The organism is Flavobacterium limnosediminis JC2902 (genome assembly GCF_000498535.1).
Taxonomy (GTDB): Bacteria; Bacteroidota; Bacteroidia; order Flavobacteriales; family Flavobacteriaceae; genus Flavobacterium; species Flavobacterium limnosediminis.
The window spans coordinates 1-57,671 of record NZ_AVGG01000031.1 but is presented as its reverse complement, the minus strand read 5'-3'; the positions used below and the strand labels follow the sequence as shown (position 1 = coordinate 57,671).

The 57,671-nt window shown below is 36.6% G+C and carries 47 protein-coding genes and 1 other RNA gene (1 of these 48 running past the window's edge); 25 read left to right on the top strand and 23 right to left on the bottom strand.

Features of this window, described 5'->3' with window-relative positions; genetic code table 11:
* Positions 1-3,360: the 3' portion of a DUF7619 domain-containing protein gene (locus tag FLJC2902T_RS16295; RefSeq protein ID WP_023580666.1), read on the top strand. Its footprint begins 237 nt before the window's first position; 3,360 of the gene's 3,597 nt are visible here — the last part of the coding sequence; the start codon falls outside the window, past its left edge; the stop codon is at positions 3,358-3,360.
* 154 nt (positions 3,361-3,514) lie between these two features.
* Entirely contained in the window at positions 3,515-6,541 is a 3,027-nt protein-coding gene (locus FLJC2902T_RS15090; RefSeq protein ID WP_023580665.1) for a DUF7619 domain-containing protein, read from the top strand.
* 265 nt (positions 6,542-6,806) lie between these two features.
* On the opposite strand, the gene FLJC2902T_RS15085 is transcribed toward FLJC2902T_RS15090, so the two are convergent.
* A complete protein-coding gene (locus FLJC2902T_RS15085; protein ID WP_023580664.1) occupies positions 6,807-7,523 on the bottom strand; it encodes a hypothetical protein in 717 nt (238 codons plus the stop codon).
* A gap of 155 nt (positions 7,524-7,678) precedes the next feature.
* Positions 7,679-10,108: a phenylalanine--tRNA ligase subunit beta gene (pheT, locus tag FLJC2902T_RS15080; RefSeq protein ID WP_023580663.1), complete on the bottom strand. Its 2,430-nt coding sequence runs from the start codon at positions 10,106-10,108 to the stop codon at positions 7,679-7,681.
* A 210-nt stretch (positions 10,109-10,318) separates the two neighbouring features.
* Between pheT and FLJC2902T_RS15075 the strand changes: the two genes are divergently transcribed.
* Positions 10,319-12,706: an AsmA family protein gene (locus FLJC2902T_RS15075; protein ID WP_162147697.1), complete on the top strand. Its 2,388-nt coding sequence runs from the start codon at positions 10,319-10,321 to the stop codon at positions 12,704-12,706.
* 61 nt (positions 12,707-12,767) lie between these two features.
* Here the strand turns inward: FLJC2902T_RS15075 and FLJC2902T_RS15070 are convergent, their stop codons facing one another.
* The 3 genes from FLJC2902T_RS15070 to recG form a co-directional block, all read right to left on the bottom strand.
* Positions 12,768-13,790 carry a proline iminopeptidase-family hydrolase gene (locus FLJC2902T_RS15070; RefSeq protein WP_035679151.1) on the bottom strand — a complete coding sequence of 341 codons (1,023 nt, stop codon included), beginning with the start codon at positions 13,788-13,790 and terminating at the stop codon, positions 12,768-12,770.
* Between the two features lie 20 nt (positions 13,791-13,810).
* Positions 13,811-14,674 (bottom strand): bestrophin family protein, encoded by an 864-nt coding sequence (locus FLJC2902T_RS15065; protein ID WP_023580660.1) that lies wholly within the window; start codon positions 14,672-14,674, stop codon positions 13,811-13,813.
* Positions 14,675-14,813: 139 nt separating this feature from the next.
* A complete protein-coding gene (gene recG / locus FLJC2902T_RS15060) occupies positions 14,814-16,916 on the bottom strand; it encodes an ATP-dependent DNA helicase RecG (RefSeq protein ID WP_023580659.1) in 2,103 nt (700 codons plus the stop codon).
* A 110-nt stretch (positions 16,917-17,026) separates the two neighbouring features.
* Here recG and FLJC2902T_RS15055 point away from each other — a divergent pair, with 110 nt between their 5' ends.
* Entirely contained in the window at positions 17,027-17,791 is a 765-nt protein-coding gene (locus tag FLJC2902T_RS15055) for a TlpA family protein disulfide reductase (RefSeq protein ID WP_023580658.1), read from the top strand.
* A 2-nt stretch (positions 17,792-17,793) separates the two neighbouring features.
* Here the strand turns inward: FLJC2902T_RS15055 and FLJC2902T_RS15050 are convergent, their stop codons facing one another.
* Entirely contained in the window at positions 17,794-18,528 is a 735-nt protein-coding gene (locus FLJC2902T_RS15050; RefSeq protein ID WP_023580657.1) for a Dph6-related ATP pyrophosphatase, read from the bottom strand.
* A gap of 75 nt (positions 18,529-18,603) precedes the next feature.
* On the opposite strand from FLJC2902T_RS15050, the gene FLJC2902T_RS15045 reads away from it, so the two are divergent.
* Positions 18,604-20,664 carry a M1 family metallopeptidase gene (locus FLJC2902T_RS15045; protein WP_023580656.1) on the top strand — a complete coding sequence of 687 codons (2,061 nt, stop codon included), beginning with the start codon at positions 18,604-18,606 and terminating at the stop codon, positions 20,662-20,664.
* Positions 20,665-20,725: 61 nt separating this feature from the next.
* Positions 20,726-20,863 (top strand): hypothetical protein, encoded by a 138-nt coding sequence (locus tag FLJC2902T_RS16290; RefSeq protein WP_023580655.1) that lies wholly within the window; start codon positions 20,726-20,728, stop codon positions 20,861-20,863.
* Between the two features lie 38 nt (positions 20,864-20,901).
* On the opposite strand, the gene FLJC2902T_RS15040 is transcribed toward FLJC2902T_RS16290, so the two are convergent.
* Positions 20,902-21,420: a DUF7935 family protein gene (locus FLJC2902T_RS15040; protein WP_023580654.1), complete on the bottom strand. Its 519-nt coding sequence runs from the start codon at positions 21,418-21,420 to the stop codon at positions 20,902-20,904.
* Between the two features lie 96 nt (positions 21,421-21,516).
* Here FLJC2902T_RS15040 and FLJC2902T_RS15035 point away from each other — a divergent pair, with 96 nt between their 5' ends.
* The 6 genes from FLJC2902T_RS15035 (at position 21,517) to FLJC2902T_RS15010 (ending at position 29,319) form a co-directional block, all read left to right on the top strand.
* Positions 21,517-22,689 (top strand): carboxypeptidase-like regulatory domain-containing protein, encoded by a 1,173-nt coding sequence (locus tag FLJC2902T_RS15035; RefSeq protein ID WP_023580653.1) that lies wholly within the window; start codon positions 21,517-21,519, stop codon positions 22,687-22,689.
* Positions 22,690-22,785: 96 nt separating this feature from the next.
* Positions 22,786-23,958: a carboxypeptidase-like regulatory domain-containing protein gene (locus tag FLJC2902T_RS15030; RefSeq protein ID WP_023580652.1), complete on the top strand. Its 1,173-nt coding sequence runs from the start codon at positions 22,786-22,788 to the stop codon at positions 23,956-23,958.
* Between the two features lie 117 nt (positions 23,959-24,075).
* Positions 24,076-26,406 (top strand): ATP-dependent helicase, encoded by a 2,331-nt coding sequence (locus tag FLJC2902T_RS15025; protein WP_035679148.1) that lies wholly within the window; start codon positions 24,076-24,078, stop codon positions 26,404-26,406.
* Between the two features lie 109 nt (positions 26,407-26,515).
* On the top strand, positions 26,516-27,136 hold the full coding sequence (locus FLJC2902T_RS15020) for an L-threonylcarbamoyladenylate synthase (RefSeq protein WP_023580650.1): 621 nt from the start codon (positions 26,516-26,518) through the stop codon (positions 27,134-27,136).
* 73 nt (positions 27,137-27,209) lie between these two features.
* Positions 27,210-28,610, top strand: coding sequence for a sensor histidine kinase (locus FLJC2902T_RS15015; protein ID WP_162147696.1), 1,401 nt, complete (start codon positions 27,210-27,212; stop codon positions 28,608-28,610).
* 4 nt (positions 28,611-28,614) lie between these two features.
* Positions 28,615-29,319 (top strand): LytR/AlgR family response regulator transcription factor, encoded by a 705-nt coding sequence (locus FLJC2902T_RS15010; protein ID WP_023580648.1) that lies wholly within the window; start codon positions 28,615-28,617, stop codon positions 29,317-29,319.
* Between the two features lie 70 nt (positions 29,320-29,389).
* Here the strand turns inward: FLJC2902T_RS15010 and FLJC2902T_RS15005 are convergent, their stop codons facing one another.
* The 3 genes from FLJC2902T_RS15005 to FLJC2902T_RS14995 all read right to left on the bottom strand — a co-directional run bounded on the left by FLJC2902T_RS15005 (position 29,390) and on the right by FLJC2902T_RS14995 (position 31,765).
* Positions 29,390-30,223, bottom strand: coding sequence for an OmpA/MotB family protein (locus FLJC2902T_RS15005; protein ID WP_023580647.1), 834 nt, complete (start codon positions 30,221-30,223; stop codon positions 29,390-29,392).
* A 77-nt stretch (positions 30,224-30,300) separates the two neighbouring features.
* The gene (locus tag FLJC2902T_RS15000; protein ID WP_023580646.1) at positions 30,301-31,296 is read right to left on the bottom strand and encodes a glycosyltransferase family 2 protein; all 996 of its coding nucleotides are present in this window, start codon (positions 31,294-31,296) and stop codon (positions 30,301-30,303) included.
* Between the two features lie 19 nt (positions 31,297-31,315).
* Entirely contained in the window at positions 31,316-31,765 is a 450-nt protein-coding gene (locus FLJC2902T_RS14995) for a type I restriction enzyme HsdR N-terminal domain-containing protein (RefSeq protein WP_023580645.1), read from the bottom strand.
* Positions 31,766-31,811: 46 nt separating this feature from the next.
* Here FLJC2902T_RS14995 and holA point away from each other — a divergent pair, with 46 nt between their 5' ends.
* Positions 31,812-32,816 (top strand): DNA polymerase III subunit delta, encoded by a 1,005-nt coding sequence (holA, locus tag FLJC2902T_RS14990; protein WP_023580644.1) that lies wholly within the window; start codon positions 31,812-31,814, stop codon positions 32,814-32,816.
* Positions 32,817-32,879: 63 nt separating this feature from the next.
* On the opposite strand, the gene FLJC2902T_RS14985 is transcribed toward holA, so the two are convergent.
* A complete protein-coding gene (locus FLJC2902T_RS14985) occupies positions 32,880-33,959 on the bottom strand; it encodes a glutaminyl-peptide cyclotransferase (protein ID WP_035679159.1) in 1,080 nt (359 codons plus the stop codon).
* An 88-nt stretch (positions 33,960-34,047) separates the two neighbouring features.
* Here FLJC2902T_RS14985 and ffs point away from each other — a divergent pair.
* The 5 genes from ffs (at position 34,048) to fsa (ending at position 37,645) form a co-directional block, all read left to right on the top strand.
* Positions 34,048-34,146, top strand: an RNA gene (gene ffs / locus FLJC2902T_RS16100) — signal recognition particle sRNA small type.
* 69 nt (positions 34,147-34,215) lie between these two features.
* Positions 34,216-35,214, top strand: coding sequence for an enolase C-terminal domain-like protein (locus tag FLJC2902T_RS14975; protein ID WP_023580642.1), 999 nt, complete (start codon positions 34,216-34,218; stop codon positions 35,212-35,214).
* An 85-nt stretch (positions 35,215-35,299) separates the two neighbouring features.
* A complete protein-coding gene (locus FLJC2902T_RS14970; RefSeq protein WP_023580641.1) occupies positions 35,300-36,106 on the top strand; it encodes an SDR family oxidoreductase in 807 nt (268 codons plus the stop codon).
* Entirely contained in the window at positions 36,106-36,810 is a 705-nt protein-coding gene (locus FLJC2902T_RS14965) for a hypothetical protein (protein WP_035679143.1), read from the top strand. Before FLJC2902T_RS14970 ends, FLJC2902T_RS14965 begins: the two co-directional genes overlap by 1 nt.
* Before the next feature lie 178 nt (positions 36,811-36,988).
* Entirely contained in the window at positions 36,989-37,645 is a 657-nt protein-coding gene (gene fsa, locus FLJC2902T_RS14960; RefSeq protein ID WP_023580639.1) for a fructose-6-phosphate aldolase, read from the top strand.
* A gap of 142 nt (positions 37,646-37,787) precedes the next feature.
* Here fsa and FLJC2902T_RS15965 read toward each other — a convergent pair whose 3' ends face one another.
* The gene (locus FLJC2902T_RS15965; protein ID WP_023580638.1) at positions 37,788-38,519 is read right to left on the bottom strand and encodes a hypothetical protein; all 732 of its coding nucleotides are present in this window, start codon (positions 38,517-38,519) and stop codon (positions 37,788-37,790) included.
* 62 nt (positions 38,520-38,581) lie between these two features.
* A complete protein-coding gene (locus FLJC2902T_RS14950; protein ID WP_035679140.1) occupies positions 38,582-39,985 on the bottom strand; it encodes a TlpA family protein disulfide reductase in 1,404 nt (467 codons plus the stop codon).
* 157 nt (positions 39,986-40,142) lie between these two features.
* Here FLJC2902T_RS14950 and FLJC2902T_RS14945 point away from each other — a divergent pair, with 157 nt between their 5' ends.
* On the top strand, positions 40,143-41,759 hold the full coding sequence (locus tag FLJC2902T_RS14945; protein ID WP_023580636.1) for an ABC-F family ATP-binding cassette domain-containing protein: 1,617 nt from the start codon (positions 40,143-40,145) through the stop codon (positions 41,757-41,759).
* Between the two features lie 63 nt (positions 41,760-41,822).
* On the opposite strand, the gene FLJC2902T_RS14940 is transcribed toward FLJC2902T_RS14945, so the two are convergent.
* From FLJC2902T_RS14940 to FLJC2902T_RS14910, 7 genes are all read right to left on the bottom strand, one after another.
* The gene (locus FLJC2902T_RS14940; RefSeq protein WP_023580635.1) at positions 41,823-42,773 is read right to left on the bottom strand and encodes an NmrA/HSCARG family protein; all 951 of its coding nucleotides are present in this window, start codon (positions 42,771-42,773) and stop codon (positions 41,823-41,825) included.
* A 222-nt stretch (positions 42,774-42,995) separates the two neighbouring features.
* On the bottom strand, positions 42,996-44,081 hold the full coding sequence (locus FLJC2902T_RS14935) for a DUF6544 family protein (RefSeq protein WP_023580633.1): 1,086 nt from the start codon (positions 44,079-44,081) through the stop codon (positions 42,996-42,998).
* Between the two features lie 236 nt (positions 44,082-44,317).
* Positions 44,318-45,112, bottom strand: coding sequence for a cation transporter (locus tag FLJC2902T_RS14930; protein WP_023580632.1), 795 nt, complete (start codon positions 45,110-45,112; stop codon positions 44,318-44,320).
* Positions 45,113-45,271: 159 nt separating this feature from the next.
* Entirely contained in the window at positions 45,272-46,153 is an 882-nt protein-coding gene (locus FLJC2902T_RS14925; RefSeq protein WP_023580631.1) for a pirin family protein, read from the bottom strand.
* Positions 46,154-46,182: 29 nt separating this feature from the next.
* Positions 46,183-46,497: a GNAT family N-acetyltransferase gene (locus tag FLJC2902T_RS14920; protein ID WP_023580630.1), complete on the bottom strand. Its 315-nt coding sequence runs from the start codon at positions 46,495-46,497 to the stop codon at positions 46,183-46,185.
* 65 nt (positions 46,498-46,562) lie between these two features.
* The gene (locus FLJC2902T_RS14915) at positions 46,563-47,441 is read right to left on the bottom strand and encodes a pirin family protein (protein WP_023580629.1); all 879 of its coding nucleotides are present in this window, start codon (positions 47,439-47,441) and stop codon (positions 46,563-46,565) included.
* A 127-nt stretch (positions 47,442-47,568) separates the two neighbouring features.
* Positions 47,569-48,456, bottom strand: a complete 888-nt coding sequence (locus FLJC2902T_RS14910) for a hypothetical protein (protein ID WP_023580628.1) — start codon at positions 48,454-48,456, stop codon at positions 47,569-47,571.
* 256 nt (positions 48,457-48,712) lie between these two features.
* Here FLJC2902T_RS14910 and pyrR point away from each other — a divergent pair, with 256 nt between their 5' ends.
* The 6 genes from pyrR (at position 48,713) to FLJC2902T_RS14880 (ending at position 53,083) form a co-directional block, all read left to right on the top strand.
* The gene (gene pyrR / locus FLJC2902T_RS14905) at positions 48,713-49,264 is read left to right on the top strand and encodes a bifunctional pyr operon transcriptional regulator/uracil phosphoribosyltransferase PyrR (RefSeq protein WP_023580627.1); all 552 of its coding nucleotides are present in this window, start codon (positions 48,713-48,715) and stop codon (positions 49,262-49,264) included.
* A 25-nt stretch (positions 49,265-49,289) separates the two neighbouring features.
* Positions 49,290-50,216, top strand: a complete 927-nt coding sequence (locus FLJC2902T_RS14900; protein WP_023580626.1) for an aspartate carbamoyltransferase catalytic subunit — start codon at positions 49,290-49,292, stop codon at positions 50,214-50,216.
* Between the two features lie 81 nt (positions 50,217-50,297).
* On the top strand, positions 50,298-50,630 hold the full coding sequence (locus tag FLJC2902T_RS14895; protein ID WP_023580625.1) for a hypothetical protein: 333 nt from the start codon (positions 50,298-50,300) through the stop codon (positions 50,628-50,630).
* Positions 50,631-50,704: 74 nt separating this feature from the next.
* On the top strand, positions 50,705-51,610 hold the full coding sequence (locus tag FLJC2902T_RS14890) for a ribonuclease Z (protein WP_023580624.1): 906 nt from the start codon (positions 50,705-50,707) through the stop codon (positions 51,608-51,610).
* Positions 51,611-51,773: 163 nt separating this feature from the next.
* Positions 51,774-52,418 (top strand): pyridoxamine 5'-phosphate oxidase, encoded by a 645-nt coding sequence (gene pdxH, locus FLJC2902T_RS14885; protein ID WP_023580623.1) that lies wholly within the window; start codon positions 51,774-51,776, stop codon positions 52,416-52,418.
* Positions 52,419-52,573: 155 nt separating this feature from the next.
* On the top strand, positions 52,574-53,083 hold the full coding sequence (locus FLJC2902T_RS14880; protein ID WP_023580622.1) for a CAP domain-containing protein: 510 nt from the start codon (positions 52,574-52,576) through the stop codon (positions 53,081-53,083).
* Positions 53,084-53,193: 110 nt separating this feature from the next.
* Here FLJC2902T_RS14880 and FLJC2902T_RS14875 read toward each other — a convergent pair whose 3' ends face one another.
* The 3 genes from FLJC2902T_RS14875 to FLJC2902T_RS14865 all read right to left on the bottom strand — a co-directional run.
* Positions 53,194-55,131 carry an OmpA family protein gene (locus FLJC2902T_RS14875; RefSeq protein ID WP_023580621.1) on the bottom strand — a complete coding sequence of 646 codons (1,938 nt, stop codon included), beginning with the start codon at positions 55,129-55,131 and terminating at the stop codon, positions 53,194-53,196.
* 11 nt (positions 55,132-55,142) lie between these two features.
* Positions 55,143-56,051, bottom strand: a complete 909-nt coding sequence (locus FLJC2902T_RS14870) for a PorP/SprF family type IX secretion system membrane protein (protein ID WP_035679136.1) — start codon at positions 56,049-56,051, stop codon at positions 55,143-55,145.
* Between the two features lie 50 nt (positions 56,052-56,101).
* The coding region (locus tag FLJC2902T_RS14865) for a gliding motility-associated C-terminal domain-containing protein (RefSeq protein WP_035679134.1) at positions 56,102-57,671 on the bottom strand (1,570 nt) is incomplete at its 5' end.

The window sequence follows — 57,671 nt, the reverse complement described above, 5'->3', positions numbered from 1 at the left end:
TCTGGGTTTTCTTATTTTTCAGGAGCTGGGATATTGCATGATTTTGTAGTGCAACCAGATGGGAAAATTATTGTAGGAGGAGAATTCTATTCTTATAATGGAGTGGATGTCGATGATTTAATTAGGCTCAATCAGGATGGAAGTATCGATACAAGCTTTAATGTTCAAGGGGTTGGATTTGAAAATGGAGGAGTTACGCAAATTGAATTGCAATCTGATGGAAAAATTCTTTTAGTTGCGAGGCAGACTACTCAAGGAGGGATTTATAATAATTTAAAAAGATTAAATTCAAATGGAGTTTTAGATACTTCTTTTGCAACTGTGCCTAATTATAATTTTGGAAAATTTGCGATCCAATCTGATGGTAAGTTAGTAGTGTCTCACAATACCAACAATGATTTTTATTCATATGTTGATAAGGTGGCAAGATTAAATACTGACGGTTCTTTTGATACAAGTTTTTCAACGGCAAATTTTTCTCTGATGGTTGGTAGTGGAAGCCAATTGAAAAAAATATTAATCTTAAATAACGGTAAAATACTTGTCGGAGGAAGGTTTAATCGTTGTAGTTCTCAGTCTTATGTAGATTTGGTGAGGCTTAACAATAATGGTACTGTCGATTCGTCATTTCAAATTGGAGCTGGTTTTACCGAAGGAATGACTTCTTATAGATATGATTATGTCTGGGAAATAGTTGAACAACAGGATAACAAAATTATAGCAAGTGGGACGTTTGATAAATTTAATAACATTAATAAGAAAAATATAGTAAGATTAAATGTAGATGGAAGTATTGATAATACATTTGCCGATCCTATTGGTTTTTTAAATATAGAAGGCATCAAATCTGTTTCTTTCTTTAGTGACCAAAAAATTTTGGTGTCGGGTCATTTAGGTAATACTAGAAAATTAGATAGATTTATAGCAAAATTAAACATTGATGGGACAAAAGACTCAAGTTTTAACAACACCTCGAAAGGATTTTATGACATACCAATAAAAACAGTTGTCCAAACGCCTGATGGTAAGATTTTGATAGGTGGAAATTTTCATTCTTATAACGACAGATTATGTAGTAGTTTTACGAGATTAAATTATGACGGTTCATTAGATAACACATTAACTTTTGGTGGTTTTAATGGAATTGACGTAGGTGCCGTCACCGCTATTGCACCTCTATCGAACGGTCAAATTTATTTAGGAGGTTCATTTTCTAAATATAATAACACGAATGCTGCCACTATTGTTAGAATAAATGGAGATGGAACCAAAGACAGTGCTTTTAATATAAGTGGGACAGGATTTAGTTCTAGCGGTGCTATTAAAAAAATATACCCACTATCTAGTGGCCTTGTTTTAGTTGGAGGTGCATTTACGTTTTTTAATGATAGTTCTTGTTCTGGTTTAGTCAGATTAAATAGTATTGGTCAAATTTGGGGAACTTTTGATATTGGGAATAATGTGAAAACTATAGTAGGTCAAAATGATGGTAAAATTTTGGTTGGAGGAGCACTTTCAGGAACTACCGTAGATGGAATTATTCGATATACAAGCACTATGGGAGTTGATTCAACCTTTGTTTTAGATCCTCTGATAACAAGTTCAGTTGTTAATTCCATTGTCGTTCAACAGGACGGAAAAATATTAATTGAAGGGCAATTTACTGTCAATGGGGTTAATACAAATTTTTTAAGAATTTTTAGCAACGGTACTTTGGACACATCTTTTAATTATAGTTTGCAAAATAGTGGATTTAGTATTGTTGATTTTATATTGTTACCAAATCAAAAAATTGTTTTATCATTATCAGATAATAGTATTTATCAAAGGAAAATGGTAAGGCTTAATAATAACGGGACAATTGATACTACTTTTAGTGAGCAATATTTTGAAGGTGATGATTCTCCTAACCTTTATTGTCAGACAGATGGTAAAATTTTATTATATGGTTGGTTATTGAAATACCAAGGACAACCGGCAAGAAGTATGATTCGCTTATTAGGTGAAGATTATAATTTTGTACAAGGTCAGACTAGATTTGATTCAAATAATAATGATTGTGATCTTAATGATAACCTCTTTACAAACTTGAAAATACAAGTTGTTTCAGGTGCTAATAACAATTATTTTATAGCAAATACTACAGGAAATTATAGTACAGCCTTTACAAATGGCTCACACACAATTACGCCAGTATTTGAAAATCCGAATTATTTTATTGCTTCACCATCAACAGTAAATGTTACTTTCCCAACACAAGCAAGTCCATTCACTCAGAACTTCTGTATAACGGCAAATGGTACTCACCCAGATTTGGAAGTAGCTATTTTACCTGTAAATCCAGCAAGACCTGGTTTTGATGCAGTTTACAAATTGATTTACAAAAATAAAGGAACAAACACACAATCTGGAACTTTAAATTTGAATTTTGATGATTCGATTTTGGATTTAGTTTCAGCTAATCCGGTTGCTACTAATCAAACAGTAAATAACTTGTCATGGAATTTTACAAATCTTCAGTCTTTTGAAACACGTGAAATCATGTTGACTATGAATGTTAATTCCCCAATGGAAACTCCGGCAGTAAATGGAGGAGATGTTTTGAATTACACTGCAACAATTACTTCAGTGGCGACAGATGAAACGCCAAACGATAATACGCTTGCATTTAACCAAACCGTAGTAAACTCTTTCGATCCAAACGATAAAACCTGTCTGCAAGGCGCAACGATAGCTCCAGGCGAAGTAGGGAAGTATGTGCATTATATGATTCGTTTTGAAAATAATGGTACTGCCAATGCACAAAACATCGTAGTGAAAGACATGATTGATACAAACAACTTTGATATTAATTCATTGGTTCCGATTAAAGGAAGCCACTCGTTTGTAACCAATATCTCTTCAGGAAATAAAGTAGATTTCATCTTCGAAAATATCAATCTTCCTTTTGATAATGCGAATAATGATGGTTTTGTTGCGTTCAAAATCAAAACGAAACCAACTTTGGTTGTCGGGAATACGTTCAGCAACAGTGCCAGTATTTATTTCGATTACAACTTCCCAATCGTAACCAATACGGCAACAACAACTATCGCTGCATTGAGCAATCATGATTTCAGTTTCGCAACTTATTTTATGTTGTATCCAAACCCGGTAAATGATATTCTGAACATCGAAACCAAACAAACCATAGAAGTGAGTTCCATCAATATCTACAATCAGTTAGGACAATTGGTAGTGGTGGTTCCAAACGCACAAAATGTTTCAAAAGTGGATGTTTCCAATTTGGCATCCGGGAATTATTTCATCAAAATCAATTCCGATAAAGGAACATCGAATACCAAGTTTATCAAACAATAAGTTATATTTTTCATGCTTTAAAATCCCGATTGCAGTTTGTGATCGGGATTTTTTGTTTTCATCCATTAGCTTAAAAATAATATAAGTTAATATGCACTAAGATTAAGTTAAGGCTCGGCAATTTTAAGTAATTTTGTATTCTAAATAATTGAATATGAGAAAGTTGTACAGTTTATCCGTTGCCCTTTTTACATGTTTATGTGTCTCATCACAAGTTGTTACTATCCCGGATGCGAATTTTAAAGCAAAGTTGTTGGAGGCAAGTCCAAGCAATCAGATTGCGAAGAATTTGAATGGGGATTTCTTTAAAATTGATGTTAATAATGATCTCGAAATCCAGGTAACCGAAGCCATGCAGGTCAGTTATCTGGATGTGCAGCGCGATTTTTCCATTCCGGACAGTCCTTTTATTTCATCTTTAGAGGGCATTTTGAGTTTTGGTAATCTGCAGGACTTAAATTGTACCAATAATCAAATGGCATCGCTGAATGTAAGCGGTTTAACCAGCCTTATAAACTTAGACTGTTCCGGTAATCAGTTAACAACCATGAATCTTACCGGGTTAACAAATTTACAGAGCCTGATTTGTGCGGGTACCGGAAATCAGTTCGGCACTCTGAATTTAACCGCTCTGACCAATCTGAGGGTTTTTATTTGTGCTTTTAACGGACTTTCAAGCCTGAATCTGACCGGTTTGACAAATCTAGAAACGTTGAGTTGCGGGTTTAATAATTTTACAACCTTAGATGTAAGTAGTTTAACCAATCTTCAGGCTTTGTACTGTTCCTCTGTCTCGGCACTAACATCGTTGGATGTTAGCGGATTGGCGAATTTACAGGAGTTGGGTTGTTCCAATAATTTTGGTTTACAGGAATTGCATATTTCAGGAAATCAGTTAACCACTTTAGATTTAAACTTCCTGCCCAATCTTGTTATTTTGGAAGTGACAAATAATCCGTTAACGACATTGAATTTAAGTAATCTGACTTCACTACAGAATTTAGATTGCTCCGGAAATCAGTTAACTTCTTTATTTATTAATAACGGCGCTAACGAAGCAAGCCTGAACATGGACGATAATCCGGATTTGATATATGTTTGTGTTGATCCAACTCAAATCTCCACTGTTCAAACGCTCATTACTTCTTACGGCTACACGAATTGCGTGGTAAATTCGGCTTGTTCATCTTCTGAAGTAGTAACGATATCGGATGCCAATTTTAAATCAAAACTATTGGAAGCAAATCCAACCAATGAAATAGCGAGAAACCTGAATGGTGAGTTTTTTACGATTGATGCAAATAACGATAGTGAGATTCAGCAATCTGAGGCGGCTCAGGTAAGTTCTTTGGATGTAAAGGAATCCAACATCGCTTCAATGGAAGGTGTTTCTGCCTTCACTAATTTATTGTATCTGAATTGCAGAACAAATCAACTGACCGTTTTAAATGTTATTGATTTAACCAATCTGCAGGTGATACGATGTTCCGAAAACCAACTGACAGCACTGAATTTTACCGGATTGACCAATTTACTTGAGTTACACTGTTCCGACAATCAGCTGACTGCTTTAGATCTGGACGAATTTACAACTCTGGAGGCTCTGCATTGCAGTAACAATCTTTTGACGACATTGAATGTAAATGGTTTGCCAAATCTAGCCGAGTTGCATTGTTCGGAAAATCTATTACAATCGTTGTTTATTAAAAACGGCATTGCGGAAGAATTAGAAATCAATTTTAACATGCAAATAGAATATATTTGTGCAGACGATTTTCAGCTTACAGATGTTCAGAATATCATCAACATGAACGATTATTCAAACTGTAATGTAAACACGTATTGTTCCTTTACACCGGGAGGTACTTTTTATACGATTACCGGAACTAGCAGGATCGATTCAAACGGAAACGGCTGTGAGGTGACGGATATGTCTTTTCCCAATTCAAAATTTACAATTGCGAATGGTTCATCTACAGATACTGTGATTGCCAATACTGCCGGGGACGGGTTGTTTAGCTTTTCTGTTGAGGAAGGGACTCACACGATTATACCGGTTTTAGAGAATCCGTCTTATTTTACCGTAACACCGTCAACTGTAACAGTTACTTTTCCAACACAAAGCAGTCCGTTCACTCAAAATTTCTGTTATACGCCAAATGGGGTTCATCACGATTTAGAAGTTTCGATGATTCCTATGAATGCTGCTGTTCCGGGATTTTCTGCCGTTTATGCTATTCTTTATAAAAATAAAGGAAATCAGACTCAATCAGGAACAGTTACGTTCTACTTTGATGAAACGCAGATTACTGACATTTGGTCTTGGAATTTTACAGATTTGAAACCTTTTGAAACGAGGTTAATCTCGCTCCATATTGGCATAAATACTCCAATGGATACACCTCCGGTAAATGGTGGAGATGTATTGAACTATCTTGTAACAATCACCTCTCAGGCAACTGATGAAACACCCAATGACAATACGTTTGCATTAAATCAAACCGTTGTGAATTCTTTTGATCCGAACGACAAAACCTGTCTGGAAGGAGAAACAATTACCACGAATGAAGTGGGGGGATACGTTCATTACATGATCCGTTTTGAAAATACCGGGACTTATCCGGCGCAAATCATTGTTGTAAAAGATATGATTGATACGGATAAATTCGACGTAAGTTCATTGGTTCCGGTTAAAGGAAGTCATGATTATTATACAAACATCAAGGAAAATAAAGTGGAATTCATTTTCGAGAACATCAATCTTCCTTTTGATGATGCTAACAATGATGGTTATGTTGTCTTCAAAATCAAAACGAAACCTGCATTGGTCAAAGGAGATACATTCAGTAATACTGCCAGTATTTATTTTGATTATAATTTCCCAATCGAAACCAATGCCGCTACAACAACCATTAAGGAACTTAAAACTCAGGATTTTGGTTTTTCCGGATATTTTCTGATGTATCCGAATCCTGTAAAAGATGTTTTGAATATTGAAACATTGGAAACCGTAAAAGTGAGTTCCATCAATATCTACAATCAGTTAGGGCAATTGGTGCTGGTGATCCCAAGCGCGCAGGATGTTTCGAAAGTGGATGTTTCTGACTTGGCATCAGGGAATTATTTCATCAAAATCAATTCGGATAAAGGGACTTCTAACACTAAATTTATCAAGGAGTAAGTTATATTTTTTATACATCAAATCCCGATTACGTATCGCAATCGGGATTTTTTGTTTTACCAAAATCAAGGTGTAAGCAGTTGCATCAAAACTGATTTCGGCACAATAATTTCATTATGTTTTTTTGAACACAGATGCCACAGATTTGCATAAATCAATCTGTGTAAATTTGTGAAATCTGTATTTTCTGTTAAACAGCAATCTTAAATAATCAGCTTAACTAAATGAGTGTTTATGCTTGAAAATGTTAGTATTGTAAGTTCTGTCACCCTTCAAAATTGCTGTTCCAGATAGCCGTATTAAAGTTTTTTCCTTTAGCGACGGCATAATACAAACCAATGGCACACCAATATTTGAAAATGAAAAGGAAGGAAACCAGTTTCATGTTTCCGGTCAGTTCCACTCCGTAAAAATCAGAAGGAAGTAAAAAACAAGTTGTCAGACTCAGCAGTATAAAAAATAAAAGAAGATTTAGTATGTTTCGAAACGGAAGTACAAGCCATTTTCGGAGCGGATGCAAATCGTTACCCCATTTGTGAATCAGATAGTAATACCCGTTGCCAATTGGCGCAAACAGAATCGGATCGTCATATTTTTTCAGTTCGAATACTTTGGAAGGCGCCATGAGCTTAAAATTACCCAATTCCGTATGATGTGCTTTTTCAAGATGTTTGATTTCGGTAATTACTTCTTCAGGGAAGGGGACTTTATATAAATTACTGTCCAGAAATCGCAACCGGTAATCAATGCACGTTGCTTTAATCTGACTGATATGAAAAATCCTGTCGGTTTCCAGCAAATCGAAGATAAAAGCATTGTTTTTCGAAACGGATCCTGAACGGAGTTTTTTACGGATAGCAACTCTTTTATTTTCATCTTCCGCCAATAAAATCCTAACGGATGTTAACGGATCGGGGTAACAACCTGACTTTTTACGCTGAGAAATAAGCTTTTCATGAATATTTGTTTTCTTCAGCAACATGACATTTCAATACATAATTAAGTGACTCTAAGTTAGTTATTTATTCATTGATAATCAAGTGGTTGGTTTGTTTTTCGTTATGTATTTTCCAAAAAAAATCCTGCAAGGTATAAACTTTGCAGGATCTGATATATGGTTTTGAATGGTTGCCCGACTTATCTCAACTGAGCTCCGACTTCCTTTTCAAAATTCTGTTGCAACTTGCTCATGATTTTGTCAATCTGTGCGTCTGTCAGTGTTTTTGAAGCGTCCTGAATCGTGAAACTTACCGCATACGATTTCTTGCCTTCCGGTAGTTTGTCACCTTCGTAAACGTCAAATAAATTCACATCTTTTAATAACGCTTTCTCTGTTTGTTTGGCGATGGAATAGATTTGTTCAAACTGAACATTGGTATCAATCAACAAAGCCAAATCCCTGCGCACTTCCGGATATTTCGGAATTTCAACAAACTTGATTTTAGTCGAAATCAGTTTTAAAACTTCTCCCCAATTGAAATCGGCAAATAAAACTTCCTGTTTGATATCGAAATGTTTTAAAATCGATTTCTTCACGGTTCCGAATTCAACAATGGTTTCTTTTCCGACAGTTAGTGCAATTCCTTCTGAAAACACATCGTTCTCCAAAGGTTGCGTTGTTGTTTTTTCGATTCCCAAACGGGACAATATCGCATTGATATAGCCTTTGAATAAGAAGAAATCGGATGGTTTTTCAGCAGTAGTCCAGCTTTCCATCAAACGGTTTCCGGTTACGAATAAAGTCAAATGCTTTATTTCAGTGTAACCTGCAGGCATTTTATGGTAGGTTTTCCCGAATTCGAATAATTTCAAATCAGATTTTCTTCTGTTGATATTATACGAAACCGCTTCAAGACCGCTAAACAGCAATGATTGGCGCATGGCCGATAAGTCATTACTCAACGGATTCAGCATCGTTACATTGAACTCTTCTTTCAGGTTTTCCGATAACTTAGCGTATTGCGGTGAAGTCAGGGAGTTGGCCATCATTTCATTGAATCCCTGTGAAGCCAACTGGTTTGCAATAACATTCTGTACCTTATAATCTTCCGTTCTCGATGAGTTAGAAATGGAAGCGTTTAGCTTTGTGGTAAAGTTGATGTTGTTGTATCCGTAAACACGTAAAATTTCTTCGATAACATCGATTTCCCTTTGTACGTCCACGCGGTAAGCAGGAACAACCAAGCCCAAACCGGCATCGGAAACGCTGTTTACCTTGATGTCTAAGGATACTAATATTTTTTTTATTGTTTCTTTCGGGATTTCCTGACCGATAATTTTGTTAACGTTAGCAAAGTTCAACAGTATCGAGAAATCTTCAATTTTCTTTGGATAAATATCGATAGGATCTGAAGTGATTTCTCCACCGGCAACTTCCTGAATTAAAAGCGCAGCGCGTTTCATCGCATATTCCGTAATGGTTGGATCAATTCCTCTTTCGAAACGGAAAGAAGCATCAGTGCTCAACGTATGTCTTTTTGCTGTTTTTCGAACCGAAATGGGATTGAAATAAGCACTTTCCAGGAAAATAGCGGTAGTGTTTTCGGTTACACCCGAATTTTTTCCGCCAAATACTCCGGCAATGCACATTGGTCCGCTTTCGTCACAAATCATTAAATCTTCTTCGTGAAGCGTTCTTTCAACCTCATCAAGAGTGGTGAATTTCGTACCTGCAGGAAGTGTTTTTACAATCACTTTATTCCCTTTGATTTTTGCAGCGTCAAAGGCATGCAAAGGCTGACCTAATTCATGTAAAACATAATTGGTAACGTCAACAATATTATTTTTCGGAGCTAATCCGATGGCTTTTAATCGATTTTGTAACCAGCTCGGTGACGGTTTAACCGTAATTCCTGAAATGGTTACCCCGCAATATCTTGGCGCCAGTTTGGCATCTTCAACTTTAATGTCGATTTTAAGCGTACGTTTTTCAACTTTAAACTTACTTACGGATGGCGTCAGTAATTCAGTATGATTAACTCCTTTCTGAATTAATCCTGCGCGTAAATCCCTTGCAACACCTAAATGACTCATGGCATCGGCGCGGTTAGGCGTTAAACCGATTTCAAAAACCTCGTCTGTTTCGATATTGAATACTTTGGAAGCCGGAGTTCCAGGAACTAATTTTTCATCAAGAATCATGATTCCGTCATGAGATTCACCCAGACCCAGTTCGTCTTCGGCACAAATCATTCCGTGACTTTCTTCACCGCGGATTTTTCCTTTTTTGATTTCGAAAGCGTTTCCTTCGTTGTCATACAATTTAGTTCCGATGGTTGCAACAGGTACTTTTTGTCCAGCAGCCACATTCGGAGCACCGCAAACAATCTGAACCGGCGGATTTCCGTCGCCTAAATCTACTGTGGTAATACTTAATTTATCGGCATTCGGATGTTGGATGCAGGTAAGTACGTGGCCGACAACAACGCCTTCCAGTCCGCCTTTAAGGCTTTCATATTTATCTACACTTTCCACTTCCAGACCTAAATCTGTAAGTAGGGCAGAGGTATCTTCCGAACTCCAGTCTGTTTTGATGAATTGTTTTAACCAATTGTAGGATATACGCATTTCTGTATCGTTTTTATAAGGGTGCAAAGATAATAATTGTCTGTTATTTTTCGTCCAAAACGAGGTGGAATTATGTCGAAAATTAAACGCTGCTCATTGAATTATTGCTTAAATTTGTGTAAACACTTACATATATTGGAAAGTAAAGCCGGTTTGGTCAGTAAAATTAAAGGGAACAGGATTCTTTTTAATCTGCTAAAAATTTTTGGCATGCTGTTGCTTGTGTCAGTCATACTGTATTTGGGATTAGGTCTTTATTTTTCAACGCATGAAGATAAAATGAAAAAAGATCTGACTGCGTTAGTCAATGAGAAAATCAGCGGAGAAATAAAAATAGGGGATCTGGACGTTTCGCTTTTTCAGGGATTTCCGAGTTTAACCATTCAGGTTAAAGATGTAATTGTTAAAGACAGTTTGTGGAACATTCATAAGAGAACCCTTTTAAAGGCCGGTAAAGTGTATGCTAAAGTTTCACCCTGGGCCATTTTAAGTAAATCCATTACGGTAGACAATCTGACCATAGAAAATGCAACGGTTGATATTTATGTTGATGATAATGGGTATAGTAACGTTTCGGTTTTTTCAAAGTTAAAGGATAAAAAACCGGATGAAAAGAAAAAATCAACTTTAGATGTGGGTATTGATAATATTCGTTTTACAGCTGTTACTTTTATTTCAGAGAATCATATTAAAAAGAAAAACTTCAATTTTAAAACCTCAGATTTAAAGGTATTGATTTCTCATAATGATCAGGGATGGAATGCCACTATTGATGTAAAAACATTCGTAAACAGCATGACATTTAATACTTTAAAAGGCAGTTTTGCGAAAAATAAAATCATCGAAGGTGAGATTAATGCCGTTTATAACAGTAGTAAAAAACAAATCGGCATTTATTCCAAGGAACTGGAAATCGGCGGTAATCCTTTTGAAGTAAAAGCAACTTTTGGCGCATCAAAAACCAATTCCCTTTTCAATATTACGCTCTTCACTTCTTCTGTCCAATGGAAAGAGGCTTCGTCATTACTGTCTGATAATATCCAATCAAAATTGAACAAGTTTGATCTTTTGAAGCCGATTGATGCGAGATGCGAAATTAAAGGTAATATGAAGGTAAAAGGTAATCCGTCCATTCATGTAATCGCAAATGTTAAAGATAACGAACTGATTGCTAAAAGAGGAATCATAAGGAATTGCACTTTTACAGGGGAATTCATAAATAGCTATGTGAAAAATAACGGATTTGGTGATCCCAATACAGCAATTTTTCTCCACGATTTTAAAGGTGATTATAACGAAATTCCTTTTACAACGAAGGATTTTAAGGTTTTTAATTTAAAAAAACCGGTGGTTTCCGGATTGGTAAAAACCAATTTTGATGTAGGTAAGCTAAATTCTGTTTTTAACAAAGATGCACTTCATTTTTTGAAAGGGAAAGCCGATGTTTCCGTTCAGTTTAAAGCGAACGTGGTTGATTTGAATATCTCAAAACCTTTTATCACCGGTTTCGTAAATGTCGATAAAGCAGATTTCACCTATGGTCCGCGTAATTTTAATATTAAGAATTGTAATCTTAAATTAGAATTTACACCGGATAAACTCAACGTCAGGGCGTTTGATTTTGAAACCCAAAGCAGTAAGTTTCATATGAAAGGGTATGCCGGTAATTTCATGAATTTGTATTATGATAACCCTGAAAAAATTGTTTTGAACTGTGATATCAATTGCCCTCAGATAGACCTGTCCGAATTCATATATCTGTTAAGCTCTAAAAAACAAGGTAAAAGTGAAAAGAATGCCAAAGGAAAAGGGAGTTCGGGTTTTTTGGAAAGGACAATCAGTAGCAGTAATCTGGCTCTTAATTTAAATATCGATAAACTTATCTATAAAAAATTCACGGGCACCAATACGGTAGCTAAAATTGCTATTTCGAACGACAATATAATCATTCAGAAAGTTGCCATTCAAAAGGGCAGGGGAAATGTAAATATTGAGGGAGAGGTAAAACACAACAGTAAAACCGATCATTTCAATCTTAAAGTAAAAGTTGCAAAAGTTGATATTAGAGATTTGCTTTATTCTTTTGATAATTTTGGTTCCGCTACAATAACCCATAGAAATATTACAGGTATAATTGATTTGAACACGCATCTCAATGGCATTATTGCAGACAATGGAGGTTTGGCAAAAAATTCACTGAAAGGTGACCTGCAATTCAATTTACGCAATGGCGCATTCATTGATTTCAAACCTATTGAAAATGTCGGAAAGAAAGTTTTTCCTAAAAGAAATTTTAAGAAAGTAACGTTTGAGAACATAAACGGCGATTTCAAAATTAACAACGGAAGGGTGTATATAAGTCCGATGAAAATTAACAACAGCGTTTTAAATTTTGATCTGAGCGGTGTTTATGCTTTTCAATCGGGTACAGATCTTAATATTGAAGTTTATTTGCGAAATCCTGAAAATGATAAAGGCATCACCAATGCTAAAATTTTAAAAGCAAAAAGAGATGCAGGTTTGTCTGTTCACTTTAAGGCCGTTGATGGTCCTGACGGAAAAGTTAAAATGCAGGTGCGTTCTCTTAAAGCTAAATAGGATTGAACCTTTTTTATAACCAATTGTGATTTAAATTGCAACTACTACTTGTGAAATAAAGTTATTTCTTCAAAAACGAAATCAATCCTTTGAAATAAATTTCCTGATCGTCGTAAAACGCCATGTGACTTCCACTCGGGCAAAACAGATACGTACCGTTTTTTACCAATTTCGACATTTGTTCCATATGTTTTGGATCCATGGTGTCATAACGCGCTCCGATTACTAAAGTTGGAATTGTGATGTTTTTTAAATCGGGTTCACGGTTCCATTTTTCAAGTTTGCCTGAAATTCCAAATTCGCTCGGTCCTTGCATCGTTACATAAAGTGATTGGTTCATTTTTGCAAACGAGCGCTGAACCGGTTCCGGCCAATCTTTAGAAGGTAAACGTAAAATGTGCTTTTCGTAAAAATGTGGCATCAGCAATTCCATGTAACGCGGATTGGAAAAATCGCTTTTGGATTCAATAGATCTCAGTTCTTTTAAAGCCGTCGGATCCATCTGTTTTGCTAATACATCATCAGCATATTTTCCGTAAGCAATCGCATCCGACATCATATTGGAAATGATTAATCCTTTCATGTTGCTTTGGTACTTCAACGCATATTCCATGGCTAAGATTCCGCCCCATGAATGTCCCAATAAATAGAAATTGTCTTTATCGAGGTTAAGCGCTTTTCGAACCTGTTCCACTTCTTCCACATAACGCGGTAAATCCCACATGGCAACATCTTTCGGATCGTCTGAATTTCCGCAGCCTAACTGATCGTAATAAATAAACTCGATTCCTTCTGCCGGAAGAAAACTCTCAAAACATTCGAAATATTCGTGGGTAGCGCCCGGGCCACCATTTAATAACAAAACTTTGATTTTAGGACTATTTCCGAAACGTTTTGTCCAAACTTTGAAGGTGCCTTTCGGAGTTTCAATGGGAATCATCTGAATGCCGCCGGTTTGAATTGGAGTGTCACTTTTTTGGAAGTACGGATTGGTTTCGGCAATCTGTTTTTTCGAGGTTTCTTTACAGCTAATGAAAAGAGAAGAAACAAGCAGTGTTAGGAGAAAAAGCGAATATTTTTTCATCATGAAGTTTTCTTATAAATTTAAAGAATTTCTTCGATATGCTTTTTAATATTCTCGGATATTTTTTTGGTAGGCAAATCGTTTTCGTCATTTCCGAAAGGATCTTCGATTTCTTCCGCAATAAGTTCCAAACTCGCCAAAACATAGAAAATGAAGACAACAACGGGAATCACATAATACCCCAATGTAAATACAAAACCGAAAGGCAATGTCATGACGAAGAAGAATATGAATTTTTTGATAAAGGCACTGTAAGAGTAGGGAATAGGTGTGTTTTTAATTCGCTCGCAGGCCCCACAAATTTCCGTAAAGGACTGAATTTCGCCATTTAGAACAATCAATTGGTCTCCGGATATTTTTCCCGACTTATATAAATCGTTTATTTTTTGAAAAAGAAGCTTCGCCACCTGATTCGGACGGTGTTTTTCGTGATCGATTTTTAAATCAAGACCTTCAAAAAGACTCAAGCCTGTTTCTTCATTCTTCAGATGTTTGTTAAGAATGGAAGCATAACTCGGAATCGCTTTTTTAAAGAAGGATCGATCGTGTTCGTCCAGTAACATAACCGCCAGTTTTATAGCGAGATTCCGACTGTTATTCACCAAACTTCCCCACATTCTTCGCCCTTCCCACCAACGATCATAGGCCGTATTGGTTCTGTATGCCAATAACAAGGAAATAACAAAACCCAGCAAGCTGTGCATTACGTTGATGTTTTTAACATGACTCTCCTGGGAAAGTTGCCAGTATTCCATTTCCATATAACAAATCCCGGCGGAATATAATCCGATGAAAATCATCATGGGAATTAATTGCCGAAAGGTATCCGCTTTATGAAATCGGAATATGAAGGTAATCCAGTCTTTTGGGTTGTATTGTACCATTTTTTTAGAGTTTCTGAGTTGCTAAGTTTCTAAGTTACTGAGTTATGATTTATAAGTTATGAATTATGAATTATGAATTATGAAATATGAGTTTTCTCTAACCTCTGTTATCTTGCTTCTTGTCTCTATTCTCTCTCATCTAACTAATATAATTCCAAATCGTCTTTTTCTTGCTCAATTCGATAAAAACTTTCCGTAAGGTCTGATGTTCCGGTTTTTCCATTGGAGCATCGTCTTTTAAGAGTTTTACTGCGTGATGGCGTGCCAACAGTAAAATGTCTTTGTCTTTTACCAAATCGGCTATCTGTAAATTTAAAACACCACTTTGCTGTTTTCCCATGATATCGCCGGGACCACGCAGTTTCAAATCGACTTCGGCAATTTCAAAACCATCGTTGGTGCGACACATGGTTTCGATTCGGGTTTTGGTATCGCTGCTTAATTTATGCCCGGTCATTAAGATGCAGTAACTCTGTTCTGCTCCACGCCCCACACGTCCGCGTAACTGGTGTAATTGTGATAGTCCGAAACGCTCAGCACTTTCAATAATCATCACACTGGCATTGGGAACATTCACGCCGACTTCAATAACCGTAGTCGCTACCATAATATTGGTGTTTCCTTCGGCAAAGCGGTTCATTTCGGCTTCTTTTTCGGAAGGTTTCATTTGCCCGTGAACGATGGAAACGGAATATTGCGGTAAAGGAAAATCACGTGAAATTCCTTCATAACCATCCATCAAATCTTTATAATCCATTTTTTCGGATTCCTGAATAAGCGGATATACAATATAAATCTGTCGTCCCTTTGCAATTTCGTCTTTCAGGAATTTCCAAACTTTCAATCGGTTACTGTCGAAACGATGTACCGTTTGAATCGGTTTTCTTCCCGGCGGTAATTCATCAATAACTGAAACGTCCAAATCGCCATACAAACTCATCGCCAATGTGCGCGGAATAGGAGTAGCCGTCATCACCAAAACATGTGGCGGTACTTCGTTTTTCTTCCACAACTTACTTCTTTGTTCCACACCAAAGCGATGCTGCTCATCTATTATGGCCAGGCCGAGATTTTTGAATTGTACTTTATCTTCCAATAAAGCATGCGTACCGATTATTATATGTAAAGAACCGTTTTCCAGTTCTTCATGAATGATTTTTCTATCTGAAGTTTTTGTTGAGCCAGTAAGTATTTTTATATTGATATTTAAACCTTTAGCTAATTCTGTAATTCCGATAAAATGTTGTGAAGCAAGGATTTCTGTCGGTGCCATCAAGCAGGCCTGAAAACCGTTATCAATCGCCAAAAGCATGCTCATCAATCCGACAATGGTTTTTCCGGAACCAACATCGCCTTGAAGTAATCGGTTCATTTGTGCATTGCTGCCTAAATCATTTCGGATTTCTTTCAGTACTTTTTTCTGCGCATTGGTCAAATCAAACGGCAAATGGTTATTGTAAAACGTAGTGAAATAATCACCCACTTTTTCAAACGGATGGCCTTTGATTTTATGTTTTCGGATAAGGTTTTTAGTAATCAGTTGCAGCTGAATAAAGAACAATTCTTCAAATTTTAATCGGAATTGCGCCTTAGCTAAAAGTTCCTGACTCTTCGGAAAATGAATGTTGAATATCGCGGCGTTCTTCGGGATCAGTTTTAATTCTTCGAGTAAATAGGTAGGAAGTGTTTCGGTGAATAAAGAATGTGTTTCAATAAACAATTGCTGCATCATTTTATTGACGACTTTATTCGTAATTCCTTTGTTGGCCAGTTTTTCGGTGCTTGGATAAACCGGTTGCATAGCCGAGCGTAAACTCGTTTTGTGCTCTTCCAACAACTCCATTTCCGGATGTGCCATGTTGAATAAGCCATTAAAAGAAGTGGTTTTTCCGAAAATGACATAAGGTGTATTCAACTTAAGACTTTCGCGTATCCATTTCTGTCCCTGAAACCACACCAGTTCCATTTCGCCTGTATCATCCACAAAAGTGGCTACCAGACGTTTGCCTTTTTTCTGTTCTACGGATTTAATGTGAATCACTTTCCCGACAATCTGAACCTCGGAATTGCTGTTTTGCAGTTCGTTGATTTTGTAATATCGGGTACGGTCAATGTAGCGATTCGGATAAAGATTGATCAGATCACCGTAACGATGGATGTTCAGTTCTTTGCGCAACATATCCCCGCGTTGAGGGCCAACGCCTTTTAAATATTCAATGGGAGTGTCGAGTAAGTTATTCATTTTGGCTTGTAATGTCTGAAAACGAAGGTAAAACTAAATTTTTTATTTAGAAATAGTGATTGAATTTATTTATAAATTATATTTGAAGTAAAATCTTATAAAATCTGTAAATGAATAAAAAACATTTTATTGTGATTTGTCTTTTTATGATAGTGTCTTGCCAGAAATCTAAGAGCAATAATCACGAACTGACAGGACAACATCTCGAAAGTTCCTATAAGGACTGGTGGGTTTATTTTAACGATTCTATTCGGCTTTCTTCAGATTTTGTAGCTTATGATGCCAAATCAGACAAGATAAACAAAGAACTTTTTTTGAAATCACTTGCTACGGGTGAATATATTCCTTTGAAATGTTCTTCGGATAATTCGGAGACAGTTTATAAACTCCATGAATTAAAAAAAGATGCTGATGTGAATATAAGCAGCACGATAAAAAATCTGGCTAAAATTGAGTTAACGAATTTTCAGAATGAAGGAAAAAAGTTAGGCGCTTTCCATTTCACGGATTTAAATGGTAATCAGTACACTTCTGAAAACACTTTAGGAAAAACGATTATCTTAAAATGCTGGTTTATCAATTGTATGCAGTGTGTAAAAGAAATGCCTGCACTCAATAAGATGGTTCAGCAATTTAAAAATCGAAACGATGTAATTTTTTTAAGTTTGGCTTCTGATTCTGAAGCGGATTTGAAAAAATTTCTTTCCAAACGTAAATTTGACTATGCCGTTGTGCCCAATCAGGAAGACTATTTTAAAAATACCCTAGGAATTAAAATATTCCCTACTCATTTTATCATTAATAAAAAAGGGATAGTCACGAAAGTAGCCAACGATGCTAAGATTATCGAAGAGGCGATAAAATCTTTGGAATAAACTTATTTCGGAATCAAATCACAATACCAGAATCCATATTCAAAAGGATCGGAATCATCCGTGCTGCAAACATCGGAAGAGTCTTCCTGTTTTGGTTTTTCATACTTGCGATGAACGATTTCACCAATTTCAAATTCAATCGGTTTGGAGAAAATAGGTCCGTCAAAAGTGAACGTATGGAACTCGCCGTTTTCTCCGCAGACATCTACGTTATCGGGTAAATCGGCTATGAATTGCTCGTCGATAACTCTTCCGGCAAAACTTTTATCAAGGTAACGCTCGTTCACACAAGTAACAATCGTTTTGAAACCCAAATCCAGAAACTCCCGAATCAATGCTTTCGTATCGATTTTCCATAACGGAAAAATGGCCTCCAATTGCATTTCGGCTAATTTATCTTCACGGTATTTTCGTAAATCTTCCAGGAAAATGTCCCCGAAAATGGAGTGGGTTACACCTTGCTTTTTGAAATTGGTAAGCGTTTCCTTCATTACGTTTTCGTAAACTTCCATGGTTGGCATTTCGGGAATTTCCATTTTATAAAGTGGTAAACCGATACTCTCCGCTTGTTGCTCCAAAAGCTCAGCACGCACGCCATGCATGGAAATGCGATTGTATTGTTGGTTCACACTCGTTAACAACGAAACAATTTCGATATCCGGATTCTGAAGGGTTTTGTATAGAGCCAACGCCGAATCTTTCCCGCTGCTCCAGTTAAAAAGGGCTTTCTTTTTCAAATCTTGTAATTTGGAAGTAAACTTACAAAAAAGTCCGAAATTCCGTTGTATTTTTGGATTTCTTATACTAAAACCATGAAATATTTTTTATTGTTTCTATCCTCATTCGCTTTCGCACAACAATCTGAAAAGGTTGATTTTATTTCGCTTCACGCCAATCTGAAACCTAACGCCATTGAAAAATCCATCAGCGGAAATGTTACCTATGATTTTGTGGTGAAATCCAAAACAGATACCATAAAGATTGATGCCATACGAATGGAATTCAGTGATGTGAGAATCAACGGAGAATCGGTTCAGTATAAAAATTCAGGGAAAACACTAAATCTTTTCGAAGGATTTAAAAAAGGAAAAAACAAGCTGGAATTTTCCTATTCGGCACAACCGAAGCAAACGATGTATTTTGTTGGAGATCCTTCGACCGGACAAATATGGACACAAGGTCAGGGAAAATATACAAGCCATTGGTTGCCGAGTTTTGACGATGTAAACGAGAAGGTAATTTTTAATCTGTCCATCAATTACAGAAATGATTTTGAAGTGCTGTCAAACGGCGTACTGAAATCTACCAGTTATAATAACAAAGGCAATATCAAAACCTGGAATTATCAGATGCAAAAACCGATGAGTTCGTATCTGGTAATGCTCGCCATCGGAAAATTTGTAAAGAAAACCGAAACAACCAAATCCGGAACCCCGTTGGAATTTTATTTGAAGGAAGAAGACAAGAATAAATTTGCATCGACTTATAAATATTCAAAAGAGATATTCGATTTTTTTGAACACGAAATAGGAGTGAAGTACCCTTGGGAAGTGTATCGTCAGGTTCCCGTTATGGATTTTTTATACGCCGGAATGGAGAATACGACTTCGACCGTTTTTGCTCAGGATTTTGTGGTGGATGAAATCGGATTCAATGACCGAACGTATGTCAATGTCAATGCACACGAATTGGCGCATCAGTGGTTTGGTGATATGGTGACGGCTCAGACAGGAAAACATCATTGGTTGCAGGAAGGTTTTGCGACTTATTACGCCTTATTGGCCGAGAAGGAACTCTTTGGCGAAGATCATTTTAATTTCGAATTGTATCAGACGGCCGAAACCTTACAACGCGCTTCAAAATCCGACACGATTCCGCTTATGAATGAAAAGGCAAGTTCGCTGACGTTTTATCAGAAAGGAGCCTGGGCATTGCATTATTTAAGGAAAAACATCGGAGACAAGAATTTTAAAAAAGCTGTCAAACGTTATTTGAAGAAATACGGATTCAAAAACGTGAATACCGATAATTTCCTGGCAGAGGTTAACAAGGTTTCCAAATTTGAAACCAACAATTTTAAGAAGAATTGGTTGGAAGCACCTGGGTTTCGGGTAAATGAGGCGTTGGACATTTTAAAGAAAAACAAATTCATTTCGGATTATCTCAGTCTGGTGGAGCAAACGGAAAAGCCATTTTCAGAAAAGAAAAGCGATTTTGAAGGCATTTTAAATTCGGATGCATTTTATCCTATGAAAGAAGAAGTTATTTATCAATTAACGGAAGTTCCGTTCGAAGAGAAAAATGATTTGCTAACAAAGGCAATGCAGACAAACAACATCAAAGTCAGACAAGCCATTGCCGTAACGATGAAGCAGATTCCGACCGATTTTAAAGCGGAGTACTCTACTTTGTTAAATGATAATTCCTATCTGACAAGGGAAATAGCACTGAAAAACCTGATGGCTCAATTTCCGGAAGAACGATTTGCTTTATTGGAGAAAACTTCAGGTTGGGTTGGTTTCAGCGATAAGAATCTTCGAATTGCGTGGCTGACATTAGCATTGGCGACGAAAGACTATCAGAACGAAAATAAAATAGTTTACTACGATGAATTATTAGCCTACAGCACACCTAGTTTTGAAGCCAACACAAGGCAAAACGCCATTGTAAATTTATTGTTCTTAAACAAAGCCGATAAAAACGTATTACCCAATCTTGTAAACGGATTAACCCATCATAAATGGCAGTTTACAAAGTTCTGTCGTGAAAAAATCAGGGAAATGCTAAAACAGGATACTTTTAGAAAATACTTTCGGGAATTGTTGCCAACGTTACCGGAGAATGAGAAAATTCAGCTTCAGAAATTATTGTAAGAATCAAGCGCAACCTTTTGATTAAATAAGTATCTTTAATATATATCAAAAGGTTATTTTTATGCAAAAGATGAAAATTATTTTTGGGATTGTATCAGAGCTTGGTTTTGTAATCAGTGGTAACCGTGACGAAAGTTATGCTGTAAATGATGAGGGAATGCAGTCAATTAATGAATTGGTTCACGCTGTAAAGAAATAAAGAATAAAAAAAGCCCTGATATTTCAAGGCTTTTTTTGTTATCCGATAATTTCGGTGATTTCATTTTTGATGTAGGATAATGCTAAAACGGTTGGCGATTGTTTTTCCATTAAGTCTGTTAGCAGTGTTTCGCGCAATTTGTCCGCATTTTCAGTTTGAAGCGTTGTTTTTCGGATTATTTGGATAATGGTGTTTTTTGCCGTCAGAACGACATTCCAGCATTCATCCGAAATATAAACCTGTTGTGTTAAATTGTGTTCAAATTCCTGTTCGATATGACGGATTAAAAGCGCTTCATAATCGTTTTTGTCAGTAGAAAGCGGTGCAACCCGAACCAATAATTTTCCGGGGTTAATGCGCTCAAGGAATAAAGCCATACGTTCATAAGCCTGCAGGCGCAAAGGTAAAGCTGTTTTTTGTGATTCTTTATGCAGAAGAAAGCGTCTTCGTCCTTCTTCGTTTTTTAAATAGGAATTAAAAAAATAATAGGCTACACCTCCGGTTATAAGAGAGGGTAATGTATAAGCAGCGATGTCAATTAATTTAGAATAATCCATTTTTGTTTAATTTTTACAAAAATAGAAGAATATTGGAATTTCTAGGATGTCCCCCTGAAATCTTTTTCTTTATTTTTTTAATATAAAAGAAAATTTATGAAACGGCTACTGATTGTTTTTGTGTTTCTGTTGCACTTAAACGTTTTTTCACAACACGTTGAAATTACCGTTGCCCTGAAAGATTATGAGACCAATCTTCCGATTGAAGACGCTTCCATTACCGTGCTCAATACGAATCAGGGACTTGTGAGTAATAAAGAAGGTGTTTTTAAAATCTCGCTTGATAAACCATCCAAGATTCAGATTTCGCATACATCTTATAAAACTATTGTGATTAATTCGTCTTCCTTAAAACTGAAGGAGAACATAATTTACATGGATCGCATCACCAAAACACTGGAAGAGGTTATCATTACGACAAAACATCCGCAGGAAATTCTCAAGAAACTGGTGGAGAATTCGAGTGATAAATTAACGATTCCGGTAAATCTTAAAATTTATGTACGCGAGTTTTTTAAACGTAATGATAAGTACACCTCATTTAACGACGGACTTCTGAATTTTTACATCCAAGGCAGGCCAACCAATGTCAAAACAGATATACTGGTGGAACAAAACCGGTTTTACGGACTTATTGATGATGTTGTGGATGAAAGTACTTTGGGGTATAACTTGAACGATATTATAGGGAACTACTACGAATTTAAATACCTGAGTAAGGTTGTTGAGGCTTATTCTAAGAAAAAATACGAATACGAAATTAAAACCTTTCCTAATAATGAAGATTATTACATTATGAACATCAGACCGTTGCCTGAAACCGATGGGTATTTGCCCGACTTTTTCGTAGTGTATGATTATAAAAAAAATATCATCATCGAAATCAATTCTTCCGTGCTTACAGAGCGGTATGAATATAAAGGCGTAACTGATTTTTTGGTGATAAAAGGAAAAATTTTCAATTCAGTTTTTAATGCCACTTATAAACATGACGGAAAGAACTACTACTTAGCTAATTCCAAAGAAGAAATCGGATTTAAAACCACCAATAAGAAAAAAGAAGAGGAACGCATTGAAGTTAAGAACTATCTGGTTACCACGAATTTCAGTACGCAACCCGTTCCTTATGACAAATCCGATGTTTATAAGGAGAAATCGTTATTCAACAAGAGTAACACCATACTCACCAATTACTGGGAATTTGATTCGGGATTAACGCCTACCGAAGAGGAAAAGCAAATCATTGAAAGTTTAGCTTCCAAACTGTAATATGTTTATCGGTTAAAAAACAGATTTTTTTATTACAAAACACTTTGATTTTGTTTTAAAAATTCATTTCTTCGTAAGAAATTAATTATATTACTTATGAAGAAATATTTGCTGATGCTGATGGCATTTGTCTGTACTGTGACATCTTTTGGGCAGGAAAAGAATATTACTGTTATTCTTAAAAATGAAACTACAAAAGAGGTTATTCCCGGGGCTTCGGTCAGCGTTGTAAATTCCAATCAGGGTGCTGTCAGTAATGATGAAGGGATTTTCAGACTTTCGATAAACCAACCTTCCCAAATCATAATCACGCATTTAACTTATAAAGCCATTTCACTTTCCTCCAACGATTTGAAGCAGGGAGACAATATCCTTTTAATGCAGGAAAACGAAACCAATCTGGAGGAAATAATCATTTCAAAAACACCTATTTACCAAGTACTTGCCGCTTTAGTTGAAAATTCCGCGAAAAGGTTATCAATGCCAATTCATCTGAATACCTATTGTCGGGAATTCGTTAAGAATCAGGGAAAATATTCACGGTTTACAGATGGTTTGGTTGATTTGCATATCAAAGGAAAAGCAAAAAAAGTTAACATCGATGCGATTGCGATTCAAAACAGATCCTACGGACTTAACGAAGACGAGGCTTCAGAACAATTAATAGGTTTTAATTTGGACAAGATAGTTGAAAAAACTTATGAATTCAGCGATCTGAAAAAATTATGCAACAAAAAAAGCGAGAAGGATTATGATTTCGAAATTAAAAGCAATCCTTCGGATGATAATATTTACATCATTCATATCACACCAAAAAAAGAAGCTGAAAAACTGCTTTACAATTTCAAAGTGGCGTATAACCGTTCCCAAAAACTGATCCTTTCGGTAGATTATAAAATTGCCGATTCTCACCTTCAGTATTCAAAAGAGATGAACTTTTTGATTATGAGATTTATGCTGAAGCGCCACAAATTCAAGGCCAATTTTAAATTTGAAAAAGACAGATATTTCCTAGCCAATACCTTTGCGGATGTTCATTTCAAGGCCTGGAATAAAAAGAAGAATTTTGATCTCGAAGCCAGCAATGCTTTGGTGGTAAAGGGACATAAGGATGAGAATTTCAGCTATGATGAAAATGAGGTTATGGACAGTCCTGTTTTGGCACGTAATGAAAATAACATCAAAACCAAGTATTGGGAATTCGATTCCGGTTTGACGCCAACATCGGAAGAAGAAAAAATAATCGAAAAATTAGCTTCCAAATCATAAAAATCACACTTAAAGGCATTCAAAACTTGAATGTCTTTTTTTTATATTTATTTTTGTGGATTATATATTCATAAACTAAGAAACACAGTTATTTTGCAAGTCAGCGATTCCAATAAAATGCAACAGATAATAAATCAGCTTAACGATGCCCAACGCGCACCCGTATTGCAAAAAGACGGACCAATGATAGTGATTGCAGGTGCCGGTTCGGGAAAAACCCGTGTGCTTACAGTTCGTATTGCAAATCTGATTCACTTGGGCGTTGATGCCTTCAATATCTTATCGCTTACGTTTACCAATAAGGCAGCACGTGAGATGAAAAAACGTATCCAGGATATTGTAGGTGCAGAAGCCAAAAACCTATGGATGGGAACCTTTCACTCGGTTTTTGCCAAGATTTTGCGTATCGAAGCAGACAAACTGGGGTATCCGAATAATTTCACGATTTATGATGCTCAGGATTCCGTACGTCTGATCGGTCAGATTATTAAGGAAATGCAGTTGGACAAGGATATCTACAAACCGAAGCAGGTTTTCGGCCGGATTTCTTCATATAAGAATAGTTTAATTACCGTAAAAGCCTATTTCAACAATCCCGAATTACAGGAAGCCGATGCGATGAGTAAAAAACCGCGTATGGGTGAAATATACCAACAGTATGTGGAACGTTGTTTCAAATCAGGTGCCATGGATTTTGATGATTTGTTATTGAAAACCAATGAATTACTGAACCGTTTTCCGGAAGTATTGTCCAAATACCAGGACCGTTTCCGTTATATATTAGTGGATGAGTACCAGGATACGAACCATTCACAGTATCTTATTGTTCGCGCTTTATCCGACAGATTTCATAATATATGTGTGGTAGGGGATGATGCGCAAAGTATTTATGCCTTCCGTGGAGCGAACATCAATAATATTTTAAATTTCCAGAAAGATTACGAAGGGGTTCAAACCTACAGATTGGAGCAAAATTACCGTTCGACTAAAAATATTGTGGAGGCTGCCAATACCATCATCGACAAGAATAAAACCAAGTTGGATAAGGTGGTTTGGACTGCCAATGATTTCGGACCAAAGATTAAAATTCACCGTAGTTTAACCGATGGGGAAGAAGGGCGCTTCGTTGCTGCTACCATTTTTGAAGAGAAAATGCAAAAACAGATGATGAACGGGCAATTTGCAATTTTGTATCGTACCAATGCACAATCCCGCGCAATGGAAGATGCTTTGCGAAAAAGAGATATTCCGTACCGAATTTATGGAGGTTTGTCATTCTATCAACGTAAGGAAATCAAAGACGTGTTGTGTTATCTTCGTTTGGTAATCAATCCGAAAGACGAGGAAGCTCTGATACGCGTTATTAATTATCCGGCAAGAGGAATCGGGAATTCAACCATCGAGAAACTTACGGTTGCGGCCAATCATTACAAGCGTTCCATATTTGAAGTGATGGAGCATATCGAAAAAATCGATTTGAAACTGAATTCGGGAACCAAAAACAAGTTACAGGATTTTGTAATGATGATAAAAAGTTTCCAGATAATCAACGAAAATCAGGACGCGCTTTATTTGACCGATCATGTAACCAAGAAAACCGGATTGATCCAGGAACTCAAGAAAGACGGAACTCCTGAAGGTATAGCCCGCATTGAAAACATAGAAGTTTTAATGGGAGGTATCAAAGACTTCATCGAAGGCCAGAAGGAAGTTGACGGTGCTCGTGGTGCTTTATCGGAATTTTTGGAAGATGTCGCTTTGGCTACCGATTTGGATAATGATACCGGTGATGACGACCGGGTGGCATTAATGACCATCCACTTAGCGAAAGGTTTGGAATTCCCAACGGTTTTTATCGTTGGAATGGAAGAAGACTTATTCCCGAGCGCGATGAGTATGAACACCCGAAGCGAACTCGAAGAAGAACGTCGATTGTTCTATGTAGCCTTAACCCGTGCGGAACATCAGGCATATTTAACATATGCCCAATCACGTTACCGTTGGGGAAAACTGGTTGACAGTGAACCATCGCGTTTTATAGAAGAAATCGATTCGCAATACATCGAATACTTAACACCGGTAGAAACGAATTACCGTTACAAACCGATGATTAATACCGATATTTTTGGTGATGTGGATAAATCTAAATTACGTTTGGCGAAACCTGTTGCCGGAACACCACCAAAACATAGTACCAATAATGAGCCAAGTCCTAACTTAAATATTCGTAAATTGAAACCTGTTTCGGGTTCTGCACCAAGTGGTTCCGCGAATTTGTTTGATAATAATCTTGCAGTTGGAAATGTGGTAATGCACGAACGTTTCGGAAAAGGTCAAATCCTGAATTTGGAAGGAGTAGGCGCCGATAAAAAAGCGGAAATTAAATTTGAGGTAGGCGGAATCAAGAAGTTATTGTTGCGATTTGCAAAACTTGAGGTAATAGGATAAAAAAAAATAGAGAATAGAAAATAGAGAATAGAAAATAGAGAATTGATTTAGAACTAAACAGTTTATGTTCTATTTTTCTTTATTCTTTTCTCTCTTAAAAACAGATACTATGGCTCAATTCATCAAAATATACCCGGAAAACCCAAGTGAAAAAGAAATCGCAAGGGTAGTGAAAATACTTAGAGAAGGCGGACTGATTATCTATCCGACCGATACTGTATACGGATTAGGTTGTGATATCACCAATACCAAAGCCTTGGAGCGCATCGCTAAAATAAAAGGCATTAAGTTGGAAAAGGCCAATTTCTCTTTCGTATGTAGCGATTTAAGCAACATCTCCGATTATGTGAGACAGATTGATACTTCCATATTTAAGATTCTTAAAAGAGCGTTACCGGGACCGTACACCTTCATTTTGCCGGGAAACAACAATCTGCCTAAAGAATTCAAAAAGAAAACTACCGTTGGTATTCGTGTACCCGATAATGAAATCGCATTAGAAATCGTACGTCAGTTAGGAAATCCTATTGTTTCCACTTCGATTCACGATGAAGATGAGGTTATCGAATACACAACCGATCCCGAATTAATCTTCGAGAAATGGCAAAACCTAGTCGATTTGGTTATTGATGGCGGATACGGAGATAATCATGCCTCAACCATTATCGATTTATCCGAAGGCGAACCGGTGGTTGTTCGTGAAGGAAAAGGAAGTTTGGATGTACTTTAAACCATTCACTTGTTAAAAAGTACCATTCACAATTTTTTGTTTTTAAGTTCACTCGAATAAAAATAGTTTTGAAGTGAATTTAAAATCTATCGCTATGTCTTTATTAAGAAAATTTCTAATTCTTGCACTTTTACCCTTAATAATCATTCTGGTAATTATTTTATTAACAAATAGTGGACCAAGTGAGATTAAAAACACTCATGCGACAGTCTTCTCAATATTTTTCTTTGCGATTGTTTCGTTTAATGCTGTTTATGTTTCCAATTTTTTCAATGAACGAAAATTTAGTTTTATAAAGAAATTTTTCCTCACGGGTTTACTTAGTTTTCTAAGTGTTTTTGTTTTTGCGGGTTTTTGCCAGTTCTATTTCAAACCTGATGTTAATTTACTTGTTGCTTTATCGCAAGCTGTAATGGGTTTTTGTATTTTCCTTTTAGAATATTTAGTGCTATTTATTTTAAACAGGAAAAGCGATAGTCTGATAAAGTTTGAGGATAAAAAATGGCAGTACTTTATTTTAGTAATGGTTGTAATTCTAATCGAGTTCGTCTTATACATGTTGATGAGTTTTAGCAGTTTGAGGAGTTTTGAAGATTTTACAGGATCTCTTTGGGCCAATAGATTTATGTTGACATGCCTTTTTTTAATGCCTGTTTTTTCCCTTAGTTTAATAAGATTCTCGGTGAGACTTCGATTCAATGCTGTTTTGACTATTTTGTTTAGTTCGGTATTTTCGACACTGATAACCTTTTTGATAATAGCAATTTCAGCTTCTACAATAAGTAAGATTAACATTCATTACGGTGCGATGCTGGTTGTTTACCTTATTGGCTTATTTTGCTCGCTTTCCATTTATGCTTTTCTGTATTATCGTACTCAACTTAAAGAAAAAGCTAAATTAAAATACACTGTTAAGCAGAAAGATGCCCAATATTTAGAATTAAAAAATCAGGTCAATCCTCATTTTCTCTTCAACAATCTTAACACATTAATTTCCTTTATTGAATCAAATCCAAAGAAAGCAATTGAGTTCGGACATCATTTATCCAGTGTATACCGTCATTACCTTAAAAAGCAGGAGGATGATTTTGTTCTGGTAAATGAAGAATTGGATTTTATCGAAGAGTATTTGGCCATCTATAAAGCCAAATTTGAAAAAGGTATCAATTATACAATTACTAAAGATGCATCCAATAAACTTTACGTGGTTTCCAACTGTTTGCAGGAATTGATAGATAATATTTTTAAGCATAATGTTTCAGATAATGAAAATATACTGGAAATTTCTATTAAAGCAGAAGATGATAGTCTGATTACCCGTAATTCAATCATAAAAAACAACAATGCGATTGCAAACGGTTTCGGCTTGGAAAATATCAGAAAAAGATACTCACATTTGACTGAAAACGAAGTGAAAATAAAAGAAGATTCCCGATTTTTTTCTGTAGAATTACCTTTATTTAAAATGGAATAAGAGTATGACAGCAGTAATCATTGAAGATGAAATTCCCGCTACCGTGCGTTTGCGCAGAATATTGGAATCGAAAGGTTTTGATGTGGTGACTCATATTCAGTCCGTACGTAAGGCGGTGCATTGGTTTGAAAGAAATTCACATCCCGAAGTGGTTTTCATGGATATCAAACTTTCCGACGGCGATGCTTTTTCAATTTTCGATAAAGTAAAAATCCAATCCAAAATCGTATTCACCACCGCTTATGATGAGTTCGCGTTGAAAGCCTTTGAAAATAAAGGAATAGCCTATCTCTTGAAACCTGTCGATGAAAAGAAACTGGATGTTTTATTAGACACTTTAGCCTATTATGAATCCATTTTCATCAATGACGAACCGAAAGCAGCAAGTAAAAGTTATTTCATGATAAGTTTTGGTAATACGGTTAAGAAAATAGAAACCGCTGCTATTATTGGTTTTTACAGTGCGGATAATTCTACTTTCATTCTTTCAAAGGATAATAGAAGCTACACTATTTCAAAATCATTAGAGAAACTGGAAAGTGAATTGAATCCTAGAGAATTCCATAGAATTAACAGAAGTGTAATTATCAACCGGAGTTTTATAGAAGCGGTGAAAAACCAAAAAATCGTTACAACTGAAAACGATTTTGATTTAGATTTAAAAATCAGCAGAAAACGACAAACCGGTTTTAAGGAATGGTATCAATAAAAAAACGCCTTGAAAATTTATCAAGGCGTTTTTTTAAATCTAAGAAGTCTAAAAATCTAAGAAGTCTAAATTACTTGCTTAAAGTTTTCATTTCCTTCTCAAGCATGTCGTAAAACTGATCGATTTTCGGCATGATGATAATTCTTGTACGTCTGTTTTTCGCTCTGTTAGCAGGACTGTCATTTTCCACTAAAGGAATGTAAGAACTTCTTCCGGCCGGGATTAATTGTTTCGGATTCACTCCCAAATCTTTATTTAAAACTCTTACGATAGAAGTTGCTCTTTTTACCGATAAATCCCAGTTGTCTAACAATACCGCGTTTTTAATCGGCACGTTATCGGTATGACCTTCTACCATACATTCGAAATCGGGTTTGCTGTTGATTACTTTGGCAACTTTGCTCAAAACACCTTTGGCTCTGTCACTCACTTCATAACTTCCTGATTTGAATAATAGGTTATCCGCAATGGAAATCATCACAACTCCTTTTTCCACATTAATATTGATATCCGGATCGTCTATGCCCACTTCGCGTTTTAAGCTTGTAACCAATGCTAATGTAACACTGTCTTTTTTAGTCAAAGCATCCTGAAGACGTGAAATTTTCAGATCTTTTTCTTTTAAACTTTCCAATGATTTCTCAAGATTCTGAGCACCTTTCGTAGTTAAAACAGTCATTTCTTTTGAACTGTTGATCAAATCGGTATTGTTCTTCTTTAAATATTCGTTCTGACTGCTTAAGGCGTCTTTTTCAGTTAAACAGCTATTCAGTTTAACGGTGCAGGTATTTAATAAATCCTGAATTTCTTTGTTTCTGGCTTCTAATTCGGCTATTTTCTTCTTAGTTCCGCACGAAGTAAGAGAAATTGCTGCCACAGAAAGTAAAATGAATAGTTTCCTCATGATTAATGATTTTTATGATATTTACAAAGTTACTGAGTTCCGTAATGGACTCAAAAATTTAAAACGATAAACTAATGTTAAAAATTAACATCAAAAACCTTACCGTTTTTAAAGAAGTAACGATAAACAACTGATTTTATTTTATAATATTGTTTAGACTGAAAGGCGTCCCGTTTCCTTAAAAACCTGAGCATGTGGGTGTAAAAGTAATAATGCGCACATAAAACTGCCCATAAATGTTTCGGTTTTCCTTGAAGTAAGAACTGTACACCAGCAATTCCGTCTAGGCACATACGTATGAAAAGCACCGAAAACAATTGCGAAGCAGGAAGATTTTTAAGCATCATCCAAACTGAGTTCCGGAAATTAAGGAACGTTTTCCTCGGACTTCCGGCTTCCAACGTGGCGCCACCAACATGATAGACCGTTGACGATCCGCAGTATTTGATTTTATGACCTTTGTTAAAAGCACGCCAACACAAATCAATTTCTTCCTGATGGGCAAAAAAATCGGCATCAAAACCATTTAATTCCCTGTAAATGTCCTTTCGGATAAAAAAACAGGCACCGGACGCCCAAAAGATTTCGGTTGTGTCATTGTATTGGCCGTTATCTTTTTCCAGTGTTTCGAAAATACGTCCGCGACAATAAGGAAAACCGTACTTATCGATGAAACCGCCACCGGCACCCGCATATTCGAAATACGCTTTGTTTTTAAAATCCAATAATTTAGGCTGAATAATCGCTGTACTTGGTTCGTTTTCAAATAAGTTGATAATCGGCTGTAACCAATTTTCGGTCACTTCAATATCAGAATTTACCAAAGCATAGATATCTTCCTCAACAAACTGTAGCGCCTCGTTATATCCCTGTGCAAAACCAAAATTCGACTTGTTTTCGATAATGGTAACCGAAGGGAAATTGGCTTTCACAAATGTTACAGAAGCGTCCGTCGAAGCATTATCGGCTACATAAATCTTTGCTTCAGGGGAAAACTGGATGACAGACGGTAAAAACTGCTCTAATAATTTAACGCCGTTCCAGTTGAGGATAACTACTGCTGCTTTTTTCAAAGGTTGATTGCGGATTTGATTATTGGGTTATGAAATCAGGTAACTCACGAAGAAACTGATATTGTTCGTTTTCAAAATCCATACTGCAAAAATAATGATTTAGTCCGTTTGTCACCATTAAATATTTTGCTTCCAATATCATGTTATACCGGGCAATCTGATCAAAAGTCTGTTGGGAAATAGGTACTTCGGGAGCTTTACATTCGACCAATAAAAATATTTTTCCATCAGGCTGAAATACAACAGCATCATAGCGTTTGGTTAAACCGTTAATTTTAATGGATTTCTCCACATTTATATACGATTTAGGATAGTTTTTATGCTGCATCAAAAATTGAACTACATGTTGACGTACCCATTCTTCCGGAGTGAGGGCCACAAATTTTTTACGGATTTCATCAAACACAGCGAGTTTATTTTCACTATTTTTGAACCGAAACGTATAAGCAGGAAAATTCAGTTTTTGCATTTGACAAAGCTATTATCAAATAACCAAATAACCAAATCAAAGCATTTTGGACGAAGTTTTAAGAATCATCAAAGAAATACAAGCCGGAAACATTAAACCAATTTATTTTTTAATGGGCGAGGAGCCGTATTATATTGATAAATTGGCGGAATATATCGAACAGAATATTTTACAGGAACACGAGCGCGATTTTAATCAAACGGTGTTGTACGGACGAGATGTTACGATTGAAGACGTTGTTGGGAATGCCAAACGTTTTCCGATGATGGCCGACCGTCAGGTGGTGATTGTAAAAGAAGCACAGGAATTGGCCCGAACCATAGAAAAACTTGACGCTTATGCGGAAAATCCACAGCCCACAACGGTTTTGGTAATCTGTTATAAATACAAGACTTTAGACAAACGCAAGAAAGTAACTAAAACCCTTGCTAAGCACGGAGTTGTTTTTGAAAGTAAGAAGCTGTACGAAAATCAGGTAGGTGATTGGATGAAACGCGTTTTAGCTGGAAAAAAACTTAACATTGAGCCGAAAGCTGTAGCAATGTTCGTTGATTTTCTGGGAACCGATTTGAGTCGGATAGCCAATGAAATTGATAAATTGGCGATTATATTAAAACCCGGTGAAACAATTACACCTGCAATTATTGAAGAAAATATCGGTTTCAGTAAAGATTTTAACCCGTTTGAATTACGTAAGGCGATTGGGGAACGAAACCAACTGAAAGCTTATCAGATTGCTGATTATTTTGCTCAGAATCCAAAGGATAACCCAATTGTACTGACTGTAGGATTAGTGTTCGGTTTCTTTTCACAACTTTTGCAATACCACGGATTAAAAGATAAAAGCCCATCGAATGTGGCTAAGGTGATAAAAGTGAATCCGTATTTCCTGAAAGATTATGATGTGGCGCTAAAGAATTATCCAATGAAAAAGGTGAGTGCCATTGTGAGTACACTTCGCGATATTGATGTGAAAAGTAAAGGAGTGGGAGCGAACAACATGCCGCAACACGATTTACTGAAAGAGATGTTGGTGAAAATTTTTAATTAGATTTTATATCATATAAAAAAGTCCCGTTGTAATGACGGGACTTTTTTATGTTGAGCAAATAGATTACTCCGTAATCTTTATCTCAAACATTTTGTCCCAGTTTTTTCCGGTAACAAAAATGGTTTTCGTTTTTGGGTTGTAAGCGATTCCGTTTAAAACGTCAATGTCGGGATGCTGCGTCACTTTAGCTTTTAAATCTCCTAAGTTAATAACTGCTTCTATGGCTCCGTTTTTCGGGTTGATAATTGCGATGGCGTCCATGGTGTAGATATTAGCGTAGATTTTACCGTCAATCCATTCCATTTCATTTACGGCTTTGATTTTTGAATTGGCAGTATACACATTGATATAATCCACTTCTTTGAAATCGGCCGGATTCACAAACCATATTTTTTCCGTTCCGTCCGACATTAAAAGGTTTTTACCGTCATTGGTTAATCCCCAGCCATCCATTTCCGGTTTGAAATAGGGGAATGTTTTTTCTTTTTTGAATGTGTCGGCATTATATACGTAAGCTTCTCCGTTCTTCCAAGTAATCTGATATACTTTGTTGTTTAAAATAGTGCACCCTTCACCAAATACACTTTCCGGAAGTTCAACAGTTTTGTATACTTTTCCGGTTTTGTAATCGGTTTTGCGTAGGGATGAAATCCCTTTTAATCCGGTGCCGTTTCCGGTGCCGTTTCCGGTACTTTCGATTAAAGTATCACGGTAAAATTCTAATCCTTGCGTATAGGCTTTTAAATCATGCGGGTAAGTATTTACAATGGTATATGTCAATATTTTGGGCTGAATGTTGGAAACTAATTCCACTCTTGAGGTTACTTCGGTGTTTTGACCTTCAAAATAAACCAGCGCTTTGATGTTTTGGTAACCTAATTTCTGGTCGGCGAAAGCGAAATTCATTTTATCACTTCCTTTAACAGCGCCTATCTTTTTGTCATTGATATAATAAATAATGGAGTCGATTTTTTTGTTTTCCGGATTTTTTAAGGCCAAGGAAAGGGATTCCTGAGGCTGATATTGCTCTTTAAACTGGGCAGAATCGAAAGAAAATAAATTTTCTGTAGCTTTTTTATCGCTGTTGCAGGAAACAAGTACTGTTCCTAATAAAATGAATGCTAATAGGTTATGTTTTTTCATTGCTTTAAAATTGATAGAGGCAATATACAATCTTATTTTTATATCCCGAATTGACTTGCAAAAAAATAAAAAGGTTGTATATTTGCACCGGCAAGTCCTACACGACCAGCTCCTGCAGACTCCTCCAGGGTGGGAACGCAGCAAAGGTATGTGGTTGTAGCGGTGCGATGTAGGTCGCTTGCCTTTTTTTTCTTTTTATAATAAATGTATCTCCCTTGCGGAGATTTTTTTATTTTTAGGGCATACAATCCATCACATGAAGCTATCCTGGCAAATCGTCCGACTCAATCTTAAAGAAACCTTCTCGATATCTTACGGTAATTATGCTTTCAGAGAAGCACTCGTTGTTCAGTTAAGTGATTATGGCGAGAGAGGTTACGGAGAATGTACAGGAATAGACTACTACAATATCAGTTTACCCGATTTCGACACCAAACTGCATCAGATAAAAGAGAAAATTGAATCCGAAAAAATCAATCACCCGGCCGAGTTTTACCAATTTTTGGCTTCATTACAGTTGCCGAGTTTCCTTCGCTCTGCATTGGATTGTGCCTATTGGGATTTGTTCGGAAAATTGGAAAACAAGAGTTTTTCAGAATTAAACAATATTCAGATAAACACAATTCCGGAATCTTCCATAACTATAAGTGCCGCGCCAATTGCAATACAACTGGATAAGATTGCAAGTTCATCATGGAATAAATTCAAAGTGAAATGCAATCGTTTTGATGCGAAGGAAATTGAAATGCTTCTGCATACGAGAAAAGAAGTGGCTTTGGATGCTAACGGAAGTTATACTGCAGAAGATTGTCATTGGCTGGAAAATTTGGAAGCTACAAAAGGTTTCACTTATGTCGAACAACCGATCAAACCCGGAGAAGACAACTTTAAATCATTGCAATCCGACAAATATCCGAATTGGATGGCAGATGAAGATTGCCAGGAAAACGTCGATTTAAAGACATTACAGCCGCATTACCGAAGCATCAATATCAAACTGGTAAAATGTGGCGGACTCACACCTGCATTGGAATTGATAAAAAAAGCCAGAGATTTAAATTTCAAAATAATGATTGGTTGCATGACCGAATCTACAGTTGGGATTGCTGCAGGAGCTGCCTTAGCTTCTTTAACGGATTTTGCCGATTTGGACGGTGCTAATTTAATTGCCAATGATATTGCAAAAGGGAGCAGTGTGATAAATGGTATCATTCATCTTTCGGAAAAACCGGGATTGGGAATCAGTATCATTTAATCTGAAAAAAAAAGCTAAAATTTTCTTACTTTCGCGACGATTTTTTTGTTATCCGAAAAAATCAAATAATCGAATAATCTGAAAAATGAGTAAAGTTGTTTTAATTACCGGAGGTTCTTCGGGAATAGGGAAATCTGTTGGTGAATACCTGCATCAAAAAGGTTTCGTGGTTTACGGAACGAGCCGAAATCCGGAACGTGTTGAAAATTCAGTTTTTCCATTGGTCGCTTTGGATGTCCGAAATACGGAAAGCATTAAAAATGCCGTGGCCGAAGTGATTGCAAAATCCGGAGGCTTGGATATTGTTATCAACAACGCCGGGGTTGGAATTACAGGACCTCTTGAAGAAATTCCTGCCGAAGAAATCAGAAATAATTTCGAAACCAATCTTTTCGGTCCCATTGAAGTGATGAAAGCCGTTTTACCGCAAATGCGCAGTCAGAAATCAGGTTTGATTATCAACGTAACTTCAATTGCCGGTTATATGGGATTGCCGTATCGAAGTGTGTATTCGGCATCGAAAGGAGCTTTAGAATTAATTACCGAGGCCTTGCGAATGGAAACCAAATCGTTCGGAATTCATATTACGAATGTGGCTCCGGGAGATTTTGCGACGAATATTGCGGCAGGCCGTTATCATGCGCCGTTGGTGAAAGGTTCGGCTTATGAGATTCCGTACGGAAACACCTTAAAGACAATGGACGAACACGTAGACAGCGGAAGCAATCCCGATGATATGGCCTTGGCAATATATGCCATTATTCAAACACCAAACCCGAACGTACATTATAAAGTAGGCGCTTTTATGCAGAAGTTTTCCATTGTACTGAAGCGAGTTCTTCCGGACAAAATGTATGAGAAATTATTAATGAACCATTATAAATTAAAATAATGATGAAAAAATTATGTACGCTGTTGTTTCTGTTATGTTCAGTATTCACTTATGCTCAGGAAAACACTGAACTTAAAACATTTAAGAAACGAGGTGTTTTTTTAGATATTAATGTCGGTTTTGCTGAACGTATTGGTGAACTTTCCGGTGAAGATTATCTGGACAAACAATATTCGAAGAGCCTTAAGTCCGGATTTAGTTATGATGTGAGTTTGTATTTCCGCTTGATTGAAGATAAAAACTCATTCATAGGTTTCAAGCACAATGCTTTTAAAAAACGAATTGTAGTTGATGATGCTTATGTTTACGCACCTAATGGACAGGAGGGATATGGTGATTATTCAAATAATATAACGATAGCCTTTTACGGAATTTCGTATTTGTACTGTAAAGAAACGGCAAACAGGGATGAATTCAACTTTGATTTAAGTTTGGGTTACATTCATTATAAAGACAAAGCGGTTATTCTTCGGGATTATAAAATTACAGGTGCTTCATTTGGTGCTTACACATCAGGTAGCTATCATTTTAGGATTTCCGATGGTTTTTCTGTTGGGCCAAGAGTCGGATTACTTTTGGGAACGTTACGTTCTGCTGAAATAGACGGACCTAACGGATTTCATGAGAATATAAAACTTGACGGGGATTCGAAAGAGAGTCTGTCAAGAATAGATTTATCAATTGGGGCAAGAATTAAATTTTAGTCGTAATTTCGCAGTTGCGTAAAGGATTGAAGTGGAAATCCTTTTTTGTTTGAGGTTTAACGTGTATTTAAACCTTATGTTGTAACAAAAAAGATTGCAACGGAAAGCCTGACCCTCCGGAAGTATGGAGGAGGGTTACGCCCAAATAATAAATACAACGATTTTAAAACAGGAAAATATGAAATTTTTTATTGACACAGCCAATTTAGAGCAGATTAAAGAAGCACAGGAATTGGGCGTTTTAGATGGTGTTACCACTAACCCGTCGTTAATGGCAAAAGAAGGAATTACCGGAAAAAACAATATTTTAAAGCATTATGTAGACATCTGTAATATTGTAGAAGGTGATGTTAGTGCCGAAGTAAATGCCCTTGATCTGGAAGGCATGATTAAGGAAGGTGAGGAGTTATCCGAATTACACGAGCAAATCGTTGTGAAGTTGCCAATGACAAAAGAAGGTATCAAAGCTTGTAAATATTTTTCAGACCGTGGTATCAGAACGAACGTAACGTTAGTGTTCTCTGCAGGTCAGGCGATTTTGGCGGCTAAAGCAGGTGCAACTTATGTTTCTCCGTTTTTAGGTCGTTTGGATGATGTTTCCACAGATGGTTTAAATTTAATCGACGAAATCCGTCAGATTTATGATAACTATGCTTTCGAAACCCAAATTTTAGCGGCTTCCGTTCGTCATACGATGCATGTTGTAAATTGTGCTAAAATCGGCGCGGATGTAATGACAGGGCCGCTATCATCTATCTTAGGTTTGTTGAAACACCCTTTAACGGATATCGGGATTGCTCAGTTTGTTGCGGATTACGAGAAGGGGAATAAGTAGTATTCAGAAGGCAGAATGCGAAAAGTAAATGACAGATTAGCTATTCTGGTATAAAACAAAAAAGGATTCAATTATTGAATCCTTTTTTGTTTTTTATTGATATGTAACATAACATTCGTTGATATTACCTGTTGATCCGGGTTTATCGCATTTCGGAGTATTCTTCTATTCCAATATGATTTTCTATAAGATCTATTTCAGGTCTTCCAAAGGCAACTCCCATGGTTACCGCGCATCTTACAAAATATTCTTTTCCTTTTTCAATATTTATTTTCACTTCTTCTTTAGTTTCAAGAGCTCCGTAAAAACTTTGTTCTCCAAACTCCTTTGTCTTGTATATGAATTTTTCTCCGTTTCTTAATCTACCGATGATCGAATCATTAGCATTTTTTATTTTAAAGCCTAATAATCCTCCAGTACCAAGACTTGGTCTGTAAAAATGCACTATGGCATAATCACTGTTTTCCGGAAGTCTTGATTTGTTTTTTGCATTTCTGTTCTCGGCCAATTTTGACAATGATTCGGTATTTAGATTTCGGTAGATCTTAGCTTTTATTCTATAACAAGTACTCCCTAAAGTACTAGGTTTTTTAATTTCTGTTATTTTAACAACATTCGCTCCCGAATTTTTAGCGACGTTTGTAACATCTGATATTACTTTATTGTAACCACAATCTGTTGAAAATCCGGAGTCTCCAATTTTTACTTCCCCAATAAACTCTGAATCGCTTGGTAATTCCTCATTTTTATCTAAAACTATTACCGGTATATCATTAGTGAGTTTTTGATAACTCTTATTTGCTAATTTAGTTGAAATACTTGTTGCGCAACTTGTAAATAGTATAACTGTAGTTATAAATAAAATTTTTTTCATTCTTTTTTAATGTGTTGATATTTTTCTTTGAGCTAAACTGATGGTTTTTTGTTCACTGACCACTATTTTAAATACTTCTCAAAATCCGCATCGAACAGACTCACAAATGCATTTTTAATGGTTCCGTCCGGATTCAGCAGCATTACGCGATGGATTTTCGTAATTACCCATTCCTCTTTAAGTTTCTTTAAATCGGTGGCGTGAAGTTCAGTGGTTACGTCAAAATTGTAAGTAGCCAGTGTTCTCAACCAATCTTCATTCGAATCATCCATATTGATGGCGATGAAATTCAGATCAGGATATTTCGCTTTCAGATCGTGTGCTTTTTTATGAACGGCTTCCAGATGGGATTTTGAACTCAAGGTCCAGAAGAAAACCACAGTCTGGCCTTTTATAGCCGAATTAAAATCGATTTTTTCACCCAAAGGATTTATGAAAGTCTGAGGCGGAAGTGTTTTTCCCGGATTCAAGAGCTGGGCTGCACTGGATATTTTTCTTATTTCGTTGTGTTTGCTTTTATCTGTAGAAAGCTGAAAATAACGATCTAAAAACTTTTTATTATTTGCCATGTTTTGATCTTCTAGAAGATACATAAAGGCGATATTGTTCAGAACTCCGTTTTTAATTTTCTGATTCTTAAATAAAGTATCGGTAATGTTTAGCTTTTTTATATTGGAAGCTAATGCACTTTGTTCATAATCTTTCTCTGTTGTACAGTCTTTATACGCAATGTTATTTAACATGGCCGACATATAGCGTACAAAAGAGACATAAGTGGTTAGATCTTCATTATTATAGTCGATTTCATTTCTGAACGAGTAGTAGTTTTTTGGTAAAAATTTGCAGACATCTTCTCCTTTTTTTCTTTTATGAGCAATCGGATAGATTTCTTTTTTTGCCAGATAATCCAAGTCAAGGGAAGCTTTTGCAAAAAGATCAAATTTTTCATCCCAACCGATTTCGGTTTTGCGTCTGAGGTAAAAAGCTTTTTTGGCAGCGTGGGAAGAATCAATGGTTTTAGAGAATCGTTTGTAATCTTTATCGAAAACATCATAACTTCTGTCGGATTCGTTTTTCAGGAACATTTCTATCAGGAAGTTGTTTTTCTGATCCCCACGACCACAAAAAACAAGTGAATTATCAAATTCTTTTGTGTTTAAACGAAGCATAATACTGTCGTTTTTGTCGAAATAAATATACTGGTATTCCGGCTCATGTCTGAAGGTGTACATCCCGGGGGCAAGTGAATCGAATCTTTTAAAGAAACGGTTCCGATTGTCCAATAGTATCGAATCTATAACTTCATTATCCTTTAACAGAAGGACATAGCGATTGTTTGGGTTAATTATTTCACCACCAAAATAGGCCGAGTAATTGTCGTCCTTAAATTCCTTGTTACAGGAAAATAGACCACACAGTACGACGGACGAAACAGGTAGTAGTAGATTTTTTAAATAGGCAAACATTAAATCGAAATTTATTTCAAAACAAATATAGGTGTGTAAGGGATAACTTGCTGTTAATGTACAGTTAAAATGCCAAAATGAACATTCTCATTAATAGGGCTCAAAACTCCGCTATTTTTTCTACTTTTGCAACACTTTTATAAAAAATCAGAAATCAATGTTAACAGTTTCAAATTTATCAGTACAATTTGGTAAGCGAATTTTGTTCGACGAAGTAAACGTAACTTTCACACAGGGGAACTGCTACGGAATTATCGGAGCAAACGGTGCTGGAAAATCTACTTTTTTAAAAATATTATCCGGAGATATCGACCCGACTTCAGGGCGTGTAATTCTTGAACCGGGGAAACGTATGTCGGTTTTAAACCAGAACCACAACATGTTTGACGAGCATACCGTTTTGGAAACCGTGATGATGGGAAACAAAACATTATTCGCCATTAAAAAGGAAATGGACGAATTGTATGCTGATTATGATGATAAAAATGCCGACAGAATCGGTGAGCTTCAGATGCAGTTTGATGAAATGAACGGATGGAATGCCGAATCGGATGCGGGAGCAATGCTTTCCAATTTAGGGATTTCTGCCGATTACCATTACACGCTGATGGGCGAAATGGAAGGAAAACTGAAAGTACGTGTGTTATTGGCACAGGCTTTATTCGGTAACCCGGACGTACTGATTATGGATGAGCCTACCAACGATCTTGACTTTGAAACAATTGGTTGGTTGGAAAACTTCCTTGCAAATTATGACAATACGGTATTGGTGGTTTCTCACGACCGTCACTTCCTTGATGCGGTTTGTACGCATGTTTCGGATATTGACTTCGGGAAAATCAACCACTATTCCGGAAACTATACATTCTGGTATGAATCGTCCCAATTAGCGGCGAAACAAAGAGCGCAGCAAAATAAGAAAGCCGAAGAGAAAAAAGCTGAATTAGAAGAGTTTATCCGTCGTTTCTCGGCGAACGTTGCAAAATCAAAGCAGGCAACTTCACGTAAAAAGATGATCGATAAATTGAATCTTGATGAAATCAAACCTTCGAGCCGTCGTTATCCTGCCATTATTTTTGATCAGGAAAGAGAAGCCGGAGACCAGATTTTAAATGTTGTAGATTTAAGTGCATCCATCGAAGGAGAGGTATTGTTCAAAAACATCGATTTAAACATGGCCAAAGGCGATAAGATTGTTGTTTTCTCTAAAGATTCCCGTGCTACATCTGCATTTTATGAAATCTTAAACGGAAACCTTACTGCTGATTCCGGAACGTATGAGTGGGGAATCACTACTACACAATCCTATTTGCCGGCCGACAATCACAGTTTCTTTGAAAACGATCTGACGCTGGTGGACTGGTTACGTCAGTGGGCTAAAACAGAACCGGAAAGAGATGAAGTTTATGTTCGCGGTTTCTTAGGAAAAATGATTTTCTCAGGAGAAGAGGCTTTAAAAACGGGTCGTGTTTTATCCGGAGGAGAAAAAGTACGTTGTATGTTATCAAGAATGATGATGATGAGAGCCAACGTGTTAATGTTGGACGAACCAACCAATCACTTGGATTTGGAATCGATTACAGCATTCAACAACTCGTTGAAAAACTTTAAAGGTTCGGTATTGTTTACCACACATGACCACGAGTTTGCACAAACCGTTGCCAATAGGGTAGTGGAAATCACTCCAAAAGGGGTAATCGACCGTTACATGACATTCGATGAATATCTTGAAGATGAAAAAATTCAGGAAATGAGAAAGAAAATGTATAGCTAATATTAAAAACTCCCCGTCATAAGCGGGGAGTTTTTGTTTATACTTATTTGCGAATTGCCAGTTCTATTCAATCGGAATCCGGCTCGCGTTTTTTTCAACCCAACTGTCAAATGATTGCAATTCCGGATTCAGTTCTTTGGCAAATTTCATATCACGGACACCATTGAAAGGACCTTCAAAATCGCGATAAAATTGGAACATGTTTCCTAAATCTTCTGCGCCAGGGAATCCAAAGTTTCTGTATTGATCGGGGGTAACTTCATTATAGACAACTTCTTGACCTATTTTTTTTGACAGTTTTTCCGCCATTTCGCTACAAGTAATCTGATCTCCCGAAATACCAATTCTTTTACCGATCAATTCCTTACCTTTTTTAAATATACCGTAGGCACATTTACCGATGTCTTCAGAAGAGATTCCTGCCATTTTTTTATTGCCTAAAGGAAAAGTTATTGCCAGTTTTCCGTTAGCATCTTTTTTAGGACCCATACCAAAGTAAATAAGATTTTCCCAATAAAATGAGGTCAGCAAAAAAGTTACCGGTACCCCTGCATCAGTAAAAAAGTGATCTGATTCACCTTTACCATCAAAATGAGGCACTTTGTATTTTTCCTGCAAAGTTGGCAAACTATTATCACTCAGAGGAACAAACTTTCTCACATCTTCAAGGGTTGACCATATCACATGTTGCAAACCGGATTCTTTGGCGGCTGTTGCCATATTCTTCGCTTCGGTCATTTCTTTTTCTACCGAGAAATGTTCCCAGAAGAAGGTAACAAAATAAGCGCCATAAGCCCCTTGCAGGACGCGTTTTATGCTTTCAATATCATCAATATTAGCGGATACTACTTCGGCTCCCATTGCGGCGAGCGCTTTCGCTTTTTCTGAATTGACATCCCTTGTTACTGCGCGAACAGAAAATTCGCTGTTTGGGTCACCAAGTATGGCATGAGCCAAACCACCACCCTGAGCACCAGTTGCCCCGAATACTGCAATTAATTTTTTCTGAGACATAATTATAGTTTTTTAATGTTAGAATTGTATCGATGAACTCCATACGGATTGGTAAAATACAAGATTTAACGGAGTAGGTTTTGCAAAAGAAATGAGGTTGGCAACAGAGCAAATTCTAAATCGATGTATTGAAAAATAATTCGTAAACCGTTTTTTATGAGAGGATTAGAATTAAAATTCGGATAGTAAATTTAATGATAAAATTTCGAAAACGGAGATTTTCTATTTGCAATTGTATTGGATTTCTTTCAGATGAAATTTTCCGTATGTGAATTTCCCATCGGGGTAATACCAAACGGCTTCTCCGTAACTCATCAGTTTAATTCCGTTAACGCTTTTATAATCTGAAACCGGTGTGGAAAACGGGTATTGTTTTCCGTCTGCCATTGCTGTCCGGTCATCTGAAATAAAATTGACGAGATGACCTTTTTCATTAAAGTACAATCGGGCTGAAATTCGGCTTTCTTTATTGGTGAAAGTTGCTTTAACTGTTTTGTCATCAATGAATTGCCATTGGATTCGCTTGTCGATTAACGTTGCCGGAGCCAATAAACACATGTCATTGAAAAGCGTAACGGTTTCGGTTTTGTCCATTACAGCACCTGAATGTCTGATAATAGGGAAGATACCAAACAGTTTTATGTTCATTGCTGCTTTTCCATCCTGATATTTGTGATAACCGGGAACGGTAAGTCCGAACATTTTTCCCTTCATGAAAAAGAGTCGGCTAGGCTCTTCAAAAAAATTGTACTGTTCTGAAGTGAACGGAAAATACCTTTTTCCATTCTCTCTCATTTCGCCTTCGAAAACAACCCGCATATTTTTTACTTTGGGTTTGTTTATTGCTCCTGCGTATTTCAGGTAGTTCTGAACAACGAGAGGAAGGTGTTTTATGTCATTTTGCGTGAGTATTTCAGTTTTCTTTGAATTCGAAATGGTTATACTTTTTTTTGTGTCATTTTTAAAATCGTTTTCGAAACGGATACTTCCGTAGGAAAGAATCACTATTATCAAAAGAAAAATGTTAATTAGAGCACCGAATTTGGCGTATTTCCATGTTTTGAAAATAAGGATTTGAGAAATAATCAGTGCAATAACAGAGAGCAGAATCCAAAAATCATTTTTAAGAAGAAGTAAAACTGCAGAAAGAATAAAAAGTACGGAATCCAACAACCACAAAATACCGATTGGCTTTGAAATTTCATCTTTAATTTGCGTTATCTTTCCGTAATGAAAAGCCTTGGCAAATCCCATCAAATGGATTAATCCGTGGAGAATGAGCAGTATTGCCAGCAGGAATTTCATCATTACAATTTACGACAAAAACGGATTTATTTCTCACAAAATCTTCAGTTTTCAAAGATAAGTTTTGAAAAATCGATTTTGATTCCGTTTAAAATACCATGATTTATGTGTTTAATATGTGTCTCATAATCAGTGGTTTGTTTTAAATTTTGATAGAATTATTAGATGTCCGTAAATTTTTAGTGAAGGTTTTTACCTAAAACTCAACCCGCTTAAAGATGCTGCCAAAGCAATGCTTATCAATTTCCGATTTTTAATATTCTCATTGCTCCTCGAATAACTAAAATAAAAACAATGATTCCTATAATCAAGTCTGGTTTATTTGAGTTTAGTAAATTCACCATAATTCCGGCTACTATTACACCAAAATTTATTATTACATCGTTTGATGTGAAAATCAGACTTGCTTTTATATGAGCTTGTTCTTTGCTTTTGGACTTTTGAAGAAGATAAAGACAAATTCCGTTTGCTATAAGCGCAAAAGATGAAACGATAATCATTACAGTAAAGTCAGGGAGTTTTTCTACATAAAAAAAGCGCCTTAAGACTTCAAAAAATCCAATTATTGCCAGTGTTATTTGAAAATATCCGGCAAGTTTGGCTATTTGTTTTTTTCTTATCTGAGTTGTACCAACTGCAAAGAGACTTATTCCGTATACAAATGAGTCTGCAAGCATATCCAGGCTGTCAGCAATAAGTCCCATTGATCTGGAAATAATTCCTGTTGCTACCTCTATTAAAAAGAAAAGAAAATTAATGATCAGAACCGTCCAAAGAAGTTCTTTTTGATTTGCATTTTCGGTAAACTCCGTTTGGGAGGTACTTTCAGTTACTAGTTTGCGATCGCCTAAATTCAGTTCACTGATAGACTTTTCGATTTGTTCAATCTGTCCAATGTGAAATACTATTAATTTTCGGTTTGGAATATCAAAATCGAGATGTTTAATATTTGATAATCCATCCAATTTCATTCGGATTAAATTTTCCTCTGAAGGACAATCCATTTTGGTTATTACAAATATTGATTTTTGCATTCAATTCCTGTTTTTTTTTTTACAATTGAAACAACTCTCAAATAGCCTGATATTTAAATTTTTGAGTATTCAACAAATATGAAAATCCGTCCGGTTATACTAACCAAGCGGATTTTATTTTATCAACAAATATGTATTAAAATTCTTCCGTTGTCGAAATTAAGCCTTTCGTGACTCAGGCAAAGGAACAAATTCAGTTTCGCCCGGTACTTTCGGAAAAGATTGGTTTTCCCAGTCGATTTTGGCTTTTTCGATTCGTTTTTTGCTTGAGGAAACGAAGTTCCAGTATATGAAACGTTCTTCGGGAAATGGCTCGCCTCCGAAAATATAAACCGTAGTGTTTTCGCCCACTTCGAATTCACAGAGCTTGCTGTCTTTGGCAATCAGAATCTGCTTCGGTTCAAAAATAGTATTTTCACTTTTTATATTTCCTTCGAGAATATACAAGGCACTTTCGCCAAATAAATCATCTCCAATTTTTACTTTCTGTGCTGTAGTACTTTTTATCTCAATAAAGTAGAGCGGACTGTAAACAGGTACCGGCGATTTTCTTCCGAAAGCTTCCCCGGCTATGAGTTTAAAAGAGAGCCCGTCCTGCTCCCAGTGCGGAATGTCTTGTTCTTCAACATGGGTGAAATTTGGTTCCATTTCCTCCAATTCTTTCGGAAGGGCAACCCAAATTTGCAATCCGTGCAGCATTTTTTCCAATTCTCTTATATCATGGGGTGTTCTTTCAGAATGTACAATTCCCTTACCGGCCGTCATCCAGTTCACGGCACCGGGCCTGATTACCATTTCGGTTCCCAGACTGTCCTTGTGCATGATACTTCCTGCAAAAAGATAGGTGAGGGTGGAAAGCCCGATATGAGGATGCGGCGGAACGTCAAAATTTTCAAGCTCACTTAAATAAGTTGGCCCCATATGGTCTATAAAGGCAAACGGACCCACAGTTCGTTTTTCACGGAAGGGCAAAAGTCGTCCCACCATAAAGTTCCCGATATCGGCGGCACGTTCCTCAATGATTAATTGTACATTGGACATAGGCTTTTTTTTCTTATAAAGTTAAGAACTTATTCGTCAAATCCTTTAAAATTTTCATCCACAATTCGTTTCCACTCCGGATGTCGTTTAATATAGGCGAAAACCAACGGACAGAGCGGAATAAGCTTGAAATTGTTTTCCTCAACATAGGCTAATGTTTTTTCAATCACAGCTGTTGCAGTACCTTTTCCTTCCAATTCGGGCTCTGTTTCGGTGTGGATCAACGTTATGGTGTGCGGTCGTTCTTTGTAAACGATAAAAGCTTTGTGTCCTTCAACAGTAATTTCAAACTGAAGCAATTCTTCGTTTTTGACTAATGGAATTTCTAAATATTCAGGTTTCATTTTTAGATTTTTAGATTTTTGGAATTTGGTTATTGGTGGATTCGGTTATTTAGAATTTAGATTAATTAATCCGCAAGATATCCGAATTTTCCGTTGTTGAAGTCATCAATGGCCTGAATGATTTCTTCGCGGGTATTCATCACGAAAGGACCGTGAGGAAAAATAGGTTCGTTGATCGGATCGCCGCTTAAAACTAATACAATTGCGTTTTCAAGTGCTTCAATGGAGAATTCCTCTCCCTGGTTTTCAAACAGGACGAAATGATCGGTTGGAACTACTTCATCTTCATTTACTTTTATGCTTCCTTCGATAACCAGTAAAGCGGTGTTATAATTTCCAGGAAACGAGAATGTTGCTTTTCCGCCTTCATTTAGTTTTGCATTTTGCATGTGAACAGGTGTGAATGTTGATGCAGGTCCTTTCACATCGTTATAGTTACCAGCAATCACTTCTATAAATCCGGCATTGTCAGCAAGTTCGTAACGTCCCATCTGAGCATTGGTAATTGCCTGGTATTTAGGAGTCGACATCTTATCTTTAGCCGGTAAATTTACCCATAACTGCACCATCTGAAATTCGCCCCCGGTTTTACTGAATTCCTCTTCATGGTATTCTTTATGTAAAACACCTGAAGCTGCCGTCATCCATTGTACGTCGCCTTCACCAATAATTCCGCCACCTCCGGCACTGTCGTGATGTGCGACTTTTCCTTTGTAGGCAATGGTTACGGTTTCAAAACCTCTGTGCGGATGTACGCCGACTCCTTTCGGAATTTCTGAAGGAGGAAAATTGTACTTGGAGTTGTAATCCAGCATGATAAACGGACTCATACGTTCCATCTCCAAATGATAACCACTCGGAATAAAATTGTGTACCCTGAAACCATCACCAACGAAATGCGGAGTTTTTGGCGCTGCTACTAATTCGATATTTTTTGTTGCCATTGCTTTTTCTTTTAAGTTGTTACACAAAGTTACTTCACAATACTACCGAAATTACTTAATTTAGATTAAGAAATGATACAAAAAAAGCTGTAGTTTCCCACAGCTTTTAAATTATATTCAAAATTAATTAATCACATTGTAAACCAGGTACAGAAGGAGCCAATTCTAATCCGTCTCCATTTTTAATAGACCAGTCTCCGGTAATAATTCCTCCGTTGTTGGTCGAATTCCAAGTGATACGAATAGTGATGGTTTCGCATTCCGAAACAGGTCCTTCCACTTTGATAATACGATTCGAACTTCCGCCCGGAGTGGATTGTGTAATTTCTAAATTTTCGTTTGAAACAGTTACTACTGCATCTGCTCCTGTAAAATTGGTTAAACCACCCTGAATTTTGATATACTCCTGATCGGCATCGGTTGTAAAAGTATATACGGCTTCTCTGGTATCATCACAGGATATCGCTTCACCTGTAAATGAGGTTGCACAACCATCATCGCAAATTCCGATTAATTCATAATTTACAAGGAAATCGACTGGATTACCACCACCTCCAACTACTCTAAGTCTAAAACTAATCGGAGTGCATGGTTGCCAGCCGTTTGCCAAAGGATAAGAATAGGATCTCGAAGAGTTTGCAGCAACATTCCCTGACAGCACGGAATTCCAAACTCCAGTAGTCTCATTATAAATTTGTAAATTGCTCCACTGTCGAGAACTTTGTACTTCCACAAAAAAATGCGTTTCTGTGTTATAATATTTAATTTCAACTGTTTTACTGGTTTGACCAGTTGCTGGTACGGTTTGCAAATCCGTAGTTGGGTAGTAGTGCGGGGCCTCGGCATCAATACAATTGTCTCTACAATTTCCACTTGCAACTGCTAAGGAAGTGGTTGTTTCTAAATTGCTGTTTCTACTTGTGATTTCTTCTTCCTGACAAGCAGTAAAGAAAATCGGTAATGTTAGCAAGCAAAAAATAGCCAGCTTACGCTTTAGGTAAGTAAATTTCTTCATAGGTTAGTTTTTTAATTGTTAATTGCATGTTAAAAATATTTTTATTTATCTGTTAAAATTCATTTTTAATGAATTAGTCGTTGATTTTGATGATTTTTACGATTAAATGCTTAAATAAAGTTTTGTTTAAATTAAAAATAATTTATAAAAAAAACAGGAGTGATCTTTTTAAGACTAAAAAATCAATATGAGTGCAAGGAAGTAGCAGATTAACAAAAAAATTGTACTTTTACGCACCAAACCCAACACTTCATTTATGAGTCAAAAAGTATTGCTCACTTCAAAAGAAGTCAATATCATTCTGCATCGTTTGGCCTGTCAGTTAATCGAAAAACATTTCGATTTTTCAAACACTATTCTTATCGGAATTCAGCCTCGTGGTAAATATCTGGCCGAGAGAATAAAACAACTGCTGGAAGAAGAGTATAACATTAAAAATGTTCCGCTTGGATTTTTGGATATTACGTTTTTCAGGGACGATTTCCGAAGAACCGAAAAACCTGTTGAGGCCAATAAAACCCAAATCGACTTTTTGGTGGAAGATAAAAAAGTGGTTTTCATAGACGATGTTTTATACACCGGAAGAAGCATCCGTGCGGCCCTGACTGCGATTCAATCGTTCGGAAGACCATCAGGAATCGAACTTTTAACGCTTATCGACAGACGTTTCAGCCGTGATTTACCGATTCAGCCCGATTATCGCGGAAGACAGGTAGATGCGATTAACAACGAAAAAGTTATCGTAAACTGGAAGGAAAACGACGGAGTGGATCAAGTGCTTTTAGTAGCCAAAACAACAAACAACTAAGAATTACAACAACACAACAATACTGATGAAAGAGCTAAGCGTCAATCATTTACTTGGAATAAAATATATCAATAAAAGTGATATTGATTTAATTTTCGAAACTGCCGATCAGTTCAAGGAAGTAATCAATCGTCCGATTAAAAAAGTTCCTTCATTACAACACATTACCATTGCCAACATCTTTTTTGAAGACAGTACGCGTACCAAACTTTCATTTGAATTGGCACAGAAACGTCTTTCAGCTGATGTAATGAGTTTTTCAGTGGCACAATCATCGGTTAAAAAAGGAGAAACTCTTATTGATACCGTAAACAACATCTTGTCGATGAAAGTGGATATGGTGGTAATGCGTCATAAAAACCCAGGAGCGGCTCACTTCTTATCACAAAATGTTAAAGCAAGTATTGTTAACGCTGGAGACGGTGCTCATGAACATCCTACGCAGGCGTTGCTTGACAGTTATTCCATTAGAGAAAAATTGGGTGAAGTAGGCGGGAAGAAAGTGGTAATTGTGGGTGATGTTTTACATTCGCGTGTAGCACTTTCCAACATCTTTGCACTACAAATGCAGGGAGCTGAAGTTATGGTTTGCGGACCAAAAACGCTGATTCCAAGATACATTGAGTCGTTAGGTGTAAAATACGAGCCAAATTTGCGTAAGGCCTTGGAATGGTGTGATGTAGCAAATATGCTTCGTGTTCAGAACGAACGTTTGGATGTGAACTATTTTCCGTCAACAAGAGAATATGCACAACAATACGGTGTGGATAAGGCATTACTCGATTCATTAAGCAAAGAAATAGTAATAATGCACCCGGGACCAATCAACAGAGGAGTTGAGATAACTTCGGATGTGGCGGATTCATCACAATCGGTTATTTTAAATCAGGTGGAAAATGGGGTAGCGGTTCGAATGGCCGTAATTTATTTACTGGCTCAGAAGATAAAGTAAGTCTGAAAGTCGGATGTCAGAAAGTTGTTGAGATGAAAAAATCTCAGTAACTTAGCAACTCAGCCACTAAGCAACTTAAAAATGAAAGTAGATCATAAAATCCACACCACGATAATTAAAGATACCGAAGGTAATGTTTCGGAATTCCTTAAAAAAGTTACTGACCAATACGAGTCTTTTAAAGAACGTAACCTTATTTTGGATGTATCCCATGATAAATCAGCAGATGTAAAAGCAATTAAAACCTTTGCAGATTTGTCTAAAAAACATAAGAAAGCTAAGAAATCATTCGTAATCGTAGCTGATAATATCGATTTTAATGATGTTCCGGCTTCATTGTTAGTGGTGCCGACACTTTTAGAAGCACACGACATGATTGAAATGGAAGAAATCGAACGTGATTTAGGATTTTAACAATTAACAATTGATAATTAGTAATTGATAATTCTTTGTAATTGTTAATTATCAATTATCAACTATCAATTAGAATGAAACTAACAATCCTGGGCTGCTATGCGGCAACTCCACGAACGATAACGAATCCGACTTCACAGGTTCTGGAAATAAAAAACCGCATGTTCTTAATTGATTGCGGAGAAGGAACTCAGGTACAGCTTCGAAAGAATAAAATCAAATTTTCCCGTATAGAACATATCTTTATTTCACATCTTCACGGGGATCATTTTTATGGTTTGGTGGGATTGATTTCCACATTCATGTTGCTCAATCGTCAAACTGATTTACATGTTTACGGACCTAAAGGAATTAAAGAGATAATCCTTTTACAACTCAGATTATCAAATTCTTACACAGGGTATAATTTATATTTTCACGAATTGGAAAGCACCGAAAGTGAAGTGGTTTTTGAAGATGACAGGGTAATTGTAAAAACCATTCCGCTAAAGCACCGGGTATACACGAATGGGTATTTGTTTCAGGAAAAAAACCGCGAACGCAAACTCAATATCGACGCTATTTTGAATTACGACATTGAAACCGTTTATTATCAGAAAATAAAATACGGAGGTGATATTACCTTAGATGACGGAAGAGTAATTCCAAATGAAAAGCTCACTTTCGATCCGGAACCTTCGAAGAGTTATGCCTTTTGTTCGGATACGGTTTATGATGAAAGCATTGTTCCGATAATTGAAAATGCCACCGTTTTATATCACGAAAGTACGTTTCTCGATTCCGAGGAACATTTAGCTGAAAAAACCATGCATTGTACCGCAAAACAAGCCGCTGCAATTGCAAAAAAAGCTAATGTGGAGCAATTGGTTTTAGGACATTATTCCACGCGGTATGATTCCATTGAGCGATTCAGGAAAGAAGCCGAAACCGTTTTTCAGAATATTCTCCTCGCTGATGATGGAAGGGAATTTGAGTTCTAGACAACTTAGAATGTTAGAAAATTAGAATTTTTAGAATTTTTTAATAAAGAAATTTCGAAAAAAAACTATTAAGTTTATATTCATTAGAATTATCAATAAGTAACCAAAGTTTCTAAGTAGTCCAATAATCTAAGAAATCTAACAATCTAAGAAGTCTAAAAAAATGTCCGATCTAAGCAATTACCGAAAGTCATACGAAAAAAGCGAACTATTGGAAACCACAATTCCGGAAGACCCTATGAATTTATTTCACCGTTGGTTTTATGAATCCGAAGACTTGGGAGGAATAGAAGAGGTGAATGCCATGACCGTTTCCACAATTGGCCTTGATGGGTTTCCGAAAGCGAGAGTCGTTTTACTCAAAAAGTTTAATGAAGAAGGATTTATTTTCTACACCAATTATAATTCCGAAAAAGGAAAGGCGCTGGAACAAAACCCAAATGTTTGTTTGTCTTTTTTCTGGAATTCTATGGAACGTCAGGTTATTATTAAAGGTGTAGCTGAAAAAACTCCGGAAAATGTTTCGGATAATTATTTTGACAGTCGTCCTGACGGAAGTAAGTTAGGCGCTATAGTTTCTGCTCAAAGTGACGTTATTCCCTCAAGGGATTTCCTGGAGAACAACCTTAAAGAACTTGAAAAGGAATATCAGAATAAAGAAATTCTTCGTCCGAAACATTGGGGAGGCTATCTGGTCAGACCTATTTCGGTGGAATTTTGGCAAGGTCGTCCTAATCGTCTTCATGATCGTATTCGCTATCAGTTGCTAGAAGATTATAATTGGAAAATTGAAAGACTTTCTCCTTAAAATTACAGTATGTAAAATTTAAATGTTAAAATTTAAAGCATTTCATCGATATTATTTGCAGATAGTCGATTAATGTGTAAATTTACTTTAGTAATCAAGCAGTTATAATAATTAATTGTTTAAAAAACTAAGAACAACATTTAAATTTTAATTTTATGAAGATGTCTTTTTTTCGCCCCTTATCTTTTATGGCACTTCTTTTCGTTTTAACTTCTTGTTCAACAGACAGTGAAGAGGGAACATCTCAAAATTCAGCTTCGGCAAATTATATTGTTGATAACGAATATAACTACAGCCAGATTGAATTGGATGTTGCTAACCTTATTAACCAACACCGTTTAAGTAAAGGTTTAAATCCACTTGAAAAAATAAATCATATTTCTAATGTTTCCGAAAGTCACGATGAATATATGATTTCGATCAATACGTTAACACACGCCCTTTTTGCCCAAAGAGAGGAAAATTTGAGAACTGCTTTGGGAGCCGTAGCTGTAGGTGAAAATATTGCCTACAATTATTCTACCGCACAATCCGTGGTTGACGCATGGATTAACAGTCCGGCTCATAAAGCAAACATGGAAGGTAATTATACTCATTTCGGAATTTCTGTGAGAATAGATAATGATGGAAAAAAGTATTTTACCAACCTGTTTATCAGAAAATAACATGATTATAATATGTGTTTAGTTTCTGGGTTTAAATAATCCAAAATGAAAAAGCATCAGCCAAGGCCGATGCTTTTTTTATTAAACGTATTGAAATAAAAAGAATGAAACTATTCCATGCTAAGCACAATAAATTCACTTCGTCTGTTTTTTTGATGGTCTTCTTCAGAGCATTTAACGCCATCTGAACAACCATTTATCAATTGTGATTCTCCGTATCCTTTTGCAGACAATCTGCTTCGATCGATACCGTTTTTAACCATATATTCTAAAGTTGATTTTGCTCTGCGATCTGAAAGTCGTTCATTGTATTTATGCGGTGCACGACTGTCTGTATGCGAACGGATATCTACCTTCATGGTTGGGTATTTTTGCATAACGGCAATAATTTTCTCTAAATCCACAGCGGCATCCGGGCGAATATTCCATTTGTCCAAATCAAAGTAAATTATGCTGATGTCCAGTACTTTTGCAAGATCAATTCCGGGAACAATCGGTACCACTTTTTTCTCTAAGGCGATATCGGCTCTGGATTCACCTGAAGTCATTGGTATCATAACAGGTATTTCTTTTGTTTCATAATCCTGATATTCTGCTCTTACGTAATATTTTTTATCGCAATCAATATTTTCTTCAAAAGAAAATTCACCATTTGCATTTGCTTCCGTGGATTTAATCAGTTCCATATCTGAATTAAACAAAGATACTTTTGCTGATGGCAGGCGTAACAGGGATAGTATGTCTGAAACTGTTCCTTTGATTATCTGCGCACAAACGTTTTCCTTGAACTTGTAAATATCATCAGATCCCGCTCCGCCATCTCTGTTTGAAGTGAAATATCCGATATTCGTTTTGGTGTTCACAATGTAACCGAAATCATCTTTAGGACTGTTTACCGGTGCTCCGACATTTTTTATCGAAGTAAAAGTTCCGTCTTTATTCATTTTGGATTCGAAAACATCAAGACCTCCGATTCCCAAATGATCATCCGAAGAGAAGTACAATACATTTTTTTCCGTGATGAAGGGAAATGTTTCTCTCAGCGGTGAATTAATACTGCTTCCCAAATTTTCAGGAGTTCCGAAAGTTCCGTCTGAGTTAATCGCGACTTTGAAAATGTCTGATGCTCCCAAAGTTCCCGGCATATCCGATGAAAAGTACAGTGTTTTTTCATCCGGACTCAAAGCAGGGTGGGCCACACTGTAATTATCATTATTAAACGGAAGTTCTTTTATATCCTGCCATTTTCCGTCCTTTAAAGTTGCTTTGAAGACTTTAAGTTTCGTTACCTTATCCTCACTTTTTCCTTTTTTTCCGTCAAAAAAATTGTTTCTGGTAAAATAAACGGTGTTACCGTCTTTCGTGAAAACAGGTGTTGCTTCATGAAATTTGGAATCCAGGTCTTTTGAAAATTCCTGTGTTTCACTTAATTTACCGTCTTCAGCCATTTTTGCCGTATAAAGTTTCGTAAAATATTGCCCTGTCCAATTGTGTTTTTTCTGAAAAACGTCTTTGTTTTTTCTAGCTGAAGTGAAAATAACATCAGAACCTTTAAACATGGAGCCGTAATCAGAATACTCTGTATTGATATCACCGGCATTTTCAACTTTATATCTGTCGGAATCTTTTCGTAATTCTGCCAGATAATCTTTGTTGTTTACTAATTCTGCTCCGGAAGGATTGTTCGTTTTCTGATAGAATTTCATCAGATACTCATCGGCTTTGTCGTAATTCCCGACAGCTTTTAATGATTGTGCATATCTGAAATAATATTCGGCAGGAACATCAGCAGCTTCTGGCATCGCAAACAATTGGGTATACCATTTTTCCGCTTTATCATACTCCCCGTTAAAGTAATAGGCATTTCCAAGTTTCTCGAATAAATTTACGGACTTATGACCTTTCTCGGCAACTTTTTCATACACTTCAATCGCGTCTATATAAGCATAATTGTTGTATTTTTTGTCACCCTTTGCTTGTTTCCCAATTTGAGAATATACATTACCAATACTGAAAATGGCAATTATAAGTAGTACTTTGATTTTCATAACTGTTCAATTTAGAAGAAACGAGGAGTTAACATTTTGGAATTATTGAACAATTCAAATCTCAGGAAAATCTCATGAGAACCCGAATTATAATTCTGTAAATCAGTAGTTTCCATATCATACGCATATCCTAGGAAGACTGAGTTTGATATTTGAAATCCGGCCATGGCACTCCAGGCTGCATCCCATCTGTAGGCTGCTCCCAGAGTTAGTTTGTCATAAATTAAAAAATTTAAAGATGCATCTCCCTGTAATGGAGCTCCTTCAGCTGCTTTCATAAGTATTGAAGGTTTGATCTTTAAGTTACTCCCAACATCAAAGACATATCCGGTAATGAAATAGTAGTGCAATTTCTCTTGTGTAATCGAAACGGAATTGTCTTCGTAATGATTCGTCTCAAAGAAATTAGGCACTGATAAACCGGCATAGAATTTATCGGAATACAAATAAATACCTGCACCTACATTCGGACTGGCATCGTTATCAAGATTCTGTAACCGAGGATCATTCGGATTTTGTATGTTTAATTTATTAGGATCAATACTGAAAAGATTGGCTGTTCCTTTTAATCCGAAGGCCAGTTTGTAATTTTCCGACATTTGGATGAAATAAGACAGGTCTGCGGATATATTACTTTCATTTGCGGGGCCAATTTTATCATTAACAAAGGACAAACCTATCCCGAAACTGGAATCGCCTATGGGTGAGTTTATTGAAAAAGCACTTGTTGTAGGCGCTCCGTCCAATCCAACCCATTGGGCTCTGTACAATCCGAAGATACTCAGAACCTCGCGAGAACCGGCATATGCAGGATTTATGGTAATGGTATTATACATATATTGTGTATACTGAGAGTCTTGTTGAGCATAACACATCATACCTATTAATCCTAAAACGAGTGTTGTTAATTTTGTTTTCATGTTCACTAATTTAAGTTAATTTAGTAAAATAATTAATAGTAGTATGAGAATTATCTGCTTAAATATAAATAACCAGATTTGTCATGCCAGTTTCCACCTTCATTATCTTTGTATTTCAAGACATAGAAATAGGTCCCTCCCGGAAGCATTTCGTTTTTGTTTAATGTTGATCTTCCTTCCGATTTTCCGCTGAAAACAACAGAGGTATTGTTATATCCGGATTTGTCGAATACCAATATTCCCCATCGGTTGTATATCTGAACGTTGTTTTCTAGGTAACATTCTATACCTTCAATAACAAGAACATCATTCTGACCGTCATCATCAGGTGAAAAACCATTGAACACATTTATCGTACATTCGGCCAAAACTCCACAATTGTTAACCACATGAACGTAGAATTCCAATTTTCTCGGACATGATGATTGTTCTGTTGTAAGTATGTATTGAAGTGTATAATAACCAACACCTAATTGTGTAACGTTTAACGTGTTGTTTGCATGATTGATTGTGTTTCCAGGTATATTTACTCCAACCCATTGTCCGCCCGGTTCCGTTCCTGCCGGAAGGAGTGACATTAAATTGAAATTGGCATAGGCAGTATCGTTTTTACACAGATCCGGATTATCGGCACTGAAAAAGTTTCCTACAGTAACATGTACGGTTTGTGTAATCACTGTTGAATTACCGCATGTATCTGTAACTGTCCAGGTTCTTATCAGATCATAAGTTTCCTGAGTTATTGATCCCTGATCTACATGCTCCTCGAAAACAACCGTTACCTGTCCTCCGCAATTGTCTATAAATTGAAGCTCCGGCGGAGTAGGAATACTGGAACAGGCTGCGGTTAATTCTTCACTGAAGTCACCCGTTAAAGTCGGTGCAGTTTCATCAGATACGGTTATGGTTTGTGACATGGACGATGTGTTTCTGCAATCGTCTGTAAATGTCCAAGTTCTGGTAATTACAAATGAATTAGGACAGTCGCCTTGCACTATTGAATCTACACTTTCAACTGAAATATTTCCTGAACAATTGTCCACGGCTGTCAATGAAACAGGCGCCGGAACTTCAGATGAACATGACAGATTCAAGTTTGCAGGTGCTTCAGGAAGGACAGGAGCAATTTGGTCTGATACAGTAATTGTCTGATTTGTCGAAGATGTGTTACCACAGGCATCTGTAAAAATCCAGGTTCTGACTACAGAGTATGAATTTGCGCATTCTCCGGTAGTAATTGTATCAGTACCCTGAACAGATATAATTCCGGTGCAATTATCGTCGGCAATTAAAGAAACCATAGCTGGGATTTCACTTGAGCAGGAAACGGTTATGTTTTCAGGAGTCTGACGAATAATTGGTATACCCACATCCTGAATATTTATGGTTTGTGATGTAGAAGAGCTGTTACCGCAACCGTCAATGGCAGTCCATGTTCTGGTTACCGAATAAGATCCTGCACATTCTCCGGGTGTTGTTACATCGGCGAAAGTAAGCGCAATCGGTAAACTACAATCGTCGGTAGCTACTGCTTGGACAAAGTCAGGTAACGATGGACAGTTTATAGTAGCAGGTTCAGGCAAAGCCGCAAATACAGGAGCGGTAATGTCTTGGAAATTA

Excerpts from the sequence above, each read along its gene's own strand:
- FLJC2902T_RS15090 (WP_023580665.1), top strand. The coding sequence starts at position 3,515 with ATGAGAAAGTTGTACAGTTTATCCGTTGCCCTTTTTACATGTTTATGT.
- FLJC2902T_RS15085 (WP_023580664.1), bottom strand. The coding sequence starts at position 7,523 with ATGTTGCTGAAGAAAACAAATATTCATGAAAAGCTTATTTCTCAGCGT.
- pheT (WP_023580663.1), bottom strand. The coding sequence starts at position 10,108 with ATGCGTATATCCTACAATTGGTTAAAACAATTCATCAAAACAGACTGG.
- FLJC2902T_RS15075 (WP_162147697.1), top strand. The coding sequence starts at position 10,319 with ATGCTGTTGCTTGTGTCAGTCATACTGTATTTGGGATTAGGTCTTTAT.
- FLJC2902T_RS15070 (WP_035679151.1), bottom strand. The coding sequence starts at position 13,790 with ATGAAAAAATATTCGCTTTTTCTCCTAACACTGCTTGTTTCTTCTCTT.
- FLJC2902T_RS15065 (WP_023580660.1), bottom strand. The coding sequence starts at position 14,674 with ATGGTACAATACAACCCAAAAGACTGGATTACCTTCATATTCCGATTT.
- recG (WP_023580659.1), bottom strand. The coding sequence starts at position 16,916 with ATGAATAACTTACTCGACACTCCCATTGAATATTTAAAAGGCGTTGGC.
- FLJC2902T_RS15055 (WP_023580658.1), top strand. The coding sequence starts at position 17,027 with ATGAATAAAAAACATTTTATTGTGATTTGTCTTTTTATGATAGTGTCT.
- FLJC2902T_RS15045 (WP_023580656.1), top strand. The coding sequence starts at position 18,604 with ATGAAATATTTTTTATTGTTTCTATCCTCATTCGCTTTCGCACAACAA.
- FLJC2902T_RS16290 (WP_023580655.1), top strand. The coding sequence starts at position 20,726 with ATGCAAAAGATGAAAATTATTTTTGGGATTGTATCAGAGCTTGGTTTT.
- FLJC2902T_RS15040 (WP_023580654.1), bottom strand. The coding sequence starts at position 21,420 with ATGGATTATTCTAAATTAATTGACATCGCTGCTTATACATTACCCTCT.
- FLJC2902T_RS15035 (WP_023580653.1), top strand. The coding sequence starts at position 21,517 with ATGAAACGGCTACTGATTGTTTTTGTGTTTCTGTTGCACTTAAACGTT.
- FLJC2902T_RS15030 (WP_023580652.1), top strand. The coding sequence starts at position 22,786 with ATGAAGAAATATTTGCTGATGCTGATGGCATTTGTCTGTACTGTGACA.
- FLJC2902T_RS15025 (WP_035679148.1), top strand. The coding sequence starts at position 24,076 with ATGCAACAGATAATAAATCAGCTTAACGATGCCCAACGCGCACCCGTA.
- FLJC2902T_RS15020 (WP_023580650.1), top strand. The coding sequence starts at position 26,516 with ATGGCTCAATTCATCAAAATATACCCGGAAAACCCAAGTGAAAAAGAA.
- FLJC2902T_RS15010 (WP_023580648.1), top strand. The coding sequence starts at position 28,615 with ATGACAGCAGTAATCATTGAAGATGAAATTCCCGCTACCGTGCGTTTG.
- FLJC2902T_RS15005 (WP_023580647.1), bottom strand. The coding sequence starts at position 30,223 with ATGAGGAAACTATTCATTTTACTTTCTGTGGCAGCAATTTCTCTTACT.
- FLJC2902T_RS14995 (WP_023580645.1), bottom strand. The coding sequence starts at position 31,765 with ATGCAAAAACTGAATTTTCCTGCTTATACGTTTCGGTTCAAAAATAGT.
- FLJC2902T_RS14985 (WP_035679159.1), bottom strand. The coding sequence starts at position 33,959 with ATGAAAAAACATAACCTATTAGCATTCATTTTATTAGGAACAGTACTT.
- FLJC2902T_RS14975 (WP_023580642.1), top strand. The coding sequence starts at position 34,216 with ATGAAGCTATCCTGGCAAATCGTCCGACTCAATCTTAAAGAAACCTTC.
- FLJC2902T_RS14970 (WP_023580641.1), top strand. The coding sequence starts at position 35,300 with ATGAGTAAAGTTGTTTTAATTACCGGAGGTTCTTCGGGAATAGGGAAA.
- FLJC2902T_RS14965 (WP_035679143.1), top strand. The coding sequence starts at position 36,106 with ATGATGAAAAAATTATGTACGCTGTTGTTTCTGTTATGTTCAGTATTC.
- fsa (WP_023580639.1), top strand. The coding sequence starts at position 36,989 with ATGAAATTTTTTATTGACACAGCCAATTTAGAGCAGATTAAAGAAGCA.
- FLJC2902T_RS15965 (WP_023580638.1), bottom strand. The coding sequence starts at position 38,519 with ATGAAAAAAATTTTATTTATAACTACAGTTATACTATTTACAAGTTGC.
- FLJC2902T_RS14950 (WP_035679140.1), bottom strand. The coding sequence starts at position 39,985 with ATGTTTGCCTATTTAAAAAATCTACTACTACCTGTTTCGTCCGTCGTA.
- FLJC2902T_RS14945 (WP_023580636.1), top strand. The coding sequence starts at position 40,143 with ATGTTAACAGTTTCAAATTTATCAGTACAATTTGGTAAGCGAATTTTG.
- FLJC2902T_RS14940 (WP_023580635.1), bottom strand. The coding sequence starts at position 42,773 with ATGTCTCAGAAAAAATTAATTGCAGTATTCGGGGCAACTGGTGCTCAG.
- FLJC2902T_RS14935 (WP_023580633.1), bottom strand. The coding sequence starts at position 44,081 with ATGATGAAATTCCTGCTGGCAATACTGCTCATTCTCCACGGATTAATC.
- FLJC2902T_RS14930 (WP_023580632.1), bottom strand. The coding sequence starts at position 45,112 with ATGCAAAAATCAATATTTGTAATAACCAAAATGGATTGTCCTTCAGAG.
- FLJC2902T_RS14925 (WP_023580631.1), bottom strand. The coding sequence starts at position 46,153 with ATGTCCAATGTACAATTAATCATTGAGGAACGTGCCGCCGATATCGGG.
- FLJC2902T_RS14920 (WP_023580630.1), bottom strand. The coding sequence starts at position 46,497 with ATGAAACCTGAATATTTAGAAATTCCATTAGTCAAAAACGAAGAATTG.
- FLJC2902T_RS14915 (WP_023580629.1), bottom strand. The coding sequence starts at position 47,441 with ATGGCAACAAAAAATATCGAATTAGTAGCAGCGCCAAAAACTCCGCAT.
- FLJC2902T_RS14910 (WP_023580628.1), bottom strand. The coding sequence starts at position 48,456 with ATGAAGAAATTTACTTACCTAAAGCGTAAGCTGGCTATTTTTTGCTTG.
- pyrR (WP_023580627.1), top strand. The coding sequence starts at position 48,713 with ATGAGTCAAAAAGTATTGCTCACTTCAAAAGAAGTCAATATCATTCTG.
- FLJC2902T_RS14900 (WP_023580626.1), top strand. The coding sequence starts at position 49,290 with ATGAAAGAGCTAAGCGTCAATCATTTACTTGGAATAAAATATATCAAT.
- FLJC2902T_RS14895 (WP_023580625.1), top strand. The coding sequence starts at position 50,298 with ATGAAAGTAGATCATAAAATCCACACCACGATAATTAAAGATACCGAA.
- FLJC2902T_RS14890 (WP_023580624.1), top strand. The coding sequence starts at position 50,705 with ATGAAACTAACAATCCTGGGCTGCTATGCGGCAACTCCACGAACGATA.
- pdxH (WP_023580623.1), top strand. The coding sequence starts at position 51,774 with ATGTCCGATCTAAGCAATTACCGAAAGTCATACGAAAAAAGCGAACTA.
- FLJC2902T_RS14880 (WP_023580622.1), top strand. The coding sequence starts at position 52,574 with ATGAAGATGTCTTTTTTTCGCCCCTTATCTTTTATGGCACTTCTTTTC.
- FLJC2902T_RS14875 (WP_023580621.1), bottom strand. The coding sequence starts at position 55,131 with ATGAAAATCAAAGTACTACTTATAATTGCCATTTTCAGTATTGGTAAT.
- FLJC2902T_RS14870 (WP_035679136.1), bottom strand. The coding sequence starts at position 56,051 with ATGAAAACAAAATTAACAACACTCGTTTTAGGATTAATAGGTATGATG.